Source organism: Streptomyces apricus, from assembly GCF_008369065.1.
GTDB classification, from domain to species: Bacteria; Actinomycetota; Actinomycetes; order Streptomycetales; family Streptomycetaceae; genus Streptomyces; species Streptomyces apricus.
Map to the genome: position 1 here is coordinate 320,747 of NZ_VDFC01000043.1, position 42,255 is coordinate 363,001.

The following is a 42,255-nucleotide window of genomic DNA, read 5'->3' on the forward strand; positions in this document are numbered from 1 at the left end:
GTCGTGGAGTCCGAGGGCGTGGGGGTCGGCGACTCGGTCTTCTTCTCCGCCACCGTCAGGGGGTCGCCGGCCGCACCCGCGTAGGAGGCGCTGCCGAAGGCGTCCCCGGCCTCCTTGGTCAGCTTGGTCGGCATGTCCGTCATGGTGCGGGTGACGGTGACCTCGGCGAGCGGCACGTCCTGCTGGGTCGCGCCCGCCTTCGTCACGTCGGCCGTTATCTTCGCCGCCTTGCTGTCGAACTTCACGTCCGAGAGGGAGAGTTCGAAGCCGTGGGCCTTGGAGACGATGCCCAGGGAGCCCTCGAAGCCGAGCGCGACGGTGTGGGCCTCGGAGTCGTAGCTCCCGGTGCCGTTGACGAAGGTGAAGACACCGTTGTCCTTCGCCTGCACGGCGCCGCCCGCGGGCGTGAAGGTGCCGGCCGCCATGCCGGTGACGTAATTGCGGTACGACTCCTTGATGCCCCAGGTCAGTTCGTACCCCTTGAGCGGTACCTCGGCGGCGGAGGCGGACGTCGCGGCGAGCGCGGTGGCGCCGAGTGCGACGGCGGTCGCGCAGGCTGCGGCGAGGGCGGTCGAGCGGCGGCGGTTGGCGGCCATGGTGATGGGTCTCCTCGGTCGGTGGGTGGGAGCCGCCCGGCCGGAACCGGCGGGCAGGGAGGGGAGGTTCAGTTCTTGCCGGAGGTGCCGGGTGCGTCGGAGGTACCGGGCGCGCTGGGTGCGCTGGGGGCCTCAGGTGCGCCGGGTGCGTCGGCTGCCGGGTGCGTACGGCGCCTGCGCAGGAGCAGCACGGCGGCGGCGACCGCGCCCAGGGCGACGGCCCCGAGGCCGATGGGCAGGACGGGCACGCCCGAGTCGTCCGCGTCGCCCGCGGTGGCCTCGGTCCGCGGCGCGGCCGTCTTCGGCTCGGCGGCGGCCTTCGGGGTGGCCGACCCGGCGCTGCCCAGGTCGGGCAGGGCGGGCAGTTCGGCGGCGGCGGTCAGGGCGACGGCGAGGGAGACCGGGTCCATTTGCGTACCGGCCTTGTACATCCCGCCGAAGGCCCCGGCGCCGGCGGCGGTGAGCTTCGCGGGTGCCTCGGTCACCTGGACGAGGCCGTCCGCCGGCTTGAGGTCCTCGGCGGCGAAGGTGACGAGCGGCACCTTCTTGTCCCCCTTGCCCGCGCTCACGACATCGGCATACAGCGTGCCCTTGCCGTCGTCCGCGATCTCGGCGCGGACCTTGCCGAGTTCCAGGTCGAGGCCCTGCTCCCCGGTGAAGCGGACGGCCCCGGCGAAGGCGGCCTGGAGGGTCCCCTTCTTCTCGTCGTACGTGCCCGAGCCCTCGGGGAAGCGGAAGAGCGCGCCGCCGTCCTGGGCGCCGTCGGTGAGCTTCCAGCCGCCCTTCGCGATCGCCCCGGTGACGTACTCGCGGAAGGTCCTGCGCACTCCCCAGTCGACGGCGCCGTCCTCGATCCGGCCCGATGTCTTCTTCTCGCCCTTCTCCTTCTCTTTGCCCTCGTCCTCTTTGCCCTCGTCCTTGGACTTGGACGCGGAGGGGGACGGTGTGCGCGCCGGCTCGGCGGCCGGCGCCCGCACGTCCGCGGAGAGGCTGACCGGGTCGAGGGCGGTGCCCGCCGTGTAGTACCCGGCGAAGGACTTGGCGCCCTGGGCGGTCAGGGTGGCGGGCAGGTTGTTCAGCCGGACGGCGTTGCCGCCGCCCTTCATGTCGATGCCGCCCAGGGACAGGGAGGCGAAGGGCACCTGCGAGGACGTCGTGACCGTCCCGGTGCCCTTCGCCTTGCTGGTGATGTCGACGTAGAGGGTGCCGCCGTCGCCCGCGAGGCGGACGGTGGGGCGGCTGATCGTCAGGTCGAGCTGGTACGTGCCGTCGCTCTCCTTGTGCCCGAGGAAGTGGACCCCGCCGGAGAAGCCGGCGTCGAAGGCGCCCGAGGAACCGTCGTACGTACCGGTCGCCGAGTGGAAGCGGAACTGGCTGCCGCCGACCGTGGCCGCTCCCCCGGTGAGCGAGAAGCTGCCCTTCGCTATCGGGCCGGTGACGTAGCTCTGGAAGGAGGACTTGATGCCCCAGTCCAGCCGGCCGCCCTGCACGGTCCGGCCCGCCGCGTGGGCCTGGGCGGCCGGGAGCAGCGCCGCCAGTACGGCCGCGAGGACCGCTGCGCAGAGCAGGGGCACGTGGGGGCGTAGGTGCGGGCGGGTCGGCATGTGTCCTCCGGGACGGGGGGATCTGGCCGGATGCGGGTGCTTCCTGGCGAGAAAGGTAAGGCTAACCTAAGCTAAGTTCGCCGGGGCGGGAAGCTTCGGATGAGACAGAAGGGGGCCCGGGTTGTCCGTCGGCCGCGGGATCGTCGTGGCCGGTCGCGCAGTTCCCCGCGCCCCTTGCAGGGCGCAACCCCGCTTGCCCAGGGCCCGGTTGCCCCTCCGGTCGATCGAAAGGACGTACGCGACCGTGCGACGCATGCGTGGACGAGTGGTGGGTGCGCTGCTCGCGGTGCTCGTGGTGGCGGGCTGCGGCTCGCACGAGGAGGCGCCCGGGCGGCCGGCCGCGAAGGCGGGCGCCGTCGCGGACCGGGTCGAGCCGCTCACGGACGTACCGGAGCCCCGGCTCCCGGTCACCGTCCGCTCGGCCGACGGGCGCGAGGTGACGGTCGAGGACGCCGGACGCATCGTTCCGCTCTCCGGCGCCCTCAGCGAGATCGTCTTCACCCTGGGCCTCGGCGACCGGGTCGTCGCCCGTGACATCACCGCCACCTTCGCGCAGGCCGGGAAGCTGCCGGTCGTCACGCGCAACCACGACGTCTCCGCGGAGAGCGTGCTCTCCCTCAAGCCGGACCTGGTGCTCGCGGAGGCCACCACCGGGCCCGCGGAGGCGATGGGGCAGATCCGCGACGCGGGCGTACCCGTGCTGGTCGTGGCCCCGGCGCGGGGACTCGACGACGTGGGCCCGCGGATCGGGGCGGTGGCCCGAGCCCTCGGCGTACCGGCCGCGGGGAAGGAACTGACGCGGCGTTCGGAGCAGCGGCTCGACGCCGTGCGCGCGGACGTCCCGAAGGACACCGGCAAGCCGCGCGTCGCCTTCCTCTACCTGCGCGGCTCCGCCTCCGTCTACCTGATCGGCGGCAAGGGCTCGGGGGCCACCTCGCTGCTCGAAGCGGCGGGCGCCGTGGACGCGGGCGCCGAGTCGGGGCTGAAGAAGGACTTCACCGCGATCACCACGGAGGCCCTCGCCCAGGCGGCCCCCGACGCGATCCTCGTGATGTCCAAGGGGCTGGAGTCCGTCGGCGGCGTCGACGGCCTCGTCAAGATCCCCGGCGTCGCCCAGACCCCCGCCGGGATGGACCGCCGGGTCGTCTCGGTCGAGGACGGCGTCCTGCTCAACTACGGGCCGCGCACGGACGCCGTACTGAAGTCGGTCGTCGGCCAGTTGTACGGGGACGCGAAGTGAGCGCACCCGGCCGGGCCGCGGCCGACCGGACCGTACCGGAGGACGCCACCGGGACCGGGACCGCGCCGGACACCACGACCGGGGCGCCGTTCGGCGAAGACCAGCCCTCCGGGACTCCAGCCGTTCCCGACACCCCGGCCGCTCCCGCCGCCTTCGCCCGTGGCCGTACCGTCCGTCCGCGCCGCAGCGTGCCCTGGCTGCTCACCGCCGGGCTGGCCGGCCTGCTCCTGCTGCTCACCCTCGCCTCCGCCGGGCTCGGCGCGTACGAGATCCCGCCCGGCGACGTCCTCGCCTCCCTCGCGCACCGGGCCGGTCTGGGCGACGGCGAACTCGCCCGCGTACCCGAGTCCGTGCTGTGGAACGTGCGCTTCCCGCGCATCGTGCTCGCGCTGCTCGTCGGGGCCTCGCTGGGCTGCGCGGGCGCGCTGATGCAGGGCGTGTTCGGCAACCCGCTCGCCGAACCGGGCGTCATCGGCGTCTCGTCGGGCGCGGCCGTCGGCGCGGTCGCCGCGATCTCGCTGGGCCTCGGCTTCCTCGGCACCTGGACGGTCCCGGCGTTCGCCTTCGTCTCGGGGCTCGGCACGGCGCTGCTCGTGTACGCGATGTCCCGCTCGGGCGGCCGCACCGAGGTCGTGACGCTGATCCTCACCGGCATCGCGGTGAACGCCTTCGCGGGCGCGCTGATCGGCCTGTTCATCTTCCTCGCCGACACCGCGGCGGTGAACCAGATCACCTTCTGGCAGCTCGGCTCGCTCTCCCAGGCGACCTGGCCGAAGGTGCTGGCCGTCCTGCCGTGCGCGGCGGCCGGCCTCCTCGCCGCGCCGCTGTACGCGCGCAAGCTGGACCTGCTGGCCCTGGGCGAGCGCCCGGCCCGGCACCTGGGCGTGGACGTCGAACGGCTGCGGATCGTGCTGGTCCTGGTCGTCGCGCTGCTCACCGCGGCGGCCGTGAGCGTCTCCGGGGTCATCGGCTTCGTGGGCCTCGTCGTGCCGCACCTGCTGCGCATGGCGGCGGGCCCCGGCCACCGCTTCCTGCTGCCCGGGAGCGCCCTGGGCGGCGCGGTGGTCCTGCTCGCGGGCGACCTCGCGGCGCGCACCGTCGCCGATCCCGCCGAGCTGCCGCTCGGCGTGCTGACCGCTCTCTTCGGCAGCCCGTTCTTCTTCTGGCTGCTGCGCAGGACCCGTCGCAGGCAGGGAGGCTGGGCATGAAGCCGCCGGGAACGACGTCACCGGGACCGAGGCCGGCGGGCCGGATGTGGTTCCGCACGAGGACCGTGCCGCCGGGGCCGGTGGCCGCCGGTGACGTGCTCGCCGAGGCCGAGGCCCTGCGGGTCCGGCTCGGGGGCCGCGAGGTGCTGGCGGGCGTGGACGTCGCGGCCCGCGCGGGCGAGGTGCTGGCCCTGGTCGGCCCCAACGGGGCGGGGAAGTCCACCCTGCTGGGCGCCCTGGCCGCCGACCTCCCGGCCGCCGCGGGGGTCGTACGCGTCCACGGGCGCCCCGTGTCCGGCTGGTCGGCGCACGAACTGGCCCTGCGCCGGGCGGTGCTCCCCCAGTCCGCCTCGCTGTCCTTCCCGTTCCCGGTCGAGGAGGTCGTACGGATGGGGCGGGCGCCCTGGGCCGGACGGCCCGAGGAGGCCGAGGACGACGCGGCGGTGGCCTCGGCGATGGCGGCGACGGAGGTGACCGCCTTCGCGGACCGGCCCTTCTCGGCGCTGAGCGGTGGCGAGCGGGCCAGGGTCGCGCTCGCCCGGGTGCTCGCGCAGCGCGCCCGGCTGCTGCTGCTCGACGAGCCGACGGCCGCACTGGACCTCCGGCACCAGGAGCTGGTGCTCCGGGTGTGCCGGGACAGGGCGCGGGCGGGGGACGCGGTGGTCGTGGTGCTGCACGACCTGGGTCTCGCGGCCGCGTACGCGCACCGGGTGGTGATCCTGCGCGCCGGGCGCGCGGTCGCCGACGGGGCGCCCGCGGAGGTGTTCACCGACCGGCTGCTTTCGGACGTCTACCAGCAGCCGGTGGAGGTGTTCCCGCACCCGCGCACGGGTGGGGTCGTGGTGGCCCCGGTGCGGGGTTCTTGACCCGTCTTTGACCGTTTCGTGGGGGCGGCATTGAGTCGCCGTGACCGGACCGTGCCCTTACGCCGTTCATGAGATCCGAATCACTGGACGGGCGACTTCAAGTCAGGTAAGCCTCAGATAAGTTAGGGCAGCCTCACCGGAGCGCATGCCCCGGCTGTGCCCTGTCTGTGTCCTTCCCGTGAACCCTGGAGCCTGCATGCGAGCCGTCCGACTCTCCGTCGCCACCGCCGCCGCGACCGCGGCGGCCCTGGCCGCCGTCACGGGGTGCACCGAGAAGAGCGAGGCGGCCGGCGGTGACCGGGTCGTCGAGGTGACGGCCACGGACAGCGAGTGCAAGGTGTCGAAGAAGGAGTTCCCGGCCGGGCACGTCCAGCTCGACGTGACTAACAAGGGCTCCAAGGTCACCGAGGTCTACCTCCTCTTCCCCGACGACCGGATCGTCAGCGAGCGCGAGAACATCGGCCCCGGCACCCGCCAGAAGGTCACCGCCGAGGTGAAGGCGGGCGACTACCGCATCGCCTGCAAGCCGGGCATGAAGGGCAAGGGCATCCGGCAGGACGTCAAGGCCACCGGCGGCGGCGAGGCCGCGAAGCGCGACCCGCGGCTGGACGCGGCGGTCGCCTCCTACCGGGAGTACACCCAGGAGCAGGCCGACGGCACGCTGCCCCGCGTGAAGGTGTTCGCGGACGCCGTGAAGGCCGGTGACGTCGCGGCGGCGAAGAAGGCGTACGCGCCCTCGCGCATCGGCTGGGAGCGCACCGAGCCGGTCGCCGAGTCGTTCGGCGACATCGACCCGAAGGTCGACCTGCGCGAGGACGGCCTGGAGGAGGGCCAGGACCTGGAGAAGGACTGGACGGGCTGGCACCGCCTGGAGCGCTCGCTCTGGAAGGACGGGAAGCTCACCGACCGCGACTCCGCCCTCGCCGACCAGCTGGTCGAGGACCTGACCGACTGGCAGAACCGCGTCGGCAAGGCGGAGATCACCCCCACCTCGATGGCCAACGGCGCCAAGGAGCTCCTCGACGAGGTCGCCACCGGCAAGGTCACCGGCGAGGAGGAGCGCTACTCGCACACCGACCTGGTCGACTTCAAGGCGAACGTGGAGGGCGCCGAGAAGTCGTACGCGCTGCTGAAGCCGGTCGCCTCGGAGAACGACGCGGCGCTGACGAAGGAGCTGGACACCCAGTTCGCCGCGCTCGACACGCTGCTGGACAAGTACCGCGAGGACAAGGGCAAGGGCGGGGACGGGAGCGAGGACTCGTACGAGTTCACGTCCTACGACAAGGTCGGCAAGGCTGAGCGCAAGGAGCTCTCGGACGCGGTGAACGCGCTCGCGGAGCCGCTGTCGAAGCTCGCCGCCGCCGTCGTCGCGACGAAGTAGGGACGGCCATGACGGACACGCCCTCCGAACGGACCGAGCAGGCCGAGCACGCCGGGCAGGCCGAGCACGCCGAGCAGGGTGCGGGCGCCGTGGGTGCCCCCTCGCGGCGTTCGGTGCTCGGCTGGGGCGGGGCGGGGCTCGCGCTGGGCGCCGCCGCGGCCGGCGGTGCGGTGGCGGTGGCCCGGTCGGACGACGACCCGCAGCCGGCCGCCGCGGGGGCCGGCGCCGCGGTCGCCTTCCACGGCGCGCACCAGGCGGGCATCGCCACCCCCGTGCAGGACCGGCTGCACTTCGCCGCGTTCGACGTGCGCACGGACGACCGGGCCGTGTTCGTGCAGCTGCTCAAGGACTGGACCGAGGCGGCCCGGCGGCTCACCGCGGGGCAGGCCGTCGGCGAGGGCGCGTACGGCGGACCGGTCGAGGCCCCGCCGGACGACACCGGTGAGGCGCTGGGCCTCAAGCCCTCGCGGCTGACCCTGACCATCGGCTTCGGCCCCTCCCTGTTCGAGAAGTTCGACCTCGCGGACCGGCGGCCCGAGGCGCTGATCGACCTGCCGAAGTTCGCGGGCGACAACCTCGACCGCGACCGCAGCGGCGGCGACCTGTGCGTGCAGGCCTGCGCGGACGATCCGCAGGTCGCGGTGCACGCGATCCGCAACCTCGCCAGGATCGGCTTCGGCAAGGTCGTCATCCGCTGGTCCCAGCTCGGCTTCGGCAAGACCTCGTCGACCACCCCGGACGCCCAGACCCCCCGCAACCTCATGGGCTTCAAGGACGGCACCCGCAACATCGCGGGCACCGAGACGGACCGGCTCAAGAAGTTCGTGTGGGTCGGCGAGACGGACACCGACGACGACTCGGCCTGGATGACCGGGGGTTCGTACCTGGTGGCCCGCCGCATCCGGATGAACATCGAGACGTGGGACCGGACCTCCCTGCAGGAGCAGGAGGACGTCTTCGGCCGCGACAAGGGCGAAGGCGCCCCCGTCGGCCGGGCGAAGGAGCGCGACGAGCCGTTCCTGAAGGCGATGAAGCCCGACGCGCACGTGCGGCTCGCGCACCCCGACACCAACGCGGGGGCCACCCTGCTGCGCCGCGGCTACTCCTTCACCGACGGCACCGACGGGCTCGGCCGCCTGGACGCGGGCCTGTTCTTCCTCGCCTACCAGCGCGACGTGCGCAAGGGGTTCGTCCCGGTCCAGCGGAGCCTGGCGGCCGATTCGCTCAACGAGTACATCCAGCACGTGGGTTCGGCCGTCTTCGCGATCCCGCCCGGCGTCCGCGACGCGGACGACTGGTGGGGCCGGGCCCTGTTCTCCGAGGAGGCGTAGGCCGTGTTCGGCAACTATCTGATCGGTCTGCGCGAGGGGCTGGAAGCGAGCCTCGTCGTCTGCATCCTCATCGCCTACCTGGTGAAGACCGGGCGGCGGGACGCCCTCAAGCCGGTCTGGACCGGCATCGGCGTCGCGGTCGGGCTCGCCCTGGCCTTCGGCTTCGCGCTCGAATTCGGCTCCCAGGAGCTGACGTTCGAGGCGCAGGAGGCGCTCGGCGGCTCCCTGTCGATCCTCGCGGTCGGCCTGGTGACGTGGATGGTCTTCTGGATGCGGCGCACCGCCCGGCACCTGAAGGCCGAGCTGCACGGAAAGCTCGACGCGGCTCTCCGGATGGGCACGGGCGCGCTGGTGGCGACCGCCTTCCTGGCCGTCGGACGGGAGGGCCTGGAGACGGCCCTGTTCGTGTGGGCGTCCGTGCGCGCGTCGAACGACGGCACGCAGGGCCCGTTGATCGGCGTCCTGCTGGGCATCCTGACCGCCGTGCTCCTGGGGTGGCTGTTCTACCGCGGGGCGGTGCGGATCGACCTCGCCAGGTTCTTCACCTGGACCGGCGGCATGCTGGTGGTGGTCGCCGCGGGCGTCCTCGCGTACGGCGTGCACGACCTCCAGGAGGCCGACTTCCTGCCCGGCCTGACGGACAAGGCCTTCGACATCAGCTCCACCGTCCCGCCGGACAGCTGGTACGGCACGCTCCTGAAGGGCGTCCTCAACTTCCAGCCCGACCCGACGGTCGTCCAGGTGGTCGTGTGGATCGCCTACCTGGTGCCGACGCTGGCCTTCTTCCTGGCGCCCTCGCGGTCGCGGTCCGGCCGGAGGACGGCCGGGGCGGCCGCCCCGGTGCGCGAAGAGGCGTGAGGCCGGCGCGGTAGGGTTCGCCTCCGGGATTCGGGGATTCGGGAAGCGGAAGGTGACGGGACTCGATGAGCAGGGATCGCAGCCCTCGTAGGCTTCGTATGCCTCGCGGTCTTGGCCGGGGCGCGCTGGCGGCGGCGTCGGTCACCGTGCTGTCGGTGACGGCGAGCGGGTGCGTGGTGGTGCACGGGGAGCAGGAGATCCTGCCCGGCGCCACGAGGGCCGAGGCCGCGCGCGCCCTGTCGGACTTCACCACCGCCTACAACGAGGCGAACGGCGCCAACGACCCGGCCCTGGACGCGGACCGGGTCACCGGCGCCCTCGGGGACATCGACGGGGCGAAGCTGCGGGCCGGCGGCAAGAACCAGCCGGGCGGCAATCCGGAGTACGTGCCCCTCAAGCTGACCGACACCGAGTTCACCATCCCCGAGAAGGCGGGCTGGCCGCGCTGGTTCGTCACCGACTCGAAGGCCAACAAGGGGCGCGCCGAGGACCGTTGGCTGCTGGTGTTCACCCGCGGCGACGCGAACGACGTGTGGCAGGTGTCGTACCTGACGATCGCCGCCGCCGCCGAGATACCGGAGTTCGAGAAGGACGAGGACGGCTGGGCCCAGCCGGTCGCGGCGGACGCGGCGGACCTGGCGGTCGCCCCGGGCCGGCTCCCGAAGAGCTACACGGCCTACCTCAAGGACGGCGGCGACACCTTCGCGGCCGGCGCCCACACCACGCAGTGGCGCTCCGACCGGAAGAAGAACGCGGCCCGTCCCGGCCTCGCCCAGCAGTACATCGACGAGCCGCTCGCCTCCGGCGACTACGCCCCGGTCGGTCTGCGCACCGAGGACGGCGGCGCGCTGGTCTTCTTCACCACCCGCCACTACCAGAAGCAGACGGCGGCCCCGGGCGTCCCCATCAACGTCACCAACGCGGACGTGAAGGCCCTGATGACGGGCGACCCCAAGCAGTCCCTGACCCTGGAGTCGACCAGCAACCAGGCAGTCCTGAACCCCCCGAAGTCATCCCAGAACCCCAAAATCCAATTCCTGAGCAGAATCCAGGGCCTGACAGCAGCAAAGGGCGAGTAGGCGCGCCCCTTGGGGGCGCCCTTCAGGGGCGCGGGGAACTGCGCAATCTTTTAGGGGCGCGAGGAACTGCGCGACCAGCCCCCACCGACCGGCAGTCGGCAACGAACCGCCCCCGACGCCGTCCGCAGGACAGAGGGGGCGAGGGCCCAAGCCCGAACCCCCATTCACTGAGCCGCAGCGAACGCCTCATACACCCGCTTCGGAATCCGCCCCCGCGCAGGCACCTCCAGCCGATTCGACTGCGCCCACGCCCGCACGGCGGCCGGATCGGGCGCCACGGCCGTCTCCCGGTACGCCTTCCCGGACCGCGACCGCTTCCGCCCGGCCTCCACATACGGCTCCAGCGCCGCGCGCAACCGCTCCGCATTCGCCGGATTCAGGTCGATCTCGTACGACGTGCCGTCCAGACCGAAGGCGATCGTCTCCGCCGCTTCCGAGCCGTCGATGTCGTCGAAGAGAGTGACTACGACACGCTGCGCCACGAATATCGGTCCCTTCGTGCGGCACCTCTCCGGCGGCGTCCGACGACGTGCGGAGGTGCCGGCTGTCCGGCTGCTTTTATGAGTGATCGGGCAAAGTATCTGGTATTGCCAATTCATTTGTACAGTGCCCGGCAATGCATTGTGAAGCTCGACTAAATCCCTTGGCGTGTCCGCAGGGCAATAGGAACCCCGGTCCCGATCCGGATCTTTCCCAGAATTTTTCGCGAAGGCGCCCCGACGATAGCTCCTCGATGCGGAATCGTGATGGCCGTCACGTAGATTCCTACGAATCTACCCGCGTAGAAATTTTGTACGGGTAGTCTGAACGAACCTGCTCAGCACCACACACCGGGAGTGCCAGTGGCACGCGTCGTAGTCGACGTCATGCTCAAGCCGGAGATCCTCGACCCCCAGGGCCAGGCGGTGCAGCGTGCACTGCCGCGCCTCGGTTTCGAAGGCATCTCCGACGTACGTCAGGGAAAGCGATTCGAACTGGAAGTTGACGGACCGGTGGACGACACCGCGCTCGCCCGCATCCACGAACTCGCCGAATCGTTCCTCGCCAACACCGTGATCGAAGACTTCACGGTCAAGGTCGAGGAAGTCGCGGAGGCCGGGAAGTGACCGCTCGTATTGGCGTCGTCACTTTCCCGGGGAGCCTCGACGACCGGGACACCCAGCGGGCGATCAAGCTCGCCGGCGCCGAACCCGTCGCCCTCTGGCACAAGGACAAGGACCTCAAGCAGGTCGACGCGGTGGTGCTGTGCGGCGGTTTCTCGTACGGCGACTATCTGCGCGCCGGTGCCATCGCGCGCTTCTCGCCGGTGATGGAGACCGTGATTGAGCAGGCGAAGTCGGAAATGCCGGTGCTCGGCATCTGCAACGGCTTCCAGATCCTCACCGAGGCGCACCTCCTGCCCGGCGGGATGCTCGGCAACGACCACCTGCACTTCATCTGCCGCGACCAGAAGCTGCGGGTGGAGAACGCCTCCACCGCCTGGACCGCCGACTACGAGTCCGGCCAGGAGATCCACATCCCGCTGAAGAACATGGACGGGCGGTACGTCGCCGACGAGCGCACCCTCGACATGCTGGAGGCGGAGGGCCGGGTCGCCTTCCGCTACGTGACCGGCGGCGACGCGGCCGACGGCTACGGCAACCCCAACGGCTCGCTGCGGGACATCGCCGGCATCTCGAACGCGGCGGGCAACGTCGTCGGTCTGATGCCCCACCCGGAGCACGCCGTGGAGCCCCTCGTCGGCTCCGGCCGCACCGACGGCCTCCCCTTCTTCACCTCGATCCTCAAGAAGCTGGTCAACGCATGAGCCGGACTCCTCTGGACACGGTCGAGCACGCGGCCGAGACGCCCGACGTCGACCTCCCCTGGGCCGAACTGGGCCTGAAGAAGGACGAGTACGAGCGGGTCGTGGAGATCCTCGGCCGCCGGCCCACCGGCGCCGAGCTCGCCATGTACTCCGTCATGTGGTCCGAGCACTGCTCGTACAAGTCCTCCAAGGTGCACCTGCGCCAGTTCGGCGAGAAGGCCCCGCAGTCCGACGCGATGCTCGTCGGCATCGGCGAGAACGCCGGCGTCGTCGACGTCGGCCAGGGCTACGCGGTCACCTTCAAGGTCGAGTCGCACAACCACCCGTCGTACGTCGAGCCCTACCAGGGCGCGGCCACCGGCGTCGGCGGCATCGTGCGCGACATCATCGCGATGGGCGCCCGCCCGGTCGCGGTCGTGGACCCGCTGCGCTTCGGCGCGGCCGACCACCCCGACACCAAGCGCGTGCTGCCCGGCGTCGTCGCCGGCATCGGCGGCTACGGCAACTGCCTGGGCCTGCCCAACATCGGCGGCGAGGTCGTCTTCGACGCCTGCTACCAGGGCAACCCGCTGGTCAACGCCGGTGCCATCGGCGTCATGCGGCACGAGGACATCCACCTCGCGAAGGCGTCCGGCGCCGGCAACAAGGTCATCCTGTACGGGGCCCGCACGGGCGGCGACGGCATCGGCGGCGCCTCCATCCTGGCCTCCGAGACCTTCGACGACGCCAAGCCGTCCAAGCGCCCCGCGGTCCAGGTCGGCGACCCCTTCCAGGAGAAGCTCCTCATCGAGTGCACCCTGGAGGCCTTCGCCGAGAAGCTGGTCGTCGGCATCCAGGACCTCGGCGCGGCCGGCCTGTCCTGCGCGACCTCCGAGCTCGCCTCCAACGGCTCCGGCGGCATGCGCGTGACGCTGGACGACGTACCCCTGCGCGACTCCACGCTCTCGCCCGAGGAAATCCTCATGAGCGAGTCGCAGGAACGCATGTGCGCGGTCGTCGAGCCGGAGAAGGTCGACCGCTTCCTGGAGATCTGCGACAAGTGGGACGTCATCGCCACCGTCATCGGTGAGGTGACCGACGGCGACCGCCTGGAGATCTTCTGGCACGGCGGCAAGATCGTCGACGTCGACCCGCGCACGGTCGCGCACGACGGCCCGGTCTACGAGCGCCCGTACGCCCGTCCGGAGTGGCAGGACGCCCTCCAGGCGGACGACGCCAACAAGCTCCCGCGGCCCGCCACTTCGGAGGAGCTGCGCGGCCAGGTCCTGCGGCTGGTCTCCTCGCCGAACCAGGCCTCCAAGTCCTGGATCACCTCCCAGTACGACCGTTTCGTGCAGGGCAACACGGTGCTGGCGCAGCCCGAGGACTCGGGCATGATCCGCATCGACGAGGAGTCCGGGCTCGGCGTCGCCATCGCCACGGACGGCAACGGCCGTTATGCCAAGCTCGACCCGTACACGGGTGCGCAGCTCGCGCTCGCCGAGGCGTACCGCAACGTCGCGACGACCGGCGCCAAGCCGCTCGCCGTCTCCGACTGCCTGAACTTCGGCTCGCCCGAGGACCCGGCCGTCATGTGGCAGTTCGCGGAGGCCATCCGCGGACTCGCCGACGGCTGCCTGCAGTTGGGCACCCCGGTGACCGGCGGCAACGTCTCCCTCTACAACCAGACGGGCGAGGCGGCCATCCACCCGACCCCGGTGGTGGCCGTGCTGGGCGTCATCGACGACGTCGCCCGCCGCACGCCGGCCGCCTTCCGGGAAGAGGGCCAGCTCCTCTACCTGCTCGGCGACACCCGTGAGGAGTTCGGCGGGTCGGCCTGGTCCCAGGTGATCCACGACCACCTGGGCGGGCTGCCTCCGCAGGTGGACCTGGAGCGGGAGCGCCTCCTCGGCGAGATCCTGATCTCCGCCTCCCGCGACGGCATGATCGACGCCGCGCACGACCTGTCCGACGGCGGTCTGGTCCAGGCCGTGGTCGAGTCGGCGCTGCTCGGCGGCAAGGGCGCGCGGCTCGTCGTGCCCGACGGGCTCGACGCGTTCACGTTCCTCTTCTCCGAGTCCGCGGGCCGCGCCGTCGTTGCGGTCCCGCGCTCCGAGGAACTGCGCTTCACCGACATGTGCGGGGCGCGGGGGTTGCCTGCGGTGCGCATTGGGGTGGTCGACGGTGACGCGGTCGAGGTGCAGGGCGAGTTCTCCCTGCCCCTGACCGAGCTCCGCACGGCACACGAGGCGACGATCCCGTCGCTCCTGGCGTAGCGCGCGCCCCCACCGGGCGGTGTTTAGACCTCCGCCCGGTGGGGGCCGTTCGCGCAGTTCCCCGCGCCCCTAAAAACGTCGGGGCTGAGCAGGTCGACATGGCTGCTCACCGGCGTCCCGTAAGGGGCGCGGGGAACTGCGCGACCAGCCCCCGCCGGCCCGCGGACGAAACACGGCCCCCAGCATCTAGGCTCCACCCCATGCCGCATCTAGGCTCCACCCCATGCCCCCGGCCAAGAAGCGCCCCCGTACCTACGACCCCGTCAGGACCCGCGCCGCGGTGCTGGCCCAGTTCGGGAACGTACGGGCGGCCGTACGCGACCTGGACCCCGAGCAGCTTGCCGCGCCCACCGCCCTCGGCGACTGGACCGTACGGGAGCTCGCCGCGCACTTCACCATGGCCCTGGAGGCCGTGAGCCGCGCCCTGGACGGGCCCGAGCCCACCGGCCCCGCCCTCACCCTGCTCGACTGGCCGTCGGCCACGGCCGCGCGCGCGACCGAGGTCGACGACGACGTACGCGCGCTCGCCGCAGCCGAACCCGACCTGGACGCGCTGTACGCGCGCACCGAGGCACGCTTCGCCGAGCGCCTGCCGGACGCCCCGAACGGCCGGCTGCTGGCGACCCGCGTCGGAGCCATGACCCTGGCCGACTATCTGGTCACCCGCACCGTGGAACTGGTCGTCCACACCGACGACCTGAACGCCGCCGTCCCCGGCCTCGGCATCCCGTACGACCGCCAGGCCCTCGCCGCCTGCACCCGCCTGCTGGCCGACGCGCTCGCCGCGAAGGCGCCCGGCGCCTCCACCGAGGTCCGCGTGCCGCCGTACGCGGTCGTGCAGTGCGTGCCGGGCCCGCGCCACACCCGCGGCACCCCGCCCAACGTCGTCGAGACGGACCCCCTCACCTGGATCCGCCTCGCCACCGGACGCACGCGGTGGCGAACGGCCCTGGACGACGCGAAGGTCAGCGCGAGCGGAGAACGCGCGGACCTGGGCGGACTGCTTCCCCTCATGGGCTGACCCACCGTTGCGCGGCCGTTACGCGCCGAGGGAACCAGACACCCCACCCGCCCCGTCGAAGCGGCATGCACACGCAACGATTCAACCTCAGCGCCCTCGGCACCCGGGCAGGTATCGGCGCCCTGGTGGTCACCGGGTTCCTCGCCACGGCCGCCTGCGGCACGGAGAACGGCGGCAAGGAGTCCGGCTCCGCCTCCGTCGGCACCCGGCAGGCCACCGAGATCACCGGCAAGCAGTGGAACGTGCGGAGCATGACCGTCGACGGCAAGGAGCACGACGCCCCCGCCGGCGCCTACGTCGAGTTCGAGAAGGACGGCACGGTCGGCGGCAACTACGGCTGCAACCACTTCGGGGCCAGTGCCGAGATCAAGGGCGACACCATCACCGTCGGCGACGACGCGGTCAAGACCAAGAAGGCCTGTACGGCCGAGGGCGCGATGGACTTCGAGACGCAGCTCGGCAAGGCCCTCTCCGACAGCACGATCAAGGCCGAGGTCGACGACGACGAGCTGACCCTCACCACGGACGGATACACCGTGAACCTCACCGCCGAGCAGCCCGCCGACCTGTACGGCACCAAGTGGAACGTGACCGGCACCGTGAAGGACGAGGCGAAGGGCGCCTCCGCCGTCGCCCTGCCCGCCGCGGCCGAGGGGAAGGCCCACCTCACCTTCGACGAGGAGAAGGGCACCGTCAGCGGTGAGCTCGGCTGCAACCGGGTGACGGCGAAGGCCACGGTCGGCGACGGCACTATCACCCTGGGCACCCCCGGCACCACTCGAAAGATGTGCTCCGACTCACTCATGGACACCGAGAAGACCCTGCTGAAGCTCTTCGGCGGCACGGTGAAATATCAGCTGAAGGGCAGCACCCTCACGCTGACCAGCGAAAACGGCACAGGGCTCGAAGCCGTCGCTGCGAAGTGACCCCCGGCGGGCGGCGCCCCATGGCGCCGCCCGGGCGCTTCCCCAATTCGGACCAGTGGTCGATCTCGCCTACACTCGGTGGCGTGCCACGTGGTGACGGACGACTCAGTCATGATCTGCTCCCCGGTGAGAAAGGACCCCAGGACGCTTGCGGCGTCTTCGGAGTCTGGGCTCCCGGTGAAGAGGTCGCCAAGCTCACTTACTTCGGGCTCTACGCCCTCCAGCATCGGGGCCAGGAGTCCGCGGGAATCGCGGTCAGCAACGGTTCCCAGATCCTCGTCTTCAGAGACATGGGCCTCGTGTCCCAGGTCTTCGACGAGGCCTCCCTCGGCTCCCTGCTCGGTCACATCGCGGTCGGTCACGCCCGCTACTCGACCACCGGCGCCTCCACCTGGGAGAACGCCCAGCCGACCTTCCGTGCCACCGGGCACGGCTCGATCGCGCTCGGCCACAACGGCAACCTCGTCAACACGGCGGAGCTCGCCGGGATGGTCGCCGACCTGCCCAAGCAGGAGGGCCGCACCCCCCGGGTCGCGGCGACCAATGACACCGACCTGCTGACGGCCCTGCTGGCCGCCCAGGTCGACGACGAGGGCAAGCCGCTGACCGTGGAGGAGGCCTCCGCCACGATCCTCCCGCAGGTCAAGGGCGCCTTCTCGCTCGTCTTCATGGACGAGCACACCCTCTACGCCGCCCGTGACCCGCAGGGCATCCGCCCGCTGGTCCTCGGCCGCCTGGAGCGCGGCTGGGTGGTCGCCTCCGAGTCCGCCGCCCTCGACATCTGCGGCGCCGCCTACGTGCGCGAGATCGAGCCGGGCGAGTTCATCGCGATCGACGAGAACGGTCTGCGAAGCTCCCGGTTCGCGGAAGCGAAGCCCAAGGGCTGCGTCTTCGAGTACGTGTACCTGGCCCGCCCGGACACCGACATCGCCGGCCGGAACGTGTACCTCTCGCGGGTCGAGATGGGCCGCCGGCTGGCGAAGGAAGCCCCGGTCGAGGCCGATCTGGTCATAGCGACCCCGGAGTCCGGCACGCCCGCCGCGATCGGTTACGCGGAGGCCTCCGGCATCCCGTTCGGCGCCGGCCTGGTGAAGAACGCGTATGTCGGCCGGACCTTCATCCAGCCTTCACAGACCATCCGCCAGCTGGGCATCAGGCTGAAGCTGAACCCGCTCAGGGAAGTCATCAAGGGCAAGCGCCTGGTCGTCGTCGACGACTCGATCGTGCGCGGCAACACCCAGCGCGCCCTGGTCCGGATGCTCCGCGAGGCGGGCGCGGCCGAGATCCACATCCGGATCTCCTCGCCGCCCGTGAAGTGGCCCTGCTTCTTCGGCATCGACTTCGCCACCCGGGCCGAGCTGATCGCCAACGGCATGACCATCGACGAGATCGGCACCTCCCTGGGCGCCGACTCCCTCTCGTACATCTCCATCGACGGCATGATCGAGGCCACCACGATCGACAAGCCGAACCTCTGCCGGGCCTGCTTCGACGGCGAGTACCCGATGGACCTCCCGGACCCCGAGCTGCTCGGCAAGCAGCTGCTGGAGACCGAGCTGGCAGCGGGCCCCGCCGCCACGGCCGCGGCCGACGCGATCCGTCGTCCGTAGGACCGCGAGCAACCTCGCAGCGACACCGCTGTACGACACGAAAGTCCTCACCCTCATGTCTGAGACAACTGGTGCCAGCTACGCAGCGGCGGGCGTCGACATCGAAGCGGGCGACCGCGCGGTCGAACTGATGAAGGAGTGGGTGAAGAAGACGCAGCGCGCCGAGGTCGCGGGCCTCGGCGGCCTGGGCGGCTTCGCCGGCCTCTTCGACGCCTCCGCCCTCAAGCGGTACGAGCGCCCGCTGCTCGCCTCCGCCACGGACGGCGTCGGGACGAAGGTCGACCTCGCCCGGCAGCTCGGCGTGTACGACACCATCGGCCACGACCTGGTCGCGATGGTCATGGACGACATCGTGGTGTGCGGCGCCGAGCCGCTCTTCATGACCGACTACATCTGCGTCGGCAAGGTCCACCCGGAGCGGGTCGCCGCCATCGTGAAGGGCATCGCCGAGGGCTGCGTCCTCGCGGGCTGCGCCCTGGTGGGCGGCGAGACGGCCGAGCACCCCGGTCTGCTGGGCCCGGACGACTTCGACGTCGCCGGCGCCGGTACCGGGGTCGTGGAGGCCGACCGGCTGCTGGGCGCGGATCGTATCCGTACGGGTGACGCGGTGATCGCCATGGCGTCCTCCGGCCTTCACTCGAACGGGTACTCGCTGGTCCGGCACGTGCTCTTCGACCGGGCGAACCTGAAGCTCGACGCCCAGGTCGCGGAGTTCGGCCGCACGCTCGGCGAGGAGCTCCTGGAGCCCACCAAGATCTACTCGCTGGACTGCCTGGCGCTCACCCGCACGACGGACGTGCACGCGTACTCGCACATCACGGGCGGCGGCCTCGCGGCCAACCTGGCCCGGGTGATCCCGGACGGCCTGCACGCCACCGTCGACCGCGCCACCTGGACCCCGGCCCCGGTCTTCGACCTCGTCGGCACCACCGGCCGGGTCGAGCGCCTGGAGCTGGAGAAGACGCTGAACATGGGCGTGGGCATGATCGCGGTCGTCCCGCAGGACTCCGTCGACGCGGCCCTGACCACCCTGGCGGACCGCGGCGTGGAGGCGTGGGTGGCCGGCGAGATCACGAACCGCACGAACGACCACAAAACAGCCGCAACCCTGATCAACGACTACGCGGCTGGCTAGCCGAAATCCCCGCGCCCCGCTCAGGGGCGCGGGGAACGGCGCAATCTTTTGTCTTTAGGGGCGCGGGGAACTGCGCGACCAGCCCCCACGGACCCGCACCCGACCAAGCCGACGGCACGTCACCCGGTGCCGCCCGCCAAGGGCCATGCACAAAACCCGGTCCGGGTGACAACCCCGGACCGGGTGAAGCGCAGCTAGAACGACGAGCGCAGTCGGCGCGTCAAGCCCCGCGGCGTTGCGACGCAGGACCGGACTCGTCGTCCTCGTCCTCGTCGTCGTTGTAGAGATCCGCGTACTGGGCGTACGGGTCGTCTTCCTCGTCGTCGTCCTCGAACGGCTCGCCATTCGGCGGCTGTTGCGAAGTCGAAGCGCCCAGCTCATTGGCCAGACGCGACAGATCAGTCCCGCCGCTGCTGTACTTCAGCTGGCGGGCGACCTTCGTCTGCTTGGCCTTTGCCCGGCCGCGCCCCATGGCTCGACCCCCTCGGATACGGGGCTCGACGGCCCCAGAGTCTTGACACGCGTTCATGATCTGGAACGGACTCTCCGTGGAGAGACCGGTCCGTAGGGCTTCCACGGTACCTGAGCCCACGCCCATACGGTACGTCGCCCGCAGGACGTGCCTGCGCCCAGGGCCTGCGAGGTGCCCTGTCCTCGCTGGTCAACCGCGATTTTAACCTCTTCCTGGCGGGCGACCCGCCGACGGACGTGAGAGTTCTCTCCCCGGTCCGCCGGCGGGCGCCCCCGAAGCCCTTCCGGACGGCCCCGGACCGTCAGGGACGGCGGGCCTCCGCGATGCGGTTCTCGGCGATCCGGTCGGCCGCGGCGGCCGGCGGAATCCCGTCCTCCTTCGCACGAGCGAATATGGCCAGCGTGGTGTCGAAGATCTTCGCGGCCTTCTCCTTGCACCGGTCGAAGTCGAAGCCGTGGAGCTCGTCGGCGACCTGGATGACGCCGCCGGCGTTCACCACGTAGTCCGGCGCGTAGAGGATCCCGCGGTCGTCGAGGTCCTTCTCCACGCCCGGGTGCGCCAGCTGGTTGTTGGCGGCGCCGCAGACGATCCTCGCGGTCAGCGCCGGCACGGACTCGTCGTCCAGGGCGCCGCCGAGCGCGCACGGCGCGTAGATGTCGAGTCCCTCGGTCCGGATCAGCCGCTCGGTGTCCACGGCGACCTCGACCGAGGGGTGCTTGTCGACGATGCGGCCCACCGAGTCCTGGCGCACGTCCGCGATCACGACCCGGGCGCCGTCCTCCAGCAGGTGCTCCACCAGGTGGCGTCCGACCTTGCCGACGCCCGCGACGCCGACCGTGCGGCCGCGCAGCGACGGGTCGCCCCACAGGTGCTGCGCGGAGGCCCGCATGCCCTGGAAGACGCCGAAGGCGGTCAGGACCGACGAGTCGCCCGCGCCGCCGTTCTCGGGCGAACGCCCGGTCGTCCAGCGGCACTCGCGCGCCACGACGTCCATGTCGGCCACGTAGGTGCCGACGTCGCAGGCGGTGACGTACCGCCCGCCGAGGGAGGCCACGAAACGGCCGTACGCGAGGAGCAGTTCCTCGGACTTGATCTGCTCGGGGTCACCGATGATCACGGCCTTGCCGCCGCCGTGGTCCAGGCCGGCCATGGCGTTCTTGTAGGACATCCCGCGCGCAAGGTTCAGCGCGTCCGCGACGGCCGCCTCCTCGCTCGCGTACGGGTAGAAGCGGGTGCCGCCGAGGGCGGGGCCCAGGGCGGTCGAGTGGATGGCGATGACGGCCTTGAGGCCGGTGGCGCGGTCCTGGCAGAGCACGACCTGCTCGTGGCCGCCCTGTTCCGAGCGGAACAGGGTGTGCAGTACGTCGTCGGGGCTGCCGGTTACGTCGGTCACTGTGGTGACTCCCAGGTAAAGATCGGCGGGCGGAAGCGGCCCTCGTACGGGTGGCGGGGGTCCGTGTGGCACGAGATTAGAGCCTGCGCGGTACCGCCATCGGCGCAGTGGTCAGGATCACCCCCGAGCGGAGTACGGACCCGGGCGGGCGTGGGACGATTTGCCGTGGTTTCCCGCGCGTCCCCGCGTGGGTCCCGCGGTTTTCCGCCGGGTCGGAGGGGGAGGGAGCAAGCGTGCCCAAGGTGTCCTCGTTGATCGTCCCGTACGCGTCCTACCTCCGTGTGTACGAACCGCTGGCGGCCTTCCCCGAACCGGAGCGGGACCACTGGTCGCGCTACGCACGCCGCCCGGAACGCCCCTCGTACCAGGACGAGCTGCGCCGGTCGCTGGCCGACCTGCTGCCCGTGCCGCCGGTCGCGGTGCCGGTGCACGAGAGCGGTGACGCGTTCGTGGCGGACGTGGACGGCGTGCTGTGCGTGTGCCCCTGGCGGACCCGGCTGCGCGGCTGGGAGGCCCTGGGCGACCTCGGGGAGGAGCTGCCCGCGCTCGTCCTGGACGCCGCGCTGCCCGCGCTGGTGCGCCGGCAGGCGGCCCAGGACTACGAGCGCTGGCTGAGCCGCAACCCCGACGCCCGGCCCTGGATCCGCACGTCGACCTGGCAGGTCCCGCTGCACTGGTTCGTGCTCGTCTCCGACGAGGAGCGCGAGTACGACAAGGGGGGCGGATCCGGGGGCGGTTCGGGTGCCGCGGCCGAGGAGGACGCGCCCGTGCTCCGCTACCGCACGCCGATGGTGCAGGCGCGGCGGCGGGTGGCCCGGGCCCTGCGGACGCTGCGGGAGACCCTCGACGAGGGGCCGCTCATCGACGGCCTGGTGGACGTGGGGCGCTGGCTGGAGGAGTTCCACCCGCGCTCCCTCGTGGAGTTGGACTACGGCGGCCTCGTACACGTCCTGCCCGCCGGGGAGTTGGACGGCGACCACTCGGCCGCGGACGTCGCCGGCGGCATCGAGGCGCTGCGCGCGGGCGACGGGGCCGCGGCCGGCGAGGCGTACGGCCGGCTGGTCGAGCGGTGGCGGTCGGTCCGGGACCGGCGCTCGGCGAACTGAGGCCGCGGGCACGCCTCTTGGGAGCCGTGCCCGGAGCGGTGACCGGAGCCGTTCCCGGCGCCGTTCCCTGAGCCGGTTTTGGAATCGGCGGTCGCTGTGCGTCATGCTGTCCCCAGGACGTTAGTCCCGATCCGGGCTTACGGGGTAAGGGTGACGGACGGCACTTACGCGGACCTTGCGCCTAACGCCCCTCCTCATGCCAAAATAGGACAAGGAGTCCGGGGAGGGCTCTCTCTGTCCATGTATGGGTGGAATCTCGGCATTGTGCGCTATGGGGGGTTCTTGTGACTCCTGATCGCCCTGTGACTGATCGTCACAGTGGTGTGACTGTCCGCTATGGCATGGTCCATCGGCTTCCGTCGCTGATGAACACCTGGGAGGGCAATTCCATCGGTTTGGCCGACGTGGCTGGACGGATGGTGTAGTTGTAGTGCCGAGGACAAGCCGTTCGTCCTATAACCGACTCGACCCGCATCCGCCATTTCGGGCAACGCGGGTCAAGGTGCAGAATTTAGAGGAAAGAACCGAGAAGGTTCGGTTCTCCCGAGGAGGCCGCTCATGACCGCTCGCACCCCTGATGCCGAGCCGCTGCTGACCCCGGCTGAGGTCGCCACGATGTTCCGCGTGGACCCGAAGACGGTCACGCGGTGGGCGAAGGCCGGCAAGCTCACGTCCATCCGTACGCTCGGCGGACACCGCCGTTACCGCGAAGCCGAGGTCCGCGCTCTGCTGGCGGGCATTCCGCAGCAGCGCAGCGAAGCCTGAACAACAACTTCATAGCTGCATAGCAGGGCATTTCGGCGGTTCCCCCAACTTGTCGGCAGGCCCTGACCCAAGCTCCAAGCGACGCGGATCCCGCCCCAACGGGGTCCACGCCCGGGCAAGAACCACCAGCAGTGTGGGTGCGTCGTCGATCGCGCTGGACTCCGCCGAGTCCAGCGCGATCTTTTTTGTGCGCTGGTCATCGGGTGTGCGCGCCTGCCGGGTGGGTCTGTGAGTGGCCTTGTCGCAGTCTGGGCGGGGCTGTGGGATCGGCTGTGGACCGCCCCGGGATGGAGTGCAATTGCACATATTAAATTGACCTGTTGTAGGTGGGGGGTAAATTTCGCATGTTTGAAAACTTATGCGGTGACACCCGTCACACCGTCTGCTCCTTGTTGCGCGCGGCGTACCTGCGCTAGAGGAGGCCCCGGTCATCTGGGGCTGCGCGAGGGGCAGTTGGCGCGGGCCGCTCAGGCCGGGGAGGGGGTCTGGTCCCCGGTGGCGTCCTGGGCGTCCTGAGGGGCGCCCTCCGCGGCTGTCTCCGGCTCCGGGTCCGAGACCGAGGCGAGGCGCAGCAGGCGGTGGCAGATCGGGCAGTGCTTCGTCCTGTGGGGATGGCCGGAGGCGGCCGACAGATGGGCACGGAGGAGGGCTCGCGTCTCATGCCGGACTGTCGCCGCCATGGTCACCTCCGGTGGTGGCTCGGGGCTCGGGGTCTGGTCCCTGAGTACTTGCGGAATGTGACGGCGTCAAGACCGTGGGTTGCCGGGAGGGGTCATGGGGGAGCGTGGTGCGGATGTTCACCGAACGGGGGCACCGCTCCCCGCGCCCCCGCCGGACATGCGGAAGGCCCCGCATCCTTGCGGATGCGGGGCCTTCCGTTCTTCTTCTGCGGTCCTGACGGGATTTGAACCCGCGGCCTCCACCTTGACAGGGTGGCGAGCACTCCAAACTGCTCCACAGGACCAGGTTTCGCAGTGCGATCTCGCGTTGCGCTGCGAGACAGGACTCTACAGGAGGGTCGGCCTCCTGGGCGAACTCACTCCGCGTACGGGCTCCGTCACGGCGCGGCCGCGTCGATCGCCTTCACGATCCGCTTGTCGGAGACGGGGTACGCCGTGCCCAGCGCGTGCGCGAAGTAGCTGACCCGCAGCTCCTCGATCATCCAGCGGATGTCCAGGACGGAGGGCGGGACGGGCCGGCCCGGCGGCAGCTGCTCGAGCAGCCAGGCGTACTCGTCCTGCATCTCGTGGACCTTCTCCATCCGGCTGGTGTCGCGCTGCGCGTTGGTCGGCATCTGCTGGAGCCGCCGGTCCGCCGCGACCAGGTAGCGCATCAGGTCCGGCAGCCGCCGCAGCCCCGTCGCCGTGACGAACCCGGGCCGTACGAGGGCGTCCAGCTGCGTGCGCACGTCCGCCAGGTTGGCGAGCAGCACGGGGCTGCGCACGCCCTTCAGACGGCGCTCACAGGCCTGCCAGGCGGCCAGCACCTGCTCGACCTGCCCGACCGTGCGGACCGTCGTGTCGACGATCTCCGCGCGCACCTTGTCGTACAGCTTCCGGTACGACTCCTCGTCCCACGCCGGGCCCCCGAAGTCCCCGATCAGCTTGTCGGCGGCGGCCGTCGCGCAGTCGTCGAACAGGGCCTGCACCGACCCGTGCGGGTTCGCGGACAGGGCGAGCTTCTGGGCGTTGGTCAGCCGGTCCGAGGCGAACTTTCCCGGGTTGACCGGGATGTTGCGCAGGATGAGCCGCCGCGTGCCCTTCCACATCGCCTCCTGCTGCTCGGCCTCGGTGTCGAAGAGGCGTACGGAGACGGTGTTCGCCTGCGGCCCGTCGTCCACCAGCGCCGGGTACGCCTTCACCGGCTGGCCGGCCCGGCGCGTCTCGAAGAGGCGGGTCAGGGAGCCGATGGTCCAGTCCGTCAGCCCCGAACGCTCCAGCGACTCCCCGCCGCTGCGCTCGGCGGTCGCCGCCGCGGCCTGCGAGATCGCCTGGCGCGCCTTCGGCTTCAGCCGCAGCTTCAGGGCTTCGAGGTCCTTGTCCTCGGCCAGCTTGCGGCGCCGCTCGTCGACGATCCGGAAAGTGATCTTCAGGTGGTCGTCGAGCCGGGACCAGTCGAAGTCGTCGGCCGTGAGGGGGACGCCGACCATGCGCTTCAGCTCGCGCGCCATCGCCGTCGTCAGGGGCTCCTGCAACGGCACCGTTTGCGCGAGGAACCGCTGCGCGAAGTTCGGCGCGGGCACGTAGTTGCGGCGGATCGGCTTCGGCAGGGAGCGGATCAGCTCGGTGACGACCTGTTCGCGCAGCCCCGGGATCTGCCACTCGAAGCCGTCGTCGGTGACCTGGTTCAGCACCTGGAGCGGGATGTGGACGGTCACGCCGTCCGCGTCGGCGCCCGGCTCGAACTGGTAGGTGACCCGGAACTTCAGCCGGCCCTGCCGCCACGTGTCCGGGTAGTCGTCCTTGGTGACCGCCCCGGCCGACTCCCGGATGAGCATCGAGCGCTCGAAGTCGAGGAGCTCGGGCTCCTCCTTGCGCTTGTGCTTCCACCAGGAGTCGAAGTGGGCCCCGGACACGACGTGTTCGGGCACCCGCTCCTCGTAGAAGTCGAAGAGTGTCTCGTCGTCGACCAGGATGTCCCGGCGCCGCGCCCGGTGCTCCAGCTCCTCCACCTCGGTGAGGAGCCGGCGGTTGTCGGCGAAGAACTTGTGGTGCGTACGCCAGTCGCCCTCGACGAGCGCGTTGCGGATGAACAGCTCGCGGCTGGTCTCCGGGTCGATGCGCCCGTAGTTGACCTTCCGCTGCACGACGATCGGCACGCCGTACAGCGTCACCTTCTCGTACGCCATCACCGCGGCCTGGTCCTTCTCCCAGTGCGGCTCGCTGTACGTGCGCTTCAGCAGGTGCTCCGCGAGCGGTTCGATCCACTCGGGCTCGATGCGCGCGTTCACGCGGGCCCACAGCCGGGACGTCTCGACCAGCTCGGCGGACATCACGAACCGCGGGGGCTTCTTGAAGAGCGCCGAGCCGGGGAAGATCGCGAACTTGGCGTTGCGGGCGCCCACGTACTCGTTCTTCGAGGAGCTCCTGCCGCCCTCGCGTCCGCCGTCCTTGCCGGTCCCCGTCCCGCTCCCGCTCTCCTTCACGTCCTTCATGCCGATGTGGGAGAGCAGTCCGGCGAGGAGGGAGAGGTGGACCTGCTTCTCCGGGGCGTCGTCCTCGTTGAGGTGGATGCCCATCTGCTTGGCGACGGTCCGCAGCTGCGTGTAGATGTCCTGCCACTCGCGGATGCGCAGGAAGTTCAGGTACTCCTGTTTGCACATGCGGCGGAACGACGACGAGCCGCGCTCCTTCTGCTGCTCGCGCACGTACCGCCAGAGGTTCAGGTACGCCAGGAAGTCGGACGTCTCGTCCTTGAAGCGGGCGTGCTGCTGGTCGGCCTGCGTCTGCTTGTCGGCCGGCCGTTCGCGCGGGTCCTGGATGGAGAGCGCGGCCGCGATCACCATGACCTCGCGCACGCACCCGTTCCTGTCCGCCTCCAGGACCATCCGGGCCAGCCGCGGGTCGACGGGCAGCTGGGAGAGCTTGCGCCCGGTGTCGGTGAGCTGCTTGCGGGGGTCCTTCTCCGCCGGGTCGAGGGCGTTGAGCTCCTGGAGGAGCTGGACGCCGTCGCGGATGTTGCGGTGGTCCGGCGGGTCGATGAAGGGGAACTTCTCGATCTCGCCGAGCCCGGCCGCGGTCATCTGGAGGATCACGGACGCCAGGTTGGTGCGCAGGATCTCGGCGTCGGTGAACTCCGGCCGGGCCAGGAAGTCGTCCTCGGAGTACAGCCGGATGCAGATGCCGTCGCTGGTACGGCCGCAGCGGCCCTTGCGCTGGTTGGCGCTGGCCTGCGAGATCGCCTCGATGGGCAGGCGCTGGACCTTCGTGCGGTGGCTGTACCGGGAGATGCGGGCGGTGCCCGGGTCGATCACGTACTTGATGCCGGGGACGGTGAGGGAGGTCTCGGCGACGTTGGTCGCCAGAACGATCCTGCGCCCGGTGTGGGGCTGGAAGACGCGGTGCTGCTCGGCGTGCGAGAGCCGCGCGTAGAGGGGGAGCACCTCGGTGAACCGGTAGTTCTTCTTCGTGAGCGCGTCGGCGGTGTCGCGGATCTCCCGCTCGCCGGACAGGAAGACGAGGATGTCGCCCTTGCCCTCGCCCTGCAGCTCCTCGACGGCGTCGCAGATCGCGGTGATCTGGTCGCGGTCGGCCTCGTCGCCCTCCTCTTCGAGGAGCGGGCGGTAGCGCACCTCGACGGGGTACGTGCGTCCGCTGACCTCGACGATCGGGGCGTCACCGAAGTGCCGGGAGAACCGCTCGGGGTCGATGGTCGCCGAGGTGATGACGACCTTCAGGTCGGGCCGCTTCGGCAGCAGCTGGGCCAGGTAGCCGAGCAGGAAGTCGATGTTCAGGGACCGCTCGTGCGCCTCGTCGATGATGATCGTGTCGTACGCGCGCAGCTCGCGGTCCGTCTGGATCTCCGCGAGCAGGATGCCGTCCGTCATCAGCTTGACGAAGGTGCCCTCGGGGTTCACCTGGTCGGTGAAGCGGACCTTCCAGCCGACGGCCTCGCCCAGCGGGGTGTCCATCTCCTCGGCGACGCGCTCGGCGACGGTGCGGGCGGCGATGCGGCGGGGCTGGGTGTGCCCGATCATGCCGCGCACGCCCCGGCCCAGCTCCAGACAGATCTTGGGGATCTGCGTCGTCTTGCCGGAGCCGGTCTCACCCGCGACGATCACGACCTGGTGATCACGGATGGCGGCCGCGATCTCGTCCTTCTTCTGGCTGACGGGCAGCTGCTCGGGGTACGTGACGGCGGGCACGCGGGAGCGCCGCTCGGCCATGCGGCTCTCGGCCTTCGCGATCTCCGCCCCGATCTCGGCGGTGACGGCGGCGCGGGCCTCTGGCTTGCGGATCCGGCGTGCGCCCTCCAGCCTGCGCCCGAGCCGGTGCGCGTCGCGCAGGGACAGCTCGGCCAGACGGGGGGCGAGATCGCCGAGGGCGGGGGCAGGGTGCGTAGACATACGCGGTCCAGGATCTCACCTCGGGGAAACGAGGGGCGAACGCTTTTGCGCCCGGACCCTCTTCGGTCACTCTCCGCGCACTTCCGGGGCACTCCCGGGCGCCGCCGGGGCGTCCCCGGAACCTCTCCCCGGAGCCTCTCGGGGGCGTCCTCGGGGCGCTCGCTCGCCGGACATCGCGGAGAAATATCCCGTACGCCCCTTTAGCGTGGGCACATGTCCGAGAAGCCGCACGCGCCGCACCTGTCGCACCCGCCGCACGGTGCCCACGGCAGGCCGCCCAGGCGGCGTGAGCGCTGGAGCTCCTTCAAGGAGTCCCCCTTCTTCCCCGCGGTGGTGCTGGTGCTGATCCTCGCCGCCGCCGCGGGCCTCTTCGCGGGCTCGTACACGTACTCCATGGCGAACCCGACCCCGCGCCACGTGCCGACCGCGACGGTGGGCGCGTACGACGAGGGGCGGGGCAAGGCCTTCGTGGCGGGGATGGAGAAGGCGCTCGACGCCTCCTTGGAGCTCCACGCCTACGACAGCCGGGAGGCGGCCGTCGAGGCGGTGGACGACCAGAAGGTCTTCGCGATCCTGGAGGTGCGGGACGCGGGCGCGAAGGTGGTCCTCGACGTGTCCGGGGCGTCCGGGGCCTCGGTCGCGGAGCTGCTGCAGAAGGCCGCGCCGGCGGTGGGCGAGGAGACGGGCGTGGCGGTGACGGTCCGGGACATCAAGCCGCTGCAGGAGGGCGACCCGCGCGGCCTGGCGATCTTCTACATCTCCCTGGCGGCCGTGATCATCGGCTTCGTCGGGGCCATCCAGCTCAGCGTGCACGCGCGGGAGCTGAACCCGGTGGAGCGCATCGCGTTCACGGCCGCGTACGCGCTGCTCGGGGGGTTCGTGATCGCGGCGGTGGTCGACTGGGGGCTGGGCGCCCTGGACCTGCCGTTCGTCGAGTCGTGGCTGATCCTGGCGCTGACCATGTTCACGTCCGGCATGGTCTTCACGATGTTCAACACCCTGTTCGGCCGCTGGGCGATGCTCCCCMCCTGGGGGCTGATGGTCCTGCTCGGCAACCCGTCCTCGGGCGGCGCGGTCTCCTGGCCCCTGCTGCCGTCGCCGCTCGGCGTCATCGGCCGCTGGCTCCCGCCCGGCGCCTCGGTCAACGCCCAGCACACGGCGGTGTACTTCCCGGGCCACCAGCACGTGTTCCCGTTCCTGGTCCTGGCCGGCTGGGCCCTGATCTCCTGCGCGATCTTCTGGACCTGGCGCCACCGCCACCCGGGCGGCAGGAACCAGGGCCCGTCCCACGCAGCGGGCACCCCGCCCCGGGAGACGTCGGGGGGCGGAGCGGCGGCATGACGCTTCTCAGGGGCGAGGGGCGAGGACTGGGCCGCCACCGACGCTTTTAAGAGGCGCGGGCCCAGGTTCGGTCCGCCACCGGCGCTTTTAAGGGGCGCGGGGAACTGCGCGACCAGCCCCCACACACCCGCACCCGAACGAACGGGCGCCCGGCCCTGACCAAAAACCGAAGGCCCCGTCCACCTGGACGGGGCCTTCGAATGGTGGCTGGGGCCGGGATCGAACCGGCGACCTATCGCTTTTCAGGCGATCGCTCGTACCAACTGAGCTACCCAGCCACGCGATCCACAAGTGAATCGCAGCGGTCCTGACGGGATTTGAACCCGCGGCCTCCACCTTGACAGGGTGGCGAGCACTCCAAACTGCTCCACAGGACCCAGCTGTTGTGCACGAACAGAGTGAACTCAGTCTCGCACACCGTGATGCGTGCCCCCAACGGGATTCGAACCCGTGCTACCGCCTTGAAAGGGCGGCGTCCTAGGCCGCTAGACGATGAGGGCTATCGGCCCGCCTGGGCGCTTCGCAGCGCGTCGGGGACGTGAGAAGCATATGGGATGGCGGGAGGGATCGCCAAAACGGTTTACGGGGAGGTGGCGGAGGGGCTGACGGTGGACCGCGCACCGGGCTGGTTCTCCTTGGGCAGATGGCGGCTGACCTCGGCCGTCGTCAGCCCCAGACCGCCCAGCCTGATCTCGTCCCAGGCCTGCAGCCGGCGGGTGTCGCGGTCCAGGTAGAGGATCGACGTCTCGATCGGATCGGGGTTCTTCCCCTCCACCGCGCGCAGCCCGCTGCCCCCGGTGGAGCCCTCGATGCGCAGCCGCGTGCCGTACCGCATGACCTCCATCTCCTGGTGGTGGACGTGGCCCGCCAGGACCAGCGGCACGTCGCCGTCCGTCTCCCGCGCGGCCGTCGGGTTGTGCGCGACGGCGATGTCGACCGGCGTGCCGGCCGCCTCCTGGTCGCGCAGGGCGGAGGCGAGGCGGGCCCCCGCGAGCTCCTCCGACCGGGCGCCGCCCACCTCGGTCGAGCGGTCGGGGGTGAACTGCGGATCGCCGATGCCCGCGAACCGCAGCCCGGCGACCGACACGGCCCGGCCGTCGTCGAGCACGTGCACGTTCTTCATACGCTCCAGGTACTCCTGGGTGGTCCGCGAGTCGTGGTTGCCGCGCACCCAGACGTACGGGGCGCCCAGGTCGGCCGCCGGGTCCAGGAAGCCGTTCTCGGCCGCCGAGCCGTGGTCCATCGTGTCCCCGGAGTCGACGATCACATCGATCCGGTACTGCTGCACCAGCGAGGCGATGATCTTCCAGCTCGCCGGGTTGAGGTGGATGTCGGAGACGTGCAGGACCCGGATCGTGGAGGGGTCCGGCGCGTACGCGGGGAGCGTGGACGTGGCGTCGTACAGCTTCGTCACGTTCGTCACCAGGCGGGCCAGCTCCTTCTGGTAGACGTCGAACTCGCTGACGATGCTGCGCGCGTTGCCGACGACCGAGGGCGCCGAGGAGAGCAGGCCGGAGAACTTCGGTTCCAGGACCGACTTGGGGTTCCAGGTCGCGAAGGCCGTCGCCCCGCAGGCCGCCAGCAGGGCCAGCGCCAGGCCGCCCGCCGCCAGGGCCCGGCGCGGGCGGCGGTAGACCGCGAGGCCGAGGGCGGTCGCACCGGAGACGACGGCGACGACCGAGCGCACGGCCAGGTCGAGCGTGCCGGCGCCGACGTCCTCGGCGACCTCGTCCTGGAGGCCGGAGAGCCGTTCCGGGTGGTCGACCAGCGCCTGCGAGCGGACCGGGTCGAGCTGGTCGACGTCCACGTCCAGGCGCAGGGGCGCGGTGTGGCTGCGCAGTTCGAGGGCGCCGAGCGGGGAGACGTTGATCTTGGTGCCGCCGGTGAGGGAGGGCCGCAGGGTCATCGTGGTGTCCATGGGACCGACCGGCGCGCGCACGTTCCCGACGATCAGCAGCCCCAGCCACGCACCGAGCAGGACGACGGCGACGAGACCGAGCGCGCGGGTGTACGGGTGCGGCTGGGCGACGAGTTCGACGACGGGGCGGGGGCGGCGGGAGCGGTAGTGGCGTACGAGGATGCGGGGAGCCTTTCGCACGCGGAGCAGAGCGGCGGCGGCAGCGGGGACGCGGGCCATTCGGGCCGTATGCCCAAAGTGTGGGGCCGATATGCGGCGAGGGCCCGCTTCCGGGCCCCGTCCGGCCTTCGTCAGGCCCCGCTTCCGGACCCCCTCCGGCCTTGGTTCGGGTCCTGTGCGGGACGGCCTGGCGTCCGGCTTCCGGTACCGGACAATGGTGGGGTGCTGGAGATGACGCGCGAGGAGTTCGAGGAACTGGTCGCCGAGGCGCTGGACCGGATCCCGCCGGAACTGACGCGGCTGATGGACAACGTGGCGGTGTTCGTCGAGGACGAGCCGCCCGCCGACGACCCCGAGCTGCTCGGGCTCTACGAGGGGACGCCGCTGACCGACCGCGGCGAGTGGTACGCGGGGGTGCTGCCGGACCGGATTACCATCTACCGGGGGCCCACGCTGCGGATGTGCGCCACGCGTGAGGAGGTGGTGGCCGAGACCGAGGTGACGGTGGTGCACGAGATCGCCCACCACTTCGGCATCGACGACGCCCGGCTGCACGCCCTCGGCTACGGCTGAGGGCGCCCACGCCCACCCGTCCGGCACCCGAGCCGACGCCGACGAAGGAGACGCCCCCGCCGTCGCCGGAGCCGAGCACCGCCGAGCCGTCGTCCTCGGCGCACCCGGAGCCGGAACCGCAGCTCGCCGAGCGCCGCGAACCGGCGCCGCGGGCGGGCATCGAGGCCTGAGCGAGGCCCGAAGGCGGCTCGAACAGGCCCCGCGGAACTGCCGCACGCCTCTGAGCTGCGGTTTCGGGCTCGGTTTGCCTCGAAGGGCAGAGGGTGCGTATGGTAGTAGATCGTTTGATCCCAATTGCCCGGCGCCATCACAGAGCGCCGCGTGGCGCGTACTCTCCCCTTACCGTGGCTGACCGCATTGAGGCGGTCGTTTGCGAAATCACGGAGTTGACGGGCGCGTGCCGACGAGACTCCGGAAGGTTTCGCATTCGCATGTCCATTTCCAGTACTGATCACATCGTCGTGCCCGAGAACGAGGCGACCGCCGAGACCGCGGCCCCGGCGGCCCCCGCCGTCGACGCGACTCCCGAGGCCACCGAGGCCCCGGCGACGCCCGAGATCACCTTCGGTGACCTCGGTCTCCCCGAGGGCGTCGTCCGCAAGCTCGCGCAGAACGGCGTGACCAGCCCCTTCCCGATCCAGGCCGCGACCATCCCGGACGCCCTGGCCGGCAAGGACATCCTCGGCCGCGGCCGCACCGGCTCCGGCAAGACCCTCTCCTTCGGCCTGCCGCTGCTCACGCAGCTCGCCGGCGGCCACACCGAGAAGAAGAAGCCCCGCGGCATCATCCTCACGCCGACGCGTGAGCTCGCGATGCAGGTCGCGGACGCCCTCCAGCCGTACGGCGATGTGCTCGGCCTGAAGATGAAGGTCGTCTGCGGCGGTACGTCGATGGGCAACCAGATCTACGCCCTGGAGCGCGGCGTCGACGTCCTCGTCGCCACCCCGGGCCGCCTGCGCGACATCATCAACCGCGGCGCCTGCTCCCTGGAGAACGTCCAGGTCGCCGTGCTCGACGAGGCCGACCAGATGTCCGACCTGGGCTTCCTGCCCGAGGTCACCGAGCTGCTCGACCAGATCCCCGGCGGCGGCCAGCGCATGCTGTTCTCGGCCACGATGGAGAACGAGATCTCCACGCTGGTCAAGCGCTACCTCACCAACCCGGTGACGCACGAGGTCGACAGCGCCCAGGGCAACGTCACGACCATGTCGCACCACATCCTCATCGTGAAGCCCAAGGACAAGGCGCCGGTCACCGCCGCGATCGCCTCCCGCAAGGGCCGCACGATCATCTTCGTCCGCACCCAGCTGGGCGCCGACCGCATCGCCGAGCAGCTCTGCGACTCCGGCGTGAAGGCCGACGCGCTGCACGGCGGCATGACGCAGGGCGCCCGTACCCGGGTCCTGGAGGACTTCAAGAAGGGCTACGTCAACGCGCTCGTCGCGACCGACGTCGCCGCCCGCGGCATCCACGTCGACGGCATCGACCTGGTCCTGAACGTGGACCCGGCCGGTGACCACAAGGACTACCTGCACCGCTCCGGCCGTACGGCCCGTGCGGGGCGCAGCGGCACGGTCGTGTCGCTCTCCCTGCCGCACCAGCGCCGGCAGATCTTCCGCCAGATGGAGGACGCGGGCGTCGACGCCACGCGCCACATCATCCAGGGCGGCGCCGCCTTCGACCCGGAGGTCGCGGAGATCACCAGCGCCCGGTCGATGACCGAGGTGCAGGCCGAGTCCGCGGGCAACGCGGCGCAGCAGGCCGAGCGCGAGGTGTCGCAGCTCACCAAGGAGCTGGAGCGCGCGCAGCGGCGCGCCGCCGAGCTGCGCGAGGAGGCCGACCGGCTGATCGCGCGGTCCGCGCGTGAGCGCGGCGAGGACCCGGAGGCCGCGCTCGCCGAGGCCGCCGCTGTCGTCGAGGCCGCTGCCGCGGCCGTGGCGCAGGAGCCGGTGGCGCAGGCCGCCGACAGCGCCGAGCCGGTGCGCGAGGAGCCGCGTCAGCGTCGTGACGACCGCGGCAACTACGAGCGCCGTGACCGTCGGGACGACCGTCCGTCGGGTGGTTACAACCGTGACCGTCGTGACGACCGTTCCTCCGGTGGCTTCAACCGTGACCGCCGTGACGAGCGTCCCTCGGGTGGCTTCCGCCGCGACGACCGTCCGTCCGGTGGCTTCAACCGTGACCGTCGTGACGACCGTTCCTCCGGTGGCTTCAACCGTGATCGCCGTGACGAGCGTCCCTCCGGCGGTTTCCGCCGGGACGACGAGCGTGGTGGCGGCCGTTCCTTCGACCGTCGTGACGACCGTCCGTCGGGCGGCTTCCGCCGCGACGACCGTCGTGACGGTGGTGACCGCGGCGGGTTCCGTCGTGACGAGCGTCCCTCGGGCGGCTTCAACCGCGACCGCCGTGACGGCGACCGCCCCGCCGGTGGCGGTTTCCGCCGGGACGACCGTCCGTCCGGCCACCGCGGCAGCGACCGTCCGTTCAACCGTGACCGCCAGGGCGACCGTCCCACCGGTGGCGGCTTCCGCTCCGGCCACGACCGCCCGTACGGCCGCCGTGACGACCACCGTGGCGCGGGTTCCGGTTCCGGTTCGGGCTCCGGCTCGTCCTTCCGCCGCGACGACAAGCCGCGCTGGAAGCGCAACGGCTGACATCCGCTGACGCCTGCTGAGGGCGCCTCAGTGACACGAAGGGCCCGGACGACCTCGGTCGTCCGGGCCCTTCGGCGTTCCCGGTGGCCCCGGCGTTCCCGGTCTTCCCGGTCTTCCCGGTCGGCGTTCCGGAGAAAGTCGCGGGCGGCTGTCGATCCGGCCGTGTCCCGTTCGACGTCCTGGTGTGTGGGGCGTCCCGCCGCACACGGACCCGACCGGACCCGGCGAGGAGACACGTGGACCAGCTGCTGAGAGTCATGAACTTCAGCGTCTCGAGTGACGGAATCGGTGCCGGTGAGCACCAGAGCCTGGAACGCCCCTTCGGCCACGTCGACCCCGGGCGGCTGTTCGCCTGGGCCGGCGCCACGGCGAGCTGGCCCAACCGCACCGATCCCGGCGGCACCCGGGGCCTCGACGACTACTTCACCCGGGACTTCGCACGCAACATCGGCGCCGAGATCATGGGCCGCAACAAGTTCGGCCCCCAGCGCGGACCCTGGCGCGACCACGACTGGCGCGGCTGGTGGGGCGACGAGCCGCCCTTCCGTACGCCGGTGTTCGTCATGACCCACCACGGGCGTCCTTCGATCACCCTCTCCGACACCACGTTCCACTTCGTCGCCGGTGACCCGGCCACGGTCCTCGCCCGGGCGCGCGAGGCGGCGGACGGCAAGGACGTCCGGCTCGGCGGCGGGGTCGGCACCGTCCGGCAGTTCCTCGACGCCGACCTCGTCGACACGCTGCACGTGGCGGTCGCACCGGTGGAGCTCGGCTCCGGCCTCCGGCTCTGGGAGTCCCCCGACGAACTGCTCGACCGCTTCCACCTCGAAGTGGTGCCCAGCCCGAGCGGCGTCGCGCACCACCTGTTCTGGCGCAGGTGAACGGGGCCGGACGCAGGCGCGCTCGGGCCGCCGCCGTCCGGCCGTGTTTCGGCCAGATCAACCGCGATGTGGCGCATGTCATACCCCCGGCGAGGGAATTGCTGGGGGCATGACAGATGACGCCAGAGTGAGTGGGCTGTCGGACGAAGAGCGGCTGGCCCAGCTCGGCTACACCCAGGTTCTCGCCCGCCGCATGTCGGCGTTCTCCAACTACGCGGTCTCCTTCACGATCATCTCGGTCCTGTCGGGCTGCCTGACGCTCTACCTGTTCGGCATGAACACCGGCGGGCCCGCCGTGATCACCTGGGGCTGGGTCGCGGTCGGGCTCATGACCCTGTTCGTCGGGCTCGCGATGGCCGAGATCTGTTCGGCGTACCCGACCTCCGCGGGCCTGTACTTCTGGGCGCACCGCCTCGCCCCGCCGCGTACGGCCGCGGCCTGGGCGTGGTTCACGGGCTGGTTCAACGTGCTGGGCCAGGTCGCGGTGACGGCCGGCATCGACTTCGGAGCGGCCTCGTTCCTGGGCGCGTACCTGAACCTGCAGTTCGACTTCGAGGTCACCGCCGGCCGCACGATCCTGCTCTTCGCGGGCATCCTCGTCCTGCACGGCCTGCTGAACACCTTCGGCGTACGCATCGTCGGCCTGCTCAACAGCGTCAGCGTGTGGTGGCACGTCGTCGGCGTCGCGGTCATCGTGGGCGCGCTGACCTTCGCGCCGGACAGCCACCAGTCGGCGTCCTTCGTCTTCACCGAGTTCGTGAACAACACGGGCTGGGGCAGCAGCTTCTACGTCGTCCTGCTCGGCCTGCTGATGGCGCAGTACACCTTCACCGGGTACGACGCCTCGGCACACATGACGGAGGAGACGCACGACGCGTCCACGGCAGGGCCCAAGGGCATCGTCCAGTCCATCTGGACGTCCTGGATAGCGGGCTTCGTCCTCCTGCTCGGCTTCACCTTCGCCATCCAGTCGTACGACGGCGCGCTCGATTCCCCGACGGGCGTGCCGCCGGCCCAGATCCTGCTGGACGCGCTGGGCGCCACCGCGGGCAAGCTGCTCCTGCTGGTGGTGATCGGCGCGCAGCTGTTCTGCGGCATGGCGTCGGTGACCGCCAACTCCCGCATGATCTACGCCTTCTCGCGCGACGGGGCGCTGCCGTTCTCGCACGTCTGGCACACGGTCAGCCCGCGCACGCGCACGCCCGTCGCCGCGGTGTGGCTCGCGGCGCTGGGCGCGCTGGTCCTCGGGCTGCCGTACCTGATCAACGTGACCGCGTACGCGGCGGTGACGTCGATCGCGGTGATCGGCCTCTACATCGCGTACGTCATCCCGACGCTGCTGCGGCTGCGCAAGGGCGAGGACTTCCAGCGGGGGCCGTGGCACCTGGGCCGCTGGTCGCGTCCGATCGGCATCGTGGCGGTGGCCTGGGTGGGCGTGATCACCGTCCTCTTCATGCTCCCCCAGGTCTCACCGGTCACCTGGGAGACCTTCAACTACGCGCCCGTCGCCGTCCTGGTCGTCCTCGGCTTCGCCGCGGTGTGGTGGTTCGCCTCGGCCCGGCACTGGTTCCTGAACCCGGACCACGAGCGCACCCGCGCCCGCGTGGCGGCCCGCGCGGGCGCCCCGGAGCCGCTCGACCCGTGACGCCCGTGCCCCACGCCGACCGTCCGACGCGGCCGTGACACCGATACCCGATCGGAGTCCCGGCCGCGTCCGGCTATGCTCGTTCCTGCATCGGCGCGGTCCGGTGCGATGGACCCTTAGCTCAATTGGCAGAGCAGTGGACTTTTAATCCATTGGTTGTGGGTTCGAGTCCCACAGGGTCTACACGGGAGCCCCCAGCTCAGAGGTACCGAAAGGTACGCGGAGTTGGGGGCTCGTGCCGTCCGACGGGGCGCGCCACCGGGCGGCCGCTCGGTGACGACGGGCCCGCGCTCGCGCAGTTCTTCGGCGGCGCGTCGAAATCGAGCCCGAGGCTGCGCGTCACGGTCCCTTCAGACGTTCGGCTCGTCCCCGGCCGGGTCGTCGCCGGTCGGCTCCGGCAGTGCGATGACGTACGTGCCCTTGGCGGGCAGGGTTGCGACGAGACCCCGGCTCCGCAGCTCGACGACGGCGCGACGCACGGTGCCGATGCTCACGCCGTACAGATCCGTCATGGCCCGCTCGCCGGGCAGCGCGGCTCCCTGCGGCAGCTTGCCGGACGCGATGTCCGCCTCGATCGTGTCGGCGAGTTTCACGTACTCGTAGCGCGGAAGCTCACTCATCCCTCCACGTTGCCGCAGCCCGACGCGTGTCGCAGGGGTGGAACGCGTCGGGACGCGGTATTTAGCAGAGGGGTGCAGGGGGACGCAGTTCCCGGTATGGTCGAAATATGCAAGACCCCGGCGAGGTGTCCAGACCTCCCGGGGCGTGGTCAACGCTGCTCAAGGAGCGTCAACGTGTACGACCTTATCCGTCGCGCCCTCGTACGGGTGCGGCTCCTCTTCTCCTCGGGTACGGGCAAACGGCGCCGTACCCGTCATCGCCCCTACCTCTGCCTCCACATCACCGCTGTGCGCCACATCTCGGCACCCCAGGCTCCGGGCCTGCCCCGCCCCCGCTCCCCGTACGGGCTCGACGTGCCCCTCGACGGCGCCGTTTGCCCGTAACCGAGGAGAAGAGGAGCCGCACCCGTACGAGGGCGCGACGGATGGCGCCGACTCCGCCCTCGTACGCCCCTACCTCGTCGCCCGCGACAAGGAGACCGCGCTTCGGCAGCGTCGGCGCCTCGCCCTCGTGCTCGCCGCCGATCTGGGGATCGACCTCGACTCGCATCTGATCGGCGCGCAGAAGGCGGCCGCCTGATGGAGCGCACCGTCAACCCCGCACCCCGTCTGCTGCCCTGGCCGTCCCCCGACGGCAAACCCTGCTACCTGGTCGCGGACCACGGCGGCACTCGTCTGTCCCGGCTCGCCGACGATCTGGAGACCGTCCTGCTCGCCACGGGCGCCGACGTGCCCGCCCTCGCCCGTCCCCTGCTGGACGACCCGGCGTCCCCGCCCACGGAACTCCGCTTCGCCGGCCTCCGACTCGCCGAGTGCCTGACGGACGCCCTGCGCGCCGCCGAGTCGCGAGGGGTGCGCCTGTCCGCCGACGAGTAGTCGGAGGGGAGGTGGCCGGTGGGCGCTTTGTGTACACATGGCACATTCGGTACCGTCGGGCGCATGACCCAGATGCCCATAGAGTCCATCCGTGACGTACGCGCTCACCTCGCCGAGGTGGTCGAACGGGCCGACCGGGACGACACCCCCACGGTGATCACCCGGCGGGGCAAAGAAGTGGCCGCCGTCGTGTCGATCGAGGTTCTGCGCAGGTACCAGGAGTGGGAAGAGCGCGAGATCAACCGGATCATCGACGAGCGCATGGCGAACCCGGCCGCCGGTGTCCCGATCGAGGACGTCATGAGGGAAACGCTGGCGCGGGGTGAGTGAACGCGGTGCGCGCGCGTACCGAACCGTCCTCCGGCCGGAAGCACAGTCCGAACTGCGCAAGATTCCCCGGGGTGCGGCACTCCGCATCCTTGCCAAGCTGACGGAACTGGAAGCCGATCCGCTCGGCTTCCACACCACCGCGCTGGTCTCCCAGGCGGACCGGCGCCGCCTCCGTGTGGGTGACTACCGCGTCGTCTACACGATCGACAACGGGGAGCTGGTGGTGTGGGTGGTCCACGTCGGACACCGGTCCACCGTGTACGACACCTGAGGGCGCGGGCCGGCGAGTCCTGTGCTCACGTGATCAACAGCAGTGCCGTCCACATCACCGCTGCCAGTGACGGCAGCAAGTAGGAGATCAGTACGATCGAGCGGCCCCGGGCGCGGCCCTGGCGGCGGGTGGCCCAGCTTGTCCATGTCGCCGCGTACTCCGGCAGGCGTTCCAGGGCTCGGCGCTGGACGTGCTGGTAGTAGAGGCGGTGCCGGTGGCCCACGTACAGCCAGGTAAGGGCCAGGACGAGGCCGAAGGCGGCCAGCACGCGCGCCGCCACCAGGTGCCGTTCCGAGGTGAGGAGCGTCGTGTGGGCCACGGCGAACAGCGACTGGCCCACCAGGAAGAGGTTGCCCCGCTGGAGCAGCATCGTGTTCACGTGCAGCGTGTGCTGCCAGAGCCGGTCGTCCTCCGCGAGGCGCTGGGCCTGCGCCTGTGCCTGTGTTTGCGTCTGTGACTCACCGTCGTCCCCCATGGCACCGTTCTGCCCAGGAGGCGTGCGGAGTCACCGCTTCCGCCCGGTGGAACGCCGGTCTCAGCCCGCCGTCAGCTCCGCCAGGGGCAGCGTGTGCCGGGTCTGGAGGACCTTCGCCCGGAGGTAGAGGACGTTGTGGGCCGTGGTGAACACGCCCGTCGGGACCCGGTGCCGCACGTCGATGCCGAGGGACCGCAGCTGCTCCGCCTTGTCCGGGTTGTTGGACAGCAGGTCCAGTTCCCCGATGCCGAGGGCCGTGAGCATCTGGGCCGCCGCCGTGTAGTCGCGGGCGTCCTCGGGCAGGCCCAGCGCCGTGTTGGCGGCGTACGTGTCGAGGCCCTCGTCCTGCAGCGCGTACGCGTCGAGCTTGTTGTAGAGGCCGATGCCCCGGCCCTCCTGGCGGAGGTAGAGGAGCACGCCGCCGCGCTCGGCGATCTGCTCGACGGCCTCGCGCAGCTGCGGGCCGCAGTCGCAGCGGGCCGAGCCGAAGGCGTCCCCGGTCAGGCACTCGGAGTGCAGGCGCACCAGCGGCGTCGCGCCCGCCGGGTCGCCGAGCACCATCGCCACGTGTTCCCGGCCGTCGGTCAGGCCGTGGAAGGTGACCAGCTCGGCGTCGACGCCGTAGCCGTCGTGGAAGCGCAGGGGCACCCGGACGCGCGAGCGCTGGGTGGCGGCGGCGGGGTGGTCGGACATGCGGCTCTCCGCTCCGGGATCCTCGTCTGCTTCAGATTTGAAGCAGATCCTCGGATCAGGACCCTACTCATGTTTTAAAGTTAAAGCAATGGGTGATCGACCGCCGATGGGTGATCTACCGCGGACGACCGGTTACGCGCACGGGCCCGACGAGCGGCGGCGCCAGGGGAGCTCCTCCGGGGGCACCGACCCCGGAGAGCCCCCTTGCAGACCGCGTGCCACGCCCGTGAACATCTCCTCCAGCTGCCGGACCTGCTCCGGCGTCAGGTGGTCGAAGAGCGTCGCGCGGACCGTCTCCACATGGCCGGGCGCCGTACGCTCCAGCAGCGCCGTGCCCGCGTCGGTCAGGACGGCGATGCTGCCGCGCCGGTCGCTCGGGCACCCCTCGCGGCGTACCGCCCCGTCCTTCTCCAGCCGGGTCACGGCGTACGTGAGACGGCTGCGGGTGATCTTCGTCCGCTCGGCCAGGTCGGTCATCCGCAGCCGGCGCTCCGGCGCCTCGGAGAGGTGGGCCAGGATGGAGTAGTACAGGTGCGGCATGCCGGCCTCCTGCTGGAGCTGCCGGTCGATCGCGTCCTCCAGGAGGTGGGAGGCGGCGATGTAGGCGCGCCAGGCGCGCTGCTCGTCGGGGGTGAGCCAGCGGGTCGTCATGCCCCCAGTGTAGGTTTGTTTCAAACTTGAACCAAGGCCAGGTTCCGCCCGCGGAAGAGAGACGAGTCCATGCCCCACCCCTACGTCCTGTTGTCCGCCGCCGTCTCCCTCGACGGCCGCCTGGACGACACCGGCCCCGAACGGCTGCTGCTCTCCGGCCCGGCCGACTTCGACCGGGTCGACGAGGTGCGGGCCGACTCCGACGCCATCCTGGTCGGCGCCGGCACCCTGCGCGCCGACAACCCCCGCCTCCTCGTCAACTCCGCCGAGCGGCGCGCCGCCCGGGTCGCCGCCGGCCGACCGGAGTACCCGCTGAAGGTCACCGTCAGCGGCACCGGCGACCTCGACCCCGACGCCAACTTCTGGTCCACCGGCGGCGAGAAGGTCGTCTACACGACCGACGAGGGCGCCGTGACGGCCGCCGAGGCCCTGCGCGGACTGGAGGGCCTCGGCATCGACGTCGTGTCCGTCGGCCCCGGCCTGGACTGGCGGGCGGTCCTCACCCACCTGCACGACGTCCGGGGCGTGCGCCGGCTGATGGTCGAGGGCGGCGGCCGGGTGCACACCCAGCTCCTCCAGCAGGGGCTCGCCGACGAACTGCAGCTCGCCCTCGCACCCCTCGTGGTGGGGCAGCCGCACGCGCCGAAGCTCTTCGGGTCCGGCGCGTACCCCGGCGGCCCCCGCAGCCGCATGCGCCTGCTCGGGACGCGGCCCGTGGGGGACGTGGTGCTCATGCGCTACGTGCCCACCGCGCCCGGCACCGCAGGCGTACCGTCCGCCGCCGACCACCGCTGGCTGGAGCTCGCCTGCGAACTGGCGGCCCAGTGCCCGCCCTCGCGGACCGCGTTCAGCGTCGGCGCGGTCGTCGTCGCGGCCGACGGCACGGAGCTGGCCCGCGGGTACTCCCGCGAGTCCGACCCCGTCGAGCACGCCGAGGAGGCCGCGCTCGCCAAGATCGCCCCGGACGACCCGCGGCTCCCGGGCGCCACGGTCTACAGCAGCCTGGAGCCCTGCGCCCGCCGCGCCTCGCGGCCCGCGCCCTGCGCCCGGCTGATCCTCGACGCGGGGGTGCGCCGGGTGGTCACCGCGTGGCGCGAGCCCGACACCTTCGTGGCCGGCGCGGACGGGAACGGCCTGCTGGCCGCCGCGGGTGCCGACGTCCTCGTCCTGCCCGCGTACGAGGCCGCGGCGAAGGCGCCCAACCGGCACCTCGGCTGAGCCGGTGCCCACCGCGGATCGACCCGTGTGCTTCGCACCCCGTGAATGGCGTACACTGGTGTCAACGACGCGGGGTGGAGCAGCTCGGTAGCTCGCTGGGCTCATAACCCAGAGGTCGCAGGTTCAAATCCTGTCCCCGCTACTGAAGGCCTGAGGCCGGAATCCAATGGATTCCGGCCTCAGGTGTTTCCCGGGGTCCGAGAGGCTGACAAGCATCCGGCCCGGCCCGCTC

The 42,255-nt window shown here is 71.2% G+C and carries 38 protein-coding genes and 6 tRNA genes; 28 read left to right on the forward strand and 16 right to left on the reverse strand.

Annotated elements, in window-relative coordinates; all coding sequences use genetic code 11:
• Both FGF04_RS19615 and FGF04_RS19620 read right to left on the reverse strand, forming a co-directional pair.
• The coding region (locus tag FGF04_RS19615; protein WP_188114150.1) for an HtaA domain-containing protein at positions 1 to 596 on the reverse strand (596 nt) is incomplete at its 3' end.
• Positions 597 to 664: 68 nt separating this feature from the next.
• A complete protein-coding gene (locus tag FGF04_RS19620) occupies positions 665 to 2,200 on the reverse strand; it encodes an HtaA domain-containing protein (RefSeq protein ID WP_149512607.1) in 1,536 nt (511 codons plus the stop codon).
• 253 nt (positions 2,201 to 2,453) lie between these two features.
• Here FGF04_RS19620 and FGF04_RS19625 point away from each other — a divergent pair, with 253 nt between their 5' ends.
• From FGF04_RS19625 to FGF04_RS19655, 7 genes are all read left to right on the forward strand, one after another.
• Positions 2,454 to 3,440: a heme/hemin ABC transporter substrate-binding protein gene (locus FGF04_RS19625; RefSeq protein ID WP_188114144.1), complete on the forward strand. Its 987-nt coding sequence runs from the start codon at positions 2,454 to 2,456 to the stop codon at positions 3,438 to 3,440.
• A gap of 188 nt (positions 3,441 to 3,628) precedes the next feature.
• Entirely contained in the window at positions 3,629 to 4,648 is a 1,020-nt protein-coding gene (locus FGF04_RS19630) for a FecCD family ABC transporter permease (protein WP_235882412.1), read from the forward strand.
• Between the two features lie 44 nt (positions 4,649 to 4,692).
• Positions 4,693 to 5,514: a heme ABC transporter ATP-binding protein gene (locus tag FGF04_RS19635; protein ID WP_149512674.1), complete on the forward strand. Its 822-nt coding sequence runs from the start codon at positions 4,693 to 4,695 to the stop codon at positions 5,512 to 5,514.
• A 196-nt stretch (positions 5,515 to 5,710) separates the two neighbouring features.
• A complete protein-coding gene (efeO, locus tag FGF04_RS19640; protein ID WP_149512610.1) occupies positions 5,711 to 6,895 on the forward strand; it encodes an iron uptake system protein EfeO in 1,185 nt (394 codons plus the stop codon).
• A gap of 8 nt (positions 6,896 to 6,903) precedes the next feature.
• Complete coding sequence (gene efeB / locus FGF04_RS19645; protein WP_149512611.1) at positions 6,904 to 8,226, forward strand: iron uptake transporter deferrochelatase/peroxidase subunit; 1,323 nt, start codon at positions 6,904 to 6,906, stop codon at positions 8,224 to 8,226.
• A 3-nt stretch (positions 8,227 to 8,229) separates the two neighbouring features.
• The gene (gene efeU / locus FGF04_RS19650; RefSeq protein ID WP_149512612.1) at positions 8,230 to 9,084 is read left to right on the forward strand and encodes an iron uptake transporter permease EfeU; all 855 of its coding nucleotides are present in this window, start codon (positions 8,230 to 8,232) and stop codon (positions 9,082 to 9,084) included.
• A gap of 98 nt (positions 9,085 to 9,182) precedes the next feature.
• A complete protein-coding gene (locus FGF04_RS19655; protein ID WP_235882403.1) occupies positions 9,183 to 10,163 on the forward strand; it encodes a hypothetical protein in 981 nt (326 codons plus the stop codon).
• Between the two features lie 164 nt (positions 10,164 to 10,327).
• Here the strand turns inward: FGF04_RS19655 and FGF04_RS19660 are convergent, their stop codons facing one another.
• Positions 10,328 to 10,645: a histone-like nucleoid-structuring protein Lsr2 gene (locus FGF04_RS19660; protein WP_149512614.1), complete on the reverse strand. Its 318-nt coding sequence runs from the start codon at positions 10,643 to 10,645 to the stop codon at positions 10,328 to 10,330.
• Positions 10,646 to 11,005: 360 nt separating this feature from the next.
• Between FGF04_RS19660 and purS the strand changes: the two genes are divergently transcribed.
• The 7 genes from purS to purM all read left to right on the forward strand — a co-directional run bounded on the left by purS (position 11,006) and on the right by purM (position 18,917).
• A complete protein-coding gene (gene purS, locus FGF04_RS19665) occupies positions 11,006 to 11,269 on the forward strand; it encodes a phosphoribosylformylglycinamidine synthase subunit PurS (RefSeq protein ID WP_055518089.1) in 264 nt (87 codons plus the stop codon).
• Positions 11,266 to 11,970 (forward strand): phosphoribosylformylglycinamidine synthase subunit PurQ, encoded by a 705-nt coding sequence (gene purQ / locus FGF04_RS19670; protein WP_149512615.1) that lies wholly within the window; start codon positions 11,266 to 11,268, stop codon positions 11,968 to 11,970. The genes purS and purQ overlap by 4 nt, the downstream gene beginning before the upstream one ends.
• Positions 11,967 to 14,225, forward strand: a complete 2,259-nt coding sequence (purL, locus tag FGF04_RS19675; RefSeq protein WP_149512616.1) for a phosphoribosylformylglycinamidine synthase subunit PurL — start codon at positions 11,967 to 11,969, stop codon at positions 14,223 to 14,225. The genes purQ and purL overlap by 4 nt, the downstream gene beginning before the upstream one ends.
• Before the next feature lie 223 nt (positions 14,226 to 14,448).
• Positions 14,449 to 15,246 carry a maleylpyruvate isomerase family mycothiol-dependent enzyme gene (locus tag FGF04_RS19680; RefSeq protein ID WP_149512617.1) on the forward strand — a complete coding sequence of 266 codons (798 nt, stop codon included), beginning with the start codon at positions 14,449 to 14,451 and terminating at the stop codon, positions 15,244 to 15,246.
• Between the two features lie 65 nt (positions 15,247 to 15,311).
• On the forward strand, positions 15,312 to 16,172 hold the full coding sequence (locus tag FGF04_RS19685; RefSeq protein WP_149512618.1) for an META domain-containing protein: 861 nt from the start codon (positions 15,312 to 15,314) through the stop codon (positions 16,170 to 16,172).
• Positions 16,173 to 16,255: 83 nt separating this feature from the next.
• On the forward strand, positions 16,256 to 17,782 hold the full coding sequence (gene purF / locus FGF04_RS19690) for an amidophosphoribosyltransferase (protein WP_149512619.1): 1,527 nt from the start codon (positions 16,256 to 16,258) through the stop codon (positions 17,780 to 17,782).
• A gap of 55 nt (positions 17,783 to 17,837) precedes the next feature.
• On the forward strand, positions 17,838 to 18,917 hold the full coding sequence (gene purM, locus FGF04_RS19695) for a phosphoribosylformylglycinamidine cyclo-ligase (protein WP_149512620.1): 1,080 nt from the start codon (positions 17,838 to 17,840) through the stop codon (positions 18,915 to 18,917).
• Positions 18,918 to 19,137: 220 nt separating this feature from the next.
• Here purM and FGF04_RS19700 read toward each other — a convergent pair whose 3' ends face one another.
• Positions 19,138 to 19,389 (reverse strand): DUF3073 domain-containing protein, encoded by a 252-nt coding sequence (locus tag FGF04_RS19700; RefSeq protein WP_149512621.1) that lies wholly within the window; start codon positions 19,387 to 19,389, stop codon positions 19,138 to 19,140.
• A gap of 301 nt (positions 19,390 to 19,690) precedes the next feature.
• Positions 19,691 to 20,782 (reverse strand): Leu/Phe/Val dehydrogenase, encoded by a 1,092-nt coding sequence (locus FGF04_RS19705; protein ID WP_149512622.1) that lies wholly within the window; start codon positions 20,780 to 20,782, stop codon positions 19,691 to 19,693.
• Between the two features lie 233 nt (positions 20,783 to 21,015).
• Between FGF04_RS19705 and FGF04_RS19710 the strand changes: the two genes are divergently transcribed.
• Both FGF04_RS19710 and bldC read left to right on the forward strand, forming a co-directional pair.
• Positions 21,016 to 21,888: a hypothetical protein gene (locus FGF04_RS19710; RefSeq protein WP_149512623.1), complete on the forward strand. Its 873-nt coding sequence runs from the start codon at positions 21,016 to 21,018 to the stop codon at positions 21,886 to 21,888.
• Between the two features lie 558 nt (positions 21,889 to 22,446).
• Complete coding sequence (gene bldC, locus FGF04_RS19715; RefSeq protein ID WP_003949541.1) at positions 22,447 to 22,653, forward strand: developmental transcriptional regulator BldC; 207 nt, start codon at positions 22,447 to 22,449, stop codon at positions 22,651 to 22,653.
• A gap of 467 nt (positions 22,654 to 23,120) precedes the next feature.
• Here the strand turns inward: bldC and FGF04_RS19720 are convergent, their stop codons facing one another.
• From FGF04_RS19720 to hrpA, 3 genes are all read right to left on the reverse strand, one after another.
• Complete coding sequence (locus FGF04_RS19720; RefSeq protein ID WP_149512624.1) at positions 23,121 to 23,333, reverse strand: DUF6274 family protein; 213 nt, start codon at positions 23,331 to 23,333, stop codon at positions 23,121 to 23,123.
• Between the two features lie 209 nt (positions 23,334 to 23,542).
• Positions 23,543 to 23,617 (reverse strand) — tRNA-Asp (locus FGF04_RS19725).
• A gap of 93 nt (positions 23,618 to 23,710) precedes the next feature.
• On the reverse strand, positions 23,711 to 27,718 hold the full coding sequence (hrpA, locus tag FGF04_RS19730) for an ATP-dependent RNA helicase HrpA (protein ID WP_149512625.1): 4,008 nt from the start codon (positions 27,716 to 27,718) through the stop codon (positions 23,711 to 23,713).
• A 213-nt stretch (positions 27,719 to 27,931) separates the two neighbouring features.
• Here hrpA and FGF04_RS19735 point away from each other — a divergent pair, with 213 nt between their 5' ends.
• Positions 27,932 to 29,059: an ABC transporter permease gene (locus tag FGF04_RS19735; protein ID WP_188114145.1), complete on the forward strand. Its 1,128-nt coding sequence runs from the start codon at positions 27,932 to 27,934 to the stop codon at positions 29,057 to 29,059.
• 201 nt (positions 29,060 to 29,260) lie between these two features.
• On the opposite strand, the gene FGF04_RS19740 is transcribed toward FGF04_RS19735, so the two are convergent.
• The 4 genes from FGF04_RS19740 to FGF04_RS19755 all read right to left on the reverse strand — a co-directional run bounded on the left by FGF04_RS19740 (position 29,261) and on the right by FGF04_RS19755 (position 31,196).
• Positions 29,261 to 29,337 (reverse strand) — tRNA-Phe (locus FGF04_RS19740).
• 24 nt (positions 29,338 to 29,361) lie between these two features.
• Positions 29,362 to 29,436 (reverse strand) — tRNA-Asp (locus FGF04_RS19745).
• 50 nt (positions 29,437 to 29,486) lie between these two features.
• A tRNA-Glu gene (locus FGF04_RS19750) sits at positions 29,487 to 29,559 on the reverse strand.
• Between the two features lie 80 nt (positions 29,560 to 29,639).
• Positions 29,640 to 31,196, reverse strand: a complete 1,557-nt coding sequence (locus FGF04_RS19755) for a metallophosphoesterase family protein (RefSeq protein WP_188114146.1) — start codon at positions 31,194 to 31,196, stop codon at positions 29,640 to 29,642.
• Between the two features lie 162 nt (positions 31,197 to 31,358).
• Here FGF04_RS19755 and FGF04_RS19760 point away from each other — a divergent pair, with 162 nt between their 5' ends.
• The 5 genes from FGF04_RS19760 (at position 31,359) to FGF04_RS19780 (ending at position 37,072) form a co-directional block, all read left to right on the forward strand.
• Positions 31,359 to 31,709 (forward strand): metallopeptidase family protein, encoded by a 351-nt coding sequence (locus FGF04_RS19760; protein ID WP_055637702.1) that lies wholly within the window; start codon positions 31,359 to 31,361, stop codon positions 31,707 to 31,709.
• Between the two features lie 431 nt (positions 31,710 to 32,140).
• Entirely contained in the window at positions 32,141 to 34,363 is a 2,223-nt protein-coding gene (locus FGF04_RS19765) for a DEAD/DEAH box helicase (protein ID WP_149512626.1), read from the forward strand.
• Between the two features lie 236 nt (positions 34,364 to 34,599).
• On the forward strand, positions 34,600 to 35,244 hold the full coding sequence (locus FGF04_RS19770) for a dihydrofolate reductase family protein (RefSeq protein ID WP_149512627.1): 645 nt from the start codon (positions 34,600 to 34,602) through the stop codon (positions 35,242 to 35,244).
• A 109-nt stretch (positions 35,245 to 35,353) separates the two neighbouring features.
• A complete protein-coding gene (locus FGF04_RS19775) occupies positions 35,354 to 36,889 on the forward strand; it encodes an amino acid permease (protein WP_149512628.1) in 1,536 nt (511 codons plus the stop codon).
• A 110-nt stretch (positions 36,890 to 36,999) separates the two neighbouring features.
• Positions 37,000 to 37,072: transfer RNA gene (locus FGF04_RS19780), tRNA-Lys, on the forward strand.
• A 167-nt stretch (positions 37,073 to 37,239) separates the two neighbouring features.
• On the opposite strand, the gene FGF04_RS19785 is transcribed toward FGF04_RS19780, so the two are convergent.
• Positions 37,240 to 37,509 (reverse strand): winged helix-turn-helix domain-containing protein, encoded by a 270-nt coding sequence (locus tag FGF04_RS19785; RefSeq protein ID WP_149512629.1) that lies wholly within the window; start codon positions 37,507 to 37,509, stop codon positions 37,240 to 37,242.
• A gap of 174 nt (positions 37,510 to 37,683) precedes the next feature.
• On the opposite strand from FGF04_RS19785, the gene FGF04_RS41185 reads away from it, so the two are divergent.
• From FGF04_RS41185 to FGF04_RS19805, 4 genes are all read left to right on the forward strand, one after another.
• Positions 37,684 to 37,893, forward strand: a complete 210-nt coding sequence (locus tag FGF04_RS41185; RefSeq protein ID WP_235882404.1) for a hypothetical protein — start codon at positions 37,684 to 37,686, stop codon at positions 37,891 to 37,893.
• 195 nt (positions 37,894 to 38,088) lie between these two features.
• Positions 38,089 to 38,385, forward strand: a complete 297-nt coding sequence (locus FGF04_RS19795) for a hypothetical protein (protein ID WP_149512630.1) — start codon at positions 38,089 to 38,091, stop codon at positions 38,383 to 38,385.
• A gap of 63 nt (positions 38,386 to 38,448) precedes the next feature.
• Positions 38,449 to 38,715 (forward strand): type II toxin-antitoxin system Phd/YefM family antitoxin, encoded by a 267-nt coding sequence (locus tag FGF04_RS19800; RefSeq protein ID WP_149512631.1) that lies wholly within the window; start codon positions 38,449 to 38,451, stop codon positions 38,713 to 38,715.
• Entirely contained in the window at positions 38,708 to 38,986 is a 279-nt protein-coding gene (locus FGF04_RS19805; RefSeq protein WP_149512632.1) for a type II toxin-antitoxin system RelE family toxin, read from the forward strand. The genes FGF04_RS19800 and FGF04_RS19805 overlap by 8 nt, the downstream gene beginning before the upstream one ends.
• Positions 38,987 to 39,011: 25 nt before the next feature.
• On the opposite strand, the gene FGF04_RS19810 is transcribed toward FGF04_RS19805, so the two are convergent.
• The 3 genes from FGF04_RS19810 to FGF04_RS19820 form a co-directional block, all read right to left on the reverse strand.
• Complete coding sequence (locus FGF04_RS19810; RefSeq protein ID WP_149512633.1) at positions 39,012 to 39,461, reverse strand: RipA family octameric membrane protein; 450 nt, start codon at positions 39,459 to 39,461, stop codon at positions 39,012 to 39,014.
• Between the two features lie 60 nt (positions 39,462 to 39,521).
• Positions 39,522 to 40,154 carry a GTP cyclohydrolase II gene (locus FGF04_RS19815; protein WP_149512634.1) on the reverse strand — a complete coding sequence of 211 codons (633 nt, stop codon included), beginning with the start codon at positions 40,152 to 40,154 and terminating at the stop codon, positions 39,522 to 39,524.
• 132 nt (positions 40,155 to 40,286) lie between these two features.
• Positions 40,287 to 40,805 carry a MarR family winged helix-turn-helix transcriptional regulator gene (locus FGF04_RS19820; protein ID WP_149512635.1) on the reverse strand — a complete coding sequence of 173 codons (519 nt, stop codon included), beginning with the start codon at positions 40,803 to 40,805 and terminating at the stop codon, positions 40,287 to 40,289.
• 69 nt (positions 40,806 to 40,874) lie between these two features.
• Between FGF04_RS19820 and FGF04_RS19825 the strand changes: the two genes are divergently transcribed.
• Together FGF04_RS19825 and FGF04_RS19830 are read left to right on the forward strand one after the other, a co-directional pair.
• The gene (locus tag FGF04_RS19825) at positions 40,875 to 42,023 is read left to right on the forward strand and encodes a dihydrofolate reductase family protein (protein ID WP_149512636.1); all 1,149 of its coding nucleotides are present in this window, start codon (positions 40,875 to 40,877) and stop codon (positions 42,021 to 42,023) included.
• 68 nt (positions 42,024 to 42,091) lie between these two features.
• A tRNA-Met gene (locus FGF04_RS19830) sits at positions 42,092 to 42,165 on the forward strand.
• Positions 42,166 to 42,255: the final 90 nt, after the last annotated feature.

Bases quoted from the DNA above. Each gene is read 5' to 3' on its own strand.
- FGF04_RS19625 (WP_188114144.1), top strand. From the start codon at position 2,454: ATGCGTGGACGAGTGGTGGGTGCGCTGCTCGCGGTGCTCGTGGTGGCG.
- FGF04_RS19755 (WP_188114146.1), bottom strand. From the start codon at position 31,196: ATGGCCCGCGTCCCCGCTGCCGCCGCCGCTCTGCTCCGCGTGCGAAAG.
- FGF04_RS19785 (WP_149512629.1), bottom strand. From the start codon at position 37,509: ATGAGTGAGCTTCCGCGCTACGAGTACGTGAAACTCGCCGACACGATC.
- bldC (WP_003949541.1), top strand. From the start codon at position 22,447: ATGACCGCTCGCACCCCTGATGCCGAGCCGCTGCTGACCCCGGCTGAG.
- FGF04_RS19700 (WP_149512621.1), bottom strand. From the start codon at position 19,389: ATGGGGCGCGGCCGGGCAAAGGCCAAGCAGACGAAGGTCGCCCGCCAG.
- FGF04_RS19635 (WP_149512674.1), top strand. From the start codon at position 4,693: ATGTGGTTCCGCACGAGGACCGTGCCGCCGGGGCCGGTGGCCGCCGGT.
- FGF04_RS19815 (WP_149512634.1), bottom strand. From the start codon at position 40,154: ATGTCCGACCACCCCGCCGCCGCCACCCAGCGCTCGCGCGTCCGGGTG.
- FGF04_RS19825 (WP_149512636.1), top strand. From the start codon at position 40,875: ATGCCCCACCCCTACGTCCTGTTGTCCGCCGCCGTCTCCCTCGACGGC.
- purL (WP_149512616.1), top strand. From the start codon at position 11,967: ATGAGCCGGACTCCTCTGGACACGGTCGAGCACGCGGCCGAGACGCCC.
- FGF04_RS19775 (WP_149512628.1), top strand. From the start codon at position 35,354: ATGACAGATGACGCCAGAGTGAGTGGGCTGTCGGACGAAGAGCGGCTG.
- FGF04_RS19810 (WP_149512633.1), bottom strand. From the start codon at position 39,461: ATGGGGGACGACGGTGAGTCACAGACGCAAACACAGGCACAGGCGCAG.
- purM (WP_149512620.1), top strand. From the start codon at position 17,838: ATGTCTGAGACAACTGGTGCCAGCTACGCAGCGGCGGGCGTCGACATC.
- FGF04_RS19795 (WP_149512630.1), top strand. From the start codon at position 38,089: ATGGAGCGCACCGTCAACCCCGCACCCCGTCTGCTGCCCTGGCCGTCC.
- FGF04_RS19680 (WP_149512617.1), top strand. From the start codon at position 14,449: ATGCCCCCGGCCAAGAAGCGCCCCCGTACCTACGACCCCGTCAGGACC.
- FGF04_RS19655 (WP_235882403.1), top strand. From the start codon at position 9,183: ATGCCTCGCGGTCTTGGCCGGGGCGCGCTGGCGGCGGCGTCGGTCACC.
- hrpA (WP_149512625.1), bottom strand. From the start codon at position 27,718: ATGTCTACGCACCCTGCCCCCGCCCTCGGCGATCTCGCCCCCCGTCTG.
- FGF04_RS19765 (WP_149512626.1), top strand. From the start codon at position 32,141: ATGTCCATTTCCAGTACTGATCACATCGTCGTGCCCGAGAACGAGGCG.
- FGF04_RS19720 (WP_149512624.1), bottom strand. From the start codon at position 23,333: ATGGCGGCGACAGTCCGGCATGAGACGCGAGCCCTCCTCCGTGCCCAT.
- efeB (WP_149512611.1), top strand. From the start codon at position 6,904: ATGACGGACACGCCCTCCGAACGGACCGAGCAGGCCGAGCACGCCGGG.
- FGF04_RS19685 (WP_149512618.1), top strand. From the start codon at position 15,312: ATGCACACGCAACGATTCAACCTCAGCGCCCTCGGCACCCGGGCAGGT.
- FGF04_RS19620 (WP_149512607.1), bottom strand. From the start codon at position 2,200: ATGCCGACCCGCCCGCACCTACGCCCCCACGTGCCCCTGCTCTGCGCA.
- efeO (WP_149512610.1), top strand. From the start codon at position 5,711: ATGCGAGCCGTCCGACTCTCCGTCGCCACCGCCGCCGCGACCGCGGCG.
- FGF04_RS19820 (WP_149512635.1), bottom strand. From the start codon at position 40,805: ATGACGACCCGCTGGCTCACCCCCGACGAGCAGCGCGCCTGGCGCGCC.
- FGF04_RS19800 (WP_149512631.1), top strand. From the start codon at position 38,449: ATGACCCAGATGCCCATAGAGTCCATCCGTGACGTACGCGCTCACCTC.